The sequence below is a fragment of the Streptomyces minutiscleroticus genome (genome assembly GCF_014650875.1).
Classification (GTDB): domain Bacteria; phylum Actinomycetota; class Actinomycetes; order Streptomycetales; family Streptomycetaceae; genus Streptomyces; species Streptomyces minutiscleroticus.
The window spans coordinates 1-57671 of the sequence record NZ_BMVU01000038.1 but is presented as its reverse complement, the minus strand read 5'-3'; the positions used below and the strand labels follow the sequence as shown (position 1 = coordinate 57671).

The 57671-nt window shown below is 73.8% G+C and carries 44 protein-coding genes and 4 pseudogenes (1 of these 48 running past the window's edge); 33 read left to right on the top strand and 15 right to left on the bottom strand.

Features of this window, described 5'->3' with window-relative positions; genetic code table 11:
- The 5 genes from IE271_RS28905 to IE271_RS28885 all read left to right on the top strand — a co-directional run.
- Window positions 1-343, top strand: partial view of a YraN family protein gene (locus tag IE271_RS28905; protein ID WP_190193413.1) — the 3' portion only. The gene continues 56 nt to the left of window position 1, outside the view; 343 of the gene's 399 nt are visible here — the last part of the coding sequence; its start codon lies off the left edge, out of view; its stop codon occupies window positions 341-343.
- Window positions 343-1968 carry a YifB family Mg chelatase-like AAA ATPase gene (locus tag IE271_RS28900; protein ID WP_190193412.1) on the top strand — a complete coding sequence of 542 codons (1626 nt, stop codon included), beginning with the start codon at window positions 343-345 and terminating at the stop codon, window positions 1966-1968. The genes IE271_RS28905 and IE271_RS28900 overlap by 1 nt, the downstream gene beginning before the upstream one ends.
- Window positions 1965-3203, top strand: coding sequence for a DNA-processing protein DprA (dprA, locus tag IE271_RS28895; protein ID WP_190193411.1), 1239 nt, complete (start codon window positions 1965-1967; stop codon window positions 3201-3203). The genes IE271_RS28900 and dprA overlap by 4 nt, the downstream gene beginning before the upstream one ends.
- Window positions 3204-3417: 214 nt before the next feature.
- Window positions 3418-4254, top strand: a complete 837-nt coding sequence (whiG, locus tag IE271_RS28890; RefSeq protein ID WP_190193410.1) for an RNA polymerase sigma factor WhiG — start codon at window positions 3418-3420, stop codon at window positions 4252-4254.
- Window positions 4255-4429: 175 nt separating this feature from the next.
- Window positions 4430-4987, top strand: a complete 558-nt coding sequence (locus tag IE271_RS28885; RefSeq protein WP_190193431.1) for a TetR/AcrR family transcriptional regulator — start codon at window positions 4430-4432, stop codon at window positions 4985-4987.
- 299 nt (window positions 4988-5286) lie between these two features.
- Here the strand turns inward: IE271_RS28885 and IE271_RS28880 are convergent.
- Window positions 5287-5907: pseudogene (locus IE271_RS28880) on the bottom strand (peptidoglycan DD-metalloendopeptidase family protein); the annotation flags it as partial.
- Between the two features lie 296 nt (window positions 5908-6203).
- Between IE271_RS28880 and rpsB the strand changes: the two are divergent.
- From rpsB to IE271_RS28830, 10 genes are all read left to right on the top strand, one after another.
- On the top strand, window positions 6204-7085 hold the full coding sequence (rpsB, locus tag IE271_RS28875) for a 30S ribosomal protein S2 (RefSeq protein ID WP_190193409.1): 882 nt from the start codon (window positions 6204-6206) through the stop codon (window positions 7083-7085).
- A gap of 189 nt (window positions 7086-7274) precedes the next feature.
- Window positions 7275-8111, top strand: coding sequence for a translation elongation factor Ts (gene tsf / locus IE271_RS28870; RefSeq protein WP_190193408.1), 837 nt, complete (start codon window positions 7275-7277; stop codon window positions 8109-8111).
- A gap of 191 nt (window positions 8112-8302) precedes the next feature.
- On the top strand, window positions 8303-9061 hold the full coding sequence (gene pyrH / locus IE271_RS28865) for a UMP kinase (protein WP_190193407.1): 759 nt from the start codon (window positions 8303-8305) through the stop codon (window positions 9059-9061).
- A 142-nt stretch (window positions 9062-9203) separates the two neighbouring features.
- The gene (gene frr, locus IE271_RS28860) at window positions 9204-9761 is read left to right on the top strand and encodes a ribosome recycling factor (protein WP_190193406.1); all 558 of its coding nucleotides are present in this window, start codon (window positions 9204-9206) and stop codon (window positions 9759-9761) included.
- Complete coding sequence (locus IE271_RS28855) at window positions 9761-10888, top strand: phosphatidate cytidylyltransferase (protein WP_190193405.1); 1128 nt, start codon at window positions 9761-9763, stop codon at window positions 10886-10888. Before frr ends, IE271_RS28855 begins: the two co-directional genes overlap by 1 nt.
- A gap of 222 nt (window positions 10889-11110) precedes the next feature.
- On the top strand, window positions 11111-12217 hold the full coding sequence (rlmN, locus tag IE271_RS28850) for a dual-specificity RNA methyltransferase RlmN (RefSeq protein WP_190193404.1): 1107 nt from the start codon (window positions 11111-11113) through the stop codon (window positions 12215-12217).
- A 272-nt stretch (window positions 12218-12489) separates the two neighbouring features.
- Window positions 12490-13587 carry a thiamine ABC transporter substrate-binding protein gene (locus IE271_RS28845; RefSeq protein ID WP_229919619.1) on the top strand — a complete coding sequence of 366 codons (1098 nt, stop codon included), beginning with the start codon at window positions 12490-12492 and terminating at the stop codon, window positions 13585-13587.
- Window positions 13588-13673: 86 nt separating this feature from the next.
- Complete coding sequence (locus tag IE271_RS28840) at window positions 13674-15284, top strand: ABC transporter permease (protein ID WP_190193402.1); 1611 nt, start codon at window positions 13674-13676, stop codon at window positions 15282-15284.
- Between the two features lie 2 nt (window positions 15285-15286).
- A complete protein-coding gene (locus IE271_RS28835) occupies window positions 15287-16303 on the top strand; it encodes an ABC transporter ATP-binding protein (protein ID WP_190193401.1) in 1017 nt (338 codons plus the stop codon).
- Between the two features lie 206 nt (window positions 16304-16509).
- Window positions 16510-17301 carry a maleylpyruvate isomerase family mycothiol-dependent enzyme gene (locus IE271_RS28830; protein ID WP_190193400.1) on the top strand — a complete coding sequence of 264 codons (792 nt, stop codon included), beginning with the start codon at window positions 16510-16512 and terminating at the stop codon, window positions 17299-17301.
- A gap of 149 nt (window positions 17302-17450) precedes the next feature.
- Here the strand turns inward: IE271_RS28830 and IE271_RS28825 are convergent, their stop codons facing one another.
- The 7 genes from IE271_RS28825 to IE271_RS28795 all read right to left on the bottom strand — a co-directional run bounded on the left by IE271_RS28825 (window position 17451) and on the right by IE271_RS28795 (window position 24985).
- Window positions 17451-18155 (bottom strand): LAETG motif-containing sortase-dependent surface protein, encoded by a 705-nt coding sequence (locus tag IE271_RS28825; protein WP_190193399.1) that lies wholly within the window; start codon window positions 18153-18155, stop codon window positions 17451-17453.
- Between the two features lie 144 nt (window positions 18156-18299).
- On the bottom strand, window positions 18300-19376 hold the full coding sequence (locus IE271_RS28820; protein ID WP_229919621.1) for an LOG family protein: 1077 nt from the start codon (window positions 19374-19376) through the stop codon (window positions 18300-18302).
- A 523-nt stretch (window positions 19377-19899) separates the two neighbouring features.
- Window positions 19900-20307 (bottom strand): VOC family protein, encoded by a 408-nt coding sequence (locus tag IE271_RS28815; protein ID WP_190193398.1) that lies wholly within the window; start codon window positions 20305-20307, stop codon window positions 19900-19902.
- Between the two features lie 179 nt (window positions 20308-20486).
- Window positions 20487-22151 (bottom strand): hypothetical protein, encoded by a 1665-nt coding sequence (locus tag IE271_RS28810; protein WP_190193397.1) that lies wholly within the window; start codon window positions 22149-22151, stop codon window positions 20487-20489.
- The gene (locus IE271_RS28805; RefSeq protein ID WP_190193396.1) at window positions 22133-22870 is read right to left on the bottom strand and encodes an ABC transporter ATP-binding protein; all 738 of its coding nucleotides are present in this window, start codon (window positions 22868-22870) and stop codon (window positions 22133-22135) included. The genes IE271_RS28810 and IE271_RS28805 overlap by 19 nt, the downstream gene beginning before the upstream one ends.
- A gap of 232 nt (window positions 22871-23102) precedes the next feature.
- On the bottom strand, window positions 23103-24485 hold the full coding sequence (locus IE271_RS28800) for an aspartate aminotransferase family protein (RefSeq protein WP_190193395.1): 1383 nt from the start codon (window positions 24483-24485) through the stop codon (window positions 23103-23105).
- Window positions 24470-24985, bottom strand: a complete 516-nt coding sequence (locus IE271_RS28795) for an Lrp/AsnC family transcriptional regulator (protein WP_190193394.1) — start codon at window positions 24983-24985, stop codon at window positions 24470-24472. Before IE271_RS28795 ends, IE271_RS28800 begins: the two co-directional genes overlap by 16 nt.
- A gap of 165 nt (window positions 24986-25150) precedes the next feature.
- On the opposite strand from IE271_RS28795, the gene IE271_RS28790 reads away from it, so the two are divergent.
- On the top strand, window positions 25151-26590 hold the full coding sequence (locus tag IE271_RS28790) for a gamma-aminobutyraldehyde dehydrogenase (protein ID WP_190193393.1): 1440 nt from the start codon (window positions 25151-25153) through the stop codon (window positions 26588-26590).
- Window positions 26591-26932: 342 nt separating this feature from the next.
- On the opposite strand, the pseudogene IE271_RS28785 reads toward IE271_RS28790, so the two are convergent.
- The 3 genes and pseudogenes from IE271_RS28785 to IE271_RS28775 form a co-directional block, all read right to left on the bottom strand.
- Window positions 26933-28110, bottom strand: a pseudogene (locus tag IE271_RS28785) (serine hydrolase domain-containing protein).
- A 211-nt stretch (window positions 28111-28321) separates the two neighbouring features.
- Window positions 28322-29014 (bottom strand): glycerophosphodiester phosphodiesterase, encoded by a 693-nt coding sequence (locus IE271_RS28780; protein ID WP_190193392.1) that lies wholly within the window; start codon window positions 29012-29014, stop codon window positions 28322-28324.
- Between the two features lie 20 nt (window positions 29015-29034).
- Window positions 29035-30161, bottom strand: a pseudogene (locus IE271_RS28775) (adenosine deaminase); the annotation flags it as partial.
- 66 nt (window positions 30162-30227) lie between these two features.
- Here IE271_RS28775 and IE271_RS28770 point away from each other — a divergent pair.
- Together IE271_RS28770 and IE271_RS28765 are read left to right on the top strand one after the other, a co-directional pair.
- Window positions 30228-31082: a DUF4190 domain-containing protein gene (locus IE271_RS28770; RefSeq protein WP_190193390.1), complete on the top strand. Its 855-nt coding sequence runs from the start codon at window positions 30228-30230 to the stop codon at window positions 31080-31082.
- A gap of 330 nt (window positions 31083-31412) precedes the next feature.
- Window positions 31413-32948 (top strand): hypothetical protein, encoded by a 1536-nt coding sequence (locus tag IE271_RS28765; protein ID WP_190193389.1) that lies wholly within the window; start codon window positions 31413-31415, stop codon window positions 32946-32948.
- A 62-nt stretch (window positions 32949-33010) separates the two neighbouring features.
- Here the strand turns inward: IE271_RS28765 and ybiA are convergent, their stop codons facing one another.
- Complete coding sequence (gene ybiA, locus IE271_RS28760) at window positions 33011-33580, bottom strand: riboflavin biosynthesis intermediates N-glycosidase (protein WP_190193388.1); 570 nt, start codon at window positions 33578-33580, stop codon at window positions 33011-33013.
- Between the two features lie 210 nt (window positions 33581-33790).
- Between ybiA and IE271_RS28755 the strand changes: the two genes are divergently transcribed.
- From IE271_RS28755 to IE271_RS28725, 7 genes are all read left to right on the top strand, one after another.
- Window positions 33791-35332, top strand: coding sequence for a gamma-aminobutyraldehyde dehydrogenase (locus IE271_RS28755; RefSeq protein WP_190193387.1), 1542 nt, complete (start codon window positions 33791-33793; stop codon window positions 35330-35332).
- Between the two features lie 52 nt (window positions 35333-35384).
- Window positions 35385-36629, top strand: coding sequence for a polyamine ABC transporter substrate-binding protein (locus tag IE271_RS28750; RefSeq protein WP_190193386.1), 1245 nt, complete (start codon window positions 35385-35387; stop codon window positions 36627-36629).
- Between the two features lie 5 nt (window positions 36630-36634).
- Complete coding sequence (locus tag IE271_RS28745; RefSeq protein WP_190193385.1) at window positions 36635-37798, top strand: ABC transporter ATP-binding protein; 1164 nt, start codon at window positions 36635-36637, stop codon at window positions 37796-37798.
- Window positions 37795-38724: an ABC transporter permease gene (locus IE271_RS28740; protein WP_190193384.1), complete on the top strand. Its 930-nt coding sequence runs from the start codon at window positions 37795-37797 to the stop codon at window positions 38722-38724. The genes IE271_RS28745 and IE271_RS28740 overlap by 4 nt, the downstream gene beginning before the upstream one ends.
- Window positions 38725-39525 carry an ABC transporter permease gene (locus tag IE271_RS28735; RefSeq protein WP_190193383.1) on the top strand — a complete coding sequence of 267 codons (801 nt, stop codon included), beginning with the start codon at window positions 38725-38727 and terminating at the stop codon, window positions 39523-39525.
- 34 nt (window positions 39526-39559) lie between these two features.
- Window positions 39560-40978: an NAD(P)/FAD-dependent oxidoreductase gene (locus tag IE271_RS28730; protein WP_190193382.1), complete on the top strand. Its 1419-nt coding sequence runs from the start codon at window positions 39560-39562 to the stop codon at window positions 40976-40978.
- A 195-nt stretch (window positions 40979-41173) separates the two neighbouring features.
- Window positions 41174-41653, top strand: coding sequence for a hypothetical protein (locus tag IE271_RS28725; RefSeq protein WP_190193381.1), 480 nt, complete (start codon window positions 41174-41176; stop codon window positions 41651-41653).
- A 30-nt stretch (window positions 41654-41683) separates the two neighbouring features.
- Here the strand turns inward: IE271_RS28725 and IE271_RS28720 are convergent, their stop codons facing one another.
- Window positions 41684-42574 carry a phosphatase PAP2 family protein gene (locus tag IE271_RS28720; protein WP_308435223.1) on the bottom strand — a complete coding sequence of 297 codons (891 nt, stop codon included), beginning with the start codon at window positions 42572-42574 and terminating at the stop codon, window positions 41684-41686.
- A gap of 274 nt (window positions 42575-42848) precedes the next feature.
- Complete coding sequence (gabT, locus tag IE271_RS28715; protein WP_190193379.1) at window positions 42849-44183, bottom strand: 4-aminobutyrate--2-oxoglutarate transaminase; 1335 nt, start codon at window positions 44181-44183, stop codon at window positions 42849-42851.
- 334 nt (window positions 44184-44517) lie between these two features.
- Here gabT and IE271_RS28710 point away from each other — a divergent pair, with 334 nt between their 5' ends.
- The 4 genes and pseudogenes from IE271_RS28710 to IE271_RS28695 all read left to right on the top strand — a co-directional run.
- Window positions 44518-46779, top strand: coding sequence for an ATP-binding protein (locus tag IE271_RS28710; protein WP_229919618.1), 2262 nt, complete (start codon window positions 44518-44520; stop codon window positions 46777-46779).
- Window positions 46780-46898: 119 nt separating this feature from the next.
- Window positions 46899-48677, top strand: a complete 1779-nt coding sequence (locus IE271_RS28705; RefSeq protein ID WP_190193377.1) for a PucR family transcriptional regulator — start codon at window positions 46899-46901, stop codon at window positions 48675-48677.
- Between the two features lie 237 nt (window positions 48678-48914).
- Window positions 48915-50360, top strand: coding sequence for an aldehyde dehydrogenase family protein (locus tag IE271_RS28700; protein ID WP_190193376.1), 1446 nt, complete (start codon window positions 48915-48917; stop codon window positions 50358-50360).
- Window positions 50361-50624: 264 nt separating this feature from the next.
- A pseudogene (locus IE271_RS28695) lies at window positions 50625-50897 on the top strand (GH12 family glycosyl hydrolase domain-containing protein); the annotation flags it as partial.
- 118 nt (window positions 50898-51015) lie between these two features.
- Here IE271_RS28695 and IE271_RS28690 read toward each other — a convergent pair.
- A complete protein-coding gene (locus IE271_RS28690; RefSeq protein ID WP_190193375.1) occupies window positions 51016-52029 on the bottom strand; it encodes a LacI family DNA-binding transcriptional regulator in 1014 nt (337 codons plus the stop codon).
- Between the two features lie 335 nt (window positions 52030-52364).
- Here IE271_RS28690 and IE271_RS28685 point away from each other — a divergent pair, with 335 nt between their 5' ends.
- From IE271_RS28685 to IE271_RS28670, 4 genes are all read left to right on the top strand, one after another.
- The gene (locus IE271_RS28685; RefSeq protein WP_190193374.1) at window positions 52365-54302 is read left to right on the top strand and encodes an acyl-CoA dehydrogenase family protein; all 1938 of its coding nucleotides are present in this window, start codon (window positions 52365-52367) and stop codon (window positions 54300-54302) included.
- 386 nt (window positions 54303-54688) lie between these two features.
- On the top strand, window positions 54689-55954 hold the full coding sequence (dxr, locus tag IE271_RS28680) for a 1-deoxy-D-xylulose-5-phosphate reductoisomerase (protein WP_190193373.1): 1266 nt from the start codon (window positions 54689-54691) through the stop codon (window positions 55952-55954).
- Window positions 55951-57255 (top strand): M50 family metallopeptidase, encoded by a 1305-nt coding sequence (locus IE271_RS28675; protein ID WP_190193372.1) that lies wholly within the window; start codon window positions 55951-55953, stop codon window positions 57253-57255. The genes dxr and IE271_RS28675 overlap by 4 nt, the downstream gene beginning before the upstream one ends.
- Window positions 57256-57506: 251 nt before the next feature.
- The coding region (locus IE271_RS28670) for a flavodoxin-dependent (E)-4-hydroxy-3-methylbut-2-enyl-diphosphate synthase (protein WP_373308855.1) at window positions 57507-57671 on the top strand (165 nt) is incomplete at its 3' end.

Genomic DNA, 57671 nt, shown 5'->3' with positions numbered 1-57671 from the left:
CGGCGAGGACCTGGCCGTACGGCGGCTGACCGAGACCGGCCTGACGGTCCTGGAGCGCAACTGGCGCTGCGGCAGGGCCGGCGAGATCGACATCGTGGCCCGCGACGGCGACGCACTGGTCGTCTGCGAGGTCAAGACCCGCAGGGCCCTCGCAGGCCGGGCCTTCCAGCACCCGATGGCCGCGGTGACCCCCGCCAAGGCGGAGCGGCTGCGGGGCCTGGCGGAGCGGTGGGTGCAGGAGCACGGCGGGGCACCGCCGGGCGGCGTGCGCATCGACCTGATCGGCGTCCTCCTCCCCGAGCGCGGCGCGCCCGAGGTGGAGCACGCACGGGGGGTGGCGTGATGGGATTCGCCCGTACGTGCGCGGTGGCACTGGTGGGCGTCGAGGGCGTCGTCGTCGAGGTCCAGGCGGACCTGGAGCCAGGGGTGGCCGCGTTCACGCTGGTGGGACTGCCGGACAAGAGCCTGGTCGAGAGCCGGGACCGGGTCAGGGCGGCGGTCGTCAACTCCGGGTCCCCGTGGCCGCAGAAGAAGCTCACCGTGGGGCTCAGCCCGGCGTCGGTGCCCAAGGCGGGCAGCGGCTTCGACATCGCCGTGGCCTGCGCGGTGCTGGGGGCCGCCGAGCGCATCGACCCCCGGGCGCTCGCCGACGTGGTGATGATCGGCGAACTGGGCCTGGACGGCCGCGTCCGGCCGGTGCTTGGCGTGCTGCCGGCCGTGCTCGCCGCGGCGGACGCCGGGTACGAGCAGGTGGTGGTGCCCGAGTGCGCCGCCGCCGAGGCCGCCCTCGTGCCGGGGGTGTCGGTGCTCGGGGTGCGCAGCCTGCGCCAGCTGATCGCGGTCCTCGCGGACGAGCCGGTGCCCGAGGAGGAGCCGGACCCGCAGGGGCGGCCGGACCCGCTCCTGGCGGGCCTGCGGGTGCCGGGCACGGGCGCGGCCACCGGCATGCGCGCCGACTCCGGCCCCGGCGACGAGCACGGCCCCGACCTCGCCGACGTGGTCGGCCAGCGCGCGGCGCGCACCGCCGTGGAGGTGTCCGCGGCCGGCGGCCACCACCTCTTCCTCGAAGGACCGCCGGGCGCGGGCAAGACGATGCTCGCCGAGCGGCTGCCCGGCGTGCTGCCCCGGCTCGGCAGGACGGAGTCCCTGGAGGTCACCGCCGTGCACTCGGTCGCGGGACTGCTGCCGCCCGGCAAGCCCCTGGTGGACGTCCCGCCGTACTGCGCCCCGCACCACTCGGCCACGATGCAGTCGCTCGTCGGCGGCGGGCGGCAGGTCGCCCGGCCGGGAGCCGTGTCCCTGGCCCACCGCGGGGTGCTGTTTCTCGACGAGACCCCGGAGTTCGGCGGCCACGTCCTCGACGCGCTGCGTCAGCCCCTGGAGTCGGGGCACGTGGTGATCGCGCGCAGTGCGGGCGTCGTGCGCTTCCCGGCGAGGTTCCTGATGGTCCTGGCGGCCAACCCGTGCCCCTGCGGCCGCTTCTCCCGTACGGACGACCTGTGCGAGTGCCCGCCCTCGGTGATCCGCCGCTACCAGGCACGTCTCTCCGGCCCGCTGCTCGACCGGGTGGACCTGCGCGTCGAGGTGGACCGCGTCACCCGCGCCGAGCTGACGGGCGGCGCGGGGCGGGGCGAGGACACGGAGACCGTCGCGGCCCGGGTGCGGGAGGCCCGGCGGCGCGCGGCCGTCCGCTTCGCCGGCACCCCGTGGCGCACCAACGGCGAGGTGCCGGGCAGGGAGCTGCGTTCCCGCTGGCCGGCGGCGCCGGGGGCGATGGACGGGGCCGAGCGCTCGCTGGAGCGCGGCCTGCTGACCGCGCGCGGGCTCGACCGGGTGCTGCGCGTGGCCTGGACCGTCGCCGACCTCGCGGGCCACGGACGGCCCCGCGCGGCGGACGTCGCCCTGGCCCTGCAACTGCGCACCGGGGTGCCGCGGGGAGTGCCGACGGCGATCGGGGCGGGCTCGTGACCGGGCGGGGACACGGCGGGACCGGATCGGAGCCCGGCACCGACGAGCGGCTCGCACGGGTCCTCCTCACCCGTGTCGTCGAGCCCGGTGACGAGGCGGCCGGACGCTGGCTGCGGGAGCTGGGGGCCGTGGAGGCTGCCCGCCGGCTCACGACGGGACGGCAGCCGCTGCCGGGCGCGTCGGACCGGCGCCGGACCGGGATGCGCGCACGCGCGCAGCGGGCGCGGCCCGAGCACGACCTGCGCGTGGCCGGTGAGGGCGGGGTGCGCTTCGTGTGCCCGGGGGAGCCCGAATGGCCGGCGCAGCTCGACGACCTCGGGGACGCGCGGCCCGTCGGGCTGTGGGTGCGCGGAGGACCCCATCTGCGTCTGTGGGCGCTGCGATCGGTGGCGGTGGTGGGCGCCCGGGCCTGCACCGAGTACGGCGCACACATGGCGGGCGCGCTCGGCGCCGGACTCGCCGAGCGCGGATGGGTCGTCGTGTCGGGCGGGGCGTACGGCGTGGACGGAGCGGCCCACCGCGGCGCCCTCGGGGCGGGCGGTGCCACGGCCGCGGTCCTGGCCTGCGGCGTGGACCGGCCCTACCCGCGCGGGCACAGCAGGCTGATCACGAGAATCGCGGAGCAGGGCCTCGTGCTCGGGGAGCTGCCACCCGGCGACCACCCGACGCCGAGCCGCTTCGTCCTGCGCAACCGCGTCATCGCGGCCCTCACCCGGGGGACGGTGGTCGTCGAGGCGGCGTACCGCAGCGGGGCGCTGTCCACGGCGCGCGCCGCGCAGCGCCTCGGCCGGTTCACCATGGGGGTGCCGGGCCCCGCCACCAGCGCGCTCTCGGCCGGTGTGCACGAACTCCTGCGCGGGGAGGCGGTCCTCGTCACGGACGCGGCGGAGGTGGCCGAGCTGGTCGGGGACATGGGCGAGGTGGCACCGGAGCGGAGCGGGCCCGTACTGCCCCGCGACCTGCTGGCCCCGGCCGCCGCGCGGGTGCTGGCGGCGCTGCCCGCCCGCGGGCCGGCGGCGGTCCGGGAGATCGCCCTCGACGCGGGGACCACGGTGGACGACGCGGTCGGGAGGCTGTACGAACTCCGCTCGCTCGGGTTCGTCGAACGACACGGCGACGGCTGGAAGTTGACACACCGGACGGTGATCTCCGGGTCAGGGGCCGGAACGGATGCCGACCCAGCGTGTTCGGCCGTCCGGGCCATACCCGAAACCCGTGCGGATCCGGGTAGTTGAGGTGGTTCCGTGCTCACGCAGGGCAACGGCCGGGACGCTCGCCGACGTCCAGTGGAACGTATCTGCTTCCGGGTGATGCCAACCCTCTTCGCACACTGCGACTCTCCAGTCACGCTACGCTCACGGGAATTCCGACTCAGACAGGCATCCCGACATCAGACCGGCAGCGCACCCAGGCACTCACGGTTCACGGCAGAACGGCACAAGGCGACGAATGCCCCAGCACACCTCCGGGTCCGACCGGGCGGCAGTTCCCCCGGCCGCCCGCGGCAGCGTGCGGCCGCCCGCTCCCTCGACGCTCGACGAACTGTGGCGGTCGTACAAGGCGACGGGTGACGAGCGGCTGCGCGAACAGCTGATCCTGCACTACTCGCCGCTGGTGAAGTATGTCGCGGGCCGGGTGAGCGTGGGACTGCCGCCCAACGTGGAACAGGCGGACTTCGTCTCCTCGGGGGTGTTCGGGCTGATCGACGCGATCGAGAAGTTCGACATCGGCCGGGAGATCAAGTTCGAGACGTACGCGATCACGCGGATCCGGGGCGCGATGATCGACGAGCTGCGGGCCCTGGACTGGATCCCGCGCTCCGTGCGGCAGAAGGCGCGCAACGTCGAGCGGGCGTACGCCACGCTGGAGGCCCGGCTGCGCCGCACGCCCTCGGAGGGCGAGGTGGCCGCCGAGATGGGCATCGCGGTGGACGAGCTGCACGCGGTGTTCAGCCAGCTGTCCCTGGCGAACGTGGTGGCCCTGGAGGAGCTGCTGCACGTCGGGGGCGAGGGCGGCGACCGGCTGAGCCTGATGGACACCCTCGAGGACACGGCGGCCGACAACCCCGTGGAGGTCGCCGAGGACCGCGAGCTGCGCCGCTTCCTGGCCCGGGCGATCAACACACTGCCCGAGCGGGAGAAGACCGTGGTCACCCTCTACTACTACGAGGGCCTCACGCTCGCCGAGATCGGCAATGTGCTCGGTGTCACCGAGAGCCGGGTCAGCCAGATCCACACGAAGTCGGTGCTCCAGCTGCGGGCCAAGCTGGCGGGTTTCGGGCGCTGAACCACGGCGTCCACCGCCCCGGAGGCGGCCGGCGAACCGCCCCGCGGGGCCTGCCGTGCGCCGGCCGCGCCCACCCGTCCGGACGGTCCGCGGCCGGGCGGGTGAAGGGGAGTGCTCCCGCTCGGGAGCCTCCCTCCGTACAGTGGGGGGCGTGCCAAGGATTCGAGCGGCCTCCGTGGCCGAGCACCGGTCGATGCAGCGAGCCTCCCTGCTGGACGCGGCGCGTTCCCTGCTGTCCGAGGGCGGGACGGACGCGCTGACCTTCCCCGCGCTGGCCGAGCGCACGGGGCTGGCGCGCTCCTCCGTCTACGAGTACTTCCGGTCGCGGGCCGCCGTCGTCGAGGAACTCTGCGAGGTCGACTTCCCGGTCTGGGCGGCCGAGGTGGAGGCCGCGATGGCGGGCGCCACGACCCCTGAGGGCAAGGTCGAGGCGTACGTCCGCCGGCAGCTCGCGCTGGTCGGCGACCGGCGCCACCGGGCCGTGGTGGCGATCTCCGCGAGCGAGCTGGACGCGGGCGCCCGCGAGAAGATCCGCGCCGCCCACGGCGGGCTCGTCGCGATGATCGTGGAGGCCCTGGCGGAGATGGGCCACGAGGAGCCGCGGATGGCCGCGATGCTGCTCCAGGGCATCGTCGACGCGGCGGTACGCCGCATCGAGCTCGGCGCCGCCGAGGACCCGCGGACGATCACCGAGACCGCCGTCGTCATGGCTCTGCGGGGCGTGCAGGGCTGAGCGCCGCGCCCGGGCTGCGTACCCGGGTGTCTCGACCGCCTCGTCCGCCCCGTCGGCCGCCGCCCGCGGCCGGCTGGTTCCTGCGTGCGTCAAGGTTCTGCGGGGCGTGCAGAGCCGGCCGGGTCTGCCGGTGCTCGGGCGTCGCTGCGCGGCGCCCACGGCGGTTTCTCCCGGGCCGGGCCCTCCGGCGGTTCTCCCGGCGGACTTGGCGGCGGTTCTTCCAGCGGACCTGGTGGCGGTTCTTCCGGCGGATCCGGCGGTGACCCTCCTGGCTGGCCCGGCGGACCCGGCGGGCCCTCCGGAACGCCCGCCACCGGCAGCAGGCGGGACGGGCCGCGGCCCAGGAGCCACGGCGGGAGGAGCGAGAGCGGGTTCAGGTACGTCTCCGCCCGGAGCAGGCCCCAGTGCAGGCACGGGGCCCCGCAGTGTGCGCCCAGGTCAGGTACCTGCAGTACGCCCAGTACGTCGCCCGCCGCCACCGCGTCGCCCTTCTCCACCGAGGCGCGCACCGGTTCGTACGTCGTGCGCAGGGGAGGGGCGCCCGTACCGGTGAGCTCCACCGACACCACGCCGCGCCCCGCGACCCGGCCCGCGAAGGAGACCCGTCCCGCGGCCACGGCCCTCACCGGGGCGCCCGGCGCCGACACGAGGTCCACCCCGCGGTGGCCGGGGCCGTACGCCGTCGCGGGCGGCTCCCAGCCGCGCGCCACCCGCGGGCGCGTCCCGACGGGCCACACCCGGCCGACCGCGAGAACCCGGACGACCCCCTCGGGCGGAGGCGGAGGGACGGACTCCGCCGCCCCGTGCCCGACCGCCCGCGCCGCCGCGGCGACCGGAGCGACCGACGCGGCCCTCGACGGCGCCGCGCCCGTCACCAGGGCCGTCATCAGCAGACCCGCCAGTCCCGCCCGTACCCGCATCCACCGTTCGGCGTTCATGCGGGAACCGTCCCGCGGATCGCGCGAACGCGTGGATCAAGGCCGGGATCTGTGGAGTACCGACGGGTTGTGGACAGCGGCGTCACCCGCCGCCCCGCCGGTCCCGTACACTTCTTGTGGCGATCCGGGCCACCGGGTCGACTTCGCACGCCCCGACATCTGGCCGTCACCAGCCGGTGTCAGCGCCCCTCGGTCCTTTGCGGCAGGCGCACCGCGGGCGTCAGGCGCGGGTGCCGTCCGGCATCCGCGGCACAACCGAGAAACCAAGGAGAACGGCCATGGCCGTCGTCACGATGCGGGAGCTGCTGGAGAGCGGCGTCCACTTCGGTCACCAGACCCGTCGCTGGAACCCGAAGATGAAGCGCTTCATCTTCACCGAGCGCAACGGCATCTACATCATCGACCTGCTCCAGTCGCTGTCGTACATCGACCGCGCCTACGAGTTCGTCAAGGAGACCGTCGCCCACGGCGGCACGGTCATGTTCGTCGGCACCAAGAAGCAGGCGCAGGAGGCCATCGCGGAGCAGGCCACCCGCGTCGGCATGCCCTACGTCAACCAGCGCTGGCTGGGCGGCATGCTCACCAACTTCTCGACCGTCTACAAGCGCCTGCAGCGCCTGAAGGAGCTCGAGCAGATCGACTTCGAGGACGTCGCGTCCTCCGGTCTGACCAAGAAGGAGCTGCTCGTCCTCTCCCGCGAGAAGGCCAAGCTGGAGAAGACCCTCGGCGGTATCCGCGAGATGCAGAAGGTGCCCAGCGCCGTCTGGATCGTGGACACCAAGAAGGAGCACATCGCGGTCGGCGAGGCCCGGAAGCTCAACATCCCGGTCGTCGCCATCCTCGACACCAACTGCGACCCCGACGAGGTCGACTACAAGATCCCGGGCAACGACGACGCGATCCGCTCCGTCACCCTGCTCACCCGCGTGATCGCCGACGCCGTCGCCGAGGGCCTCATCGCCCGCTCCGGCGCCGGCAAGGCCGCCGAGGGCGAGAAGGCCCAGGGCGAGCCCCTCGCCGAGTGGGAGCGCGACCTGCTCGAGGGCGGCGAGAAGAAGGCCGACGAGGCCACCGCCGAGGCTCCGGCCGCAGAGGCTCCGGCCGCCGAGGCCGAGAAGCCGGCGGAGACCGCCGAGCAGCCCGCCGCCGAGCAGGCCTGACCCTCAGCGTCGTCGCGGGGACACCTCCCGCTCGGGCCCAGGCCGGAGCGGGAGAGGCGGGCGGCGCGGACACGCCGCCCGCCGTTCACCCGCGGACCGTAGGTTTCCGGCGGCCGCCCGCCCCCTCGGTGGGGCGGGCGGCGGACGCCGACTTCGAGACTTCGAACTCCGAGAAGAGATTCACAGATCATGGCGAACTACACCGCCGCCGACGTCAAGAAGCTCCGTGAGCTCACCGGCGCCGGCATGATGGACTGCAAGAAGGCCCTCGACGAGTCCGACGGCAACGTCGACAAGGCCGTCGAGGCGCTGCGCATCAAGGGCCAGAAGGGCGTCGCCAAGCGCGAGGGCCGCTCCGCCGAGAACGGCGCCGTCGTCTCCGTCATCGCCGACGACAACACCTCCGGTGTCCTGGTCGAGCTGAAGTGCGAGACGGACTTCGTCGCCAAGGGCGAGAAGTTCCAGTCGGTCGCCAACCAGATCGCCCAGCACGTCGCCGCCACCTCCCCGGCCGACATCGAGGCGCTGCTCGCCTCCGAGATCGAGGCCGGCAAGACCGTGCAGGCGTTCGTGGACGAGGCCAACGCCAACCTGGGCGAGAAGATCGTCCTGGACCGCTTCGCCCAGTTCTCCGGCGCGTACGTCACCGCGTACATGCACCGCACCATGCCCGACCTGCCCCCGCAGATCGGTGTCCTGGTCGAGCTGGACAAGGCCGACGCCGACCTGGCCAAGGGCATTGCCCAGCACATCGCCGCCTTCGCGCCGAAGTACCTCTCCCGCGAGGACGTCCCGGCCGAGGTCGTCGAGTCCGAGCGTCGCGTCGCCGAGGAGACCACCCGCGCCGAGGGCAAGCCCGAGGCCGCCCTCCCGAAGATCGTCGAGGGCCGCGTCAACGCGTTCTTCAAGGACGCCACGCTCCTCGGCCAGCCCTACGCGCTGGACCAGAAGAAGTCGGTCCAGCAGATCCTGGACGAGGCCGGTGCCACCCTGAAGCGCTTCACGCGTATCAAGGTCGGCATCTGAGTCCGTACCGCGATCGACGCGCGACCCCTATAGGGTCGTCAGCAGTCGTCCGCGTACGCCGCCGCGTACGCGCGCGTGGGGGACGACAGCAGATCTGACGAGGAGGCCATTGCCGCGCATGGGATGCCAACGACACCCCATCGGCAATGGCCTTCTTCGTATGTGCGACACGTAAAAGAGGCGAGAGTTCCATGACCACCAAGGCCGACAAGAGCGACGACGGCAAAGTACGCGGCCGCTTCCTGCTGAAGCTCTCCGGGGAGGCCTTCTCCGGGGGCGGGGGGCTCGGCGTCGACCCGGACGTGGTGCACGCCATCGCCCGCGAGATCGCGGCCGTGGTGCGTGACGGTGCCGAGATCGCCGTCGTGATCGGCGGCGGAAACTTCTTCCGCGGCGCCGAGCTGCAGCAGCGCGGCATGGACCGGGCGCGCTCCGACTACATGGGCATGCTCGGCACGGTCATGAACTGCCTGGCCCTCCAGGACTTCCTGGAGAAGGAGGGCATCGACTCGCGCGTGCAGACCGCGATCACCATGGGACAGGTCGCGGAGCCCTACATCCCGCTGCGCGCCGTGCGGCACCTGGAGAAGGGCCGCGTGGTCATCTTCGGCGCGGGCATGGGCATGCCGTACTTCTCGACCGACACCACGGCCGCCCAGCGCGCCCTGGAGATCGACGCCGAGGCCCTGCTCATGGGCAAGAACGGCGTGGACGGGGTCTACGACTCCGACCCGAAGACCAACCCCGAGGCGGTCAAGTTCGACTCCCTCAGCTACGGCGACGTCATCACCCGGGACCTGAAGGTCGCGGACATGACGGCGATCACCCTGTGCCGCGACAACAAGCTGCCCATCGTGGTCTTCGAGCTTCTCGCCGAGGGCAATATCGCCCGGGCCGTGAAGGGTGAGAAGATCGGCACTCTCGTGGGCGGCCCGGGCGAACGGGCCTGACGGCCGGGGGACGGTCCCTGACCGGGGGATGGACAATGTCCTGCCGGTCGGGAACCGTGCAGGAAGAAGACGCGACGCAGCCGGCCGCCGACCAGACCGAGGAACAGCAGCCGGGCCTACTCAAGACACGCAGGAGCAAGTGGTGATCGAAGAGACCCTCCTCGAGGCCGAGGAGAAGATGGAGAAGGCCGTCGTGGTCGCCAAGGAGGACTTCGCCGCGATCCGCACCGGCCGTGCGCACCCGGCGATGTTCAACAAGATCGTGGCCGACTACTACGGTGCGCTGACGCCGATCAACCAGCTGGCCTCGTTCTCCGTGCCGGAGCCGCGCATGGCCGTGGTGACCCCGTTCGACAAGAGCGCGCTGCGCAACATCGAGCAGGCGATCCGGGACTCCGACCTGGGCGTCAACCCGAGCAACGACGGCAACATCATCCGGGTGGTGTTCCCCGAGCTCACCGAGGAGCGCCGCCGCGACTACATCAAGGTCGCCAAGACCAAGGGCGAGGACGCCAAGGTCTCGATCCGCTCCGTCCGCCGCAAGGCCAAGGACGCCATCGACAAGCTCGTCAAGGACGGCGAGGTCGGTGAGGACGAGGGCCGCCGCGCGGAGAAGGAGCTCGACGACACCACCGCGAAGTACGTCGCCCAGGTGGACGAGCTGCTCAAGCACAAGGAAGCCGAGCTGCTCGAGGTCTGATGAACGACTCTTCCTGGGGGGCGCCGCCACAAGCCGGGTACTGGGGGCCGTCCGACCGGGGACCTGTCCAGGGGGCTGCCCCGGCGGGTCCCGCGTACGATGCGCCGCAGGCCCAGCAGACTCGGCCCATGCCCATCGTGCCCGACGTTCCCGCGCATGGCGGAGACCAGGATGACGACCGGGGGGCCGCCGTGCCGGGCGGTCCCCCGTTCCGCGACGAGACGCCGCCGACGACGTCCCACAGGGCCGCGTCGCAGGAGCCGCAGGAGCCCATGCCCAGTGCCCCGCGGCCCGCCGCCGCACCCCAGAAGAAGAGCGCGGGACGCGACCTCGGCGCCGCCATAGGGGTCGGCGTCGGGCTCGGCGCGGTCATCCTCGTGTCGCTGTTCGTCGTCAAGGCCGTCTTCGTCGGCGTGATCGCGGTGGCCGTGGTGGTGGGCCTCTGGGAACTCACGACGCGGCTGTCGGAGCGCAAGGGCATCAAGGCGCCGCTCGTGCCGCTCGCGGTCGGCGGCGCGGCGATGGTCGTCGCCGGGTACCTACGGGGCGCCGAGGGCGCCTGGGTGGCGATGGCGCTGACGGCGCTCGCCGTGCTCGTCTGGCGGATGACGGACCCGCCCGAGGGCTACCTCAAGGACGTCACGGCGGGCGCCTTCGCGGCGTTCTACGTGCCGTTCCTGGCGACGTTCGTGTCGATGATGCTCGCCGCGGACGACGGCCCGCGGCGCGTGCTGACGTTCCTGATCCTCACCGTGGTCAGCGACACCGGCGCGTACGCGGTCGGCTGGCGCTTCGGCAAGCGCAAGCTCGCCCCGCGCATCAGCCCCGGCAAGACCCGCGAGGGCCTGGCCGGCGCGATCGCCTTTGCGATGGCGGCGGGCGCCCTGTGCATGCAGTTCCTGATCGACGACGGGGCCTGGTGGCAGGGCCTGCTGCTCGGCCTCGCGGTCGCGGCCAGCGCCACGCTCGGCGATCTGGGCGAGTCCATGATCAAGCGCGATCTCGGCATCAAGGACATGGGCACCCTGCTCCCGGGCCACGGCGGCATCATGGACCGCCTGGACTCCCTGCTGCCCACGGCACCGGTGGTGTGGCTGCTCCTGGTGCTGTTCGTCGGGTCCGGCTGAAGCGTGGTGGCGTCGTGGTGGGAGGCCACGGCGCCACGCGGCGGTAGCCGCACATCGATACGGCATGGACCGCCTGGACTCCCTGCTGCCCACGGCACCGGTGGTGTGGCTGCTCCTGGTGCTGTTCGTCGGTACCGGCTGACCTGCTCGTTCGCACGCCCGGGGCCCGCCGTCCACAGGACGGCGGGCCCCACTGCGCGAGTCTGCGACACTGGTAGGGCCATGCCTAAGCCCGGAGAACTCACTTTCGTCGCCCCGCGCGGTGCCAAGAAGCCGCCGCGGCACCTCGCCGACCTCACGCCCGCCGAGCGCAAGGAGGCCGTCGCCGCGATCGGCGAGAAGCCGTTCCGCGCCAAGCAGCTCTCGCAGCACTACTTCGCGCGGTACGCGCACGACCCGGAGCAGTGGACCGACATCCCCGCCGGTTCGCGCGCCAAGCTGCAGGAGGCGCTGCTCCCCGAGCTGATGACCGTCGTGCGGCACCTGTCCACCGACCAGGACACCACCCGCAAGACGCTGTGGCGGCTGTTCGACGGGACGCTCGTGGAGAGCGTGCTGATGCGCTACCCGGACCGGGTGACCATGTGCATCAGCAGCCAGGCCGGCTGCGGCATGAACTGCCCGTTCTGCGCCACCGGCCAGGCCGGCCTGGACCGGAACCTGTCCACCGGCGAGATCGTCCACCAGATCGTCGACGGGATGCGGGCGCTGCGCGACGGCGAGATCCCCGGCGGCCCGGCGCGGCTGAGCAACATCGTCTTCATGGGCATGGGGGAGCCGCTCGCCAACTACAAGCGGGTCGTCGGCGCCATCCGCGCGCTGACCGACCCCGAGCCGGACGGGCTCGGGCTGTCGCAGCGCGGCATCACCGTCTCCACCGTCGGCCTCGTCCCGGCCATCCACCGGTTCGCCGACGAGGGCTTCAAGTGCCGGCTCGCGATCTCGCTGCACGCCCCGGACGACGAGCTGCGCGACACCCTCGTCCCCGTGAACACGCGGTGGAAGGTGCGCGAGGTCCTCGACGCCGGGTTCGAGTACGCCGCCAAGTCCGGGCGGCGGCTGTCGATCGAGTACGCGCTGATCCGGGACATCAACGACCAGGCGTGGCGCGGTGACCGGCTCGGCCGGCTGCTCAAGGGCAAGCCCGTGCACGTCAACCTCATCCCGCTGAACCCGACGCCCGGGTCCAAGTGGACCGCCTCGCGGCCCGAGGACGAGAAGGCGTTCGTCGAGGCGATCGCCGCCCACGGTGTGCCGGTGACGGTCCGCGACACCCGCGGCCAGGAGATCGACGGGGCCTGCGGGCAGCTCGCGGCGAGCGAGCGTTAGCCGCGCGCGGGAGGCGGCGGGGTACGCTGATCCCCGTACGCACATCTTCATATTCCGACAGGGGAGCGCCACAGCGCTGAGAGTGCGGCAGCCGGGACCGGTGACACGGAGGTGACACCGGTCCGGTGGGCCGCAGACCCTCTGAACCTCGCCCAGGTCATTCTGGGTAGGAAGTTCGGTCATCACTCGAGCTGTTGCGCCCTGCCCGGGAACCGCCCGCCGGTCCCCGGGCAGGGCCGCGTCTCTTCCTGGTCACTCCAGGAGGAATACCAGTGGGCACCATCAAGAAGGCCACCGCCGTCGGCACGGTCGTCGGTCTCGGGCTCGTCACCCTCGCCGCGTGCGGATCGTCCGGATCGGACGGATCCGGTTCCGGGCGGTCCGGCGACTCCAGGACCGTCACGCTCGTCGGCCACGACTCCTTCGCCTACAGCAAGGAGGTGCTGGCGGCGTTCGAGAAGGAGTCCGGGTACAAGGTGAGGGTCCTCAAGGACGGGGACGCCGGGCAGGCCGTCAACAAGGCGATCCTGACCAAGGACAACCCCCAGGGCGACGTCTTCTTCGGCGTCGACAACACCCTGCTCTCCCGGGCCCTCGACAACGGCCTGTTCCAGCCGTACGAGGCGAAGGGGCTGACGGACGTCGCCGAGGACGTCCAACTGGACAAGGACGAGCACCGGGTCACGCCCGTCGACACCGGCGACGTCTGCGTCAACTACGACAAGGAGTACTTCGAGGACCACGGCCTGGAGCCGCCGGAGTCCTTCGCCGACCTGGTGAAGCCCGCGTACAAGGACCTGCTGGTCACGGAGAACGCGTCCACCTCCTCCCCCGGCCTCGGGTTCCTGCTCGGCACCGCCGCGGAGTACGGGGACGGGGGCTGGCAGGACTACTGGAAGAAGCTCGAGGCCAACGGCGTCAAGGTCGTCGACGGCTGGGAGCAGGCCTACAACGAGGAGTTCTCCGGGTCCGCCGGGGGCCGGAAGGCGGGCGGCGACCGGCCGCTCGTCGTCTCGTACGCCTCCTCGCCGCCCGCCGAGGTGATCTACGCCGACCCGCAGCCGAAGGCTGCGCCGACCGGTGTCGCGGCGGGCACCTGCTTCCGCCAGATCGAGTTCGCGGGCCTGCTGAGCAACGCCTCGAACGTCAAGGGCGGCAAGGCGCTGATCGACTTCCTGATCTCGAAGAGGTTCCAGGAGGACATGCCGCTGAACATGTTCGTGTACCCGGTCCTGGAGGGCGCGAAGGTGCCCGAGGCGTTCACCGAGTACGGGCCGGCGGCGAAGGACCCCGAGACCCTGGAACCGGCGCGGATCGCCGAGCACCGAGACCAGTGGGTCAAGGCGTGGACCTCGCTCGTACTGAAGTAGGGGAAGCGCAAGGGGGCGACGGGACCGGGCGGACGAGGCCGCGCCGTGCGGGCGGCCGGCGGGGCACGGCCGCCCGGCTCGGCCTGATGGCCGTGCCCGTCGCGTTCTTCGCCGTCTTCTTCGCCCTCCCCGTCGCCGCGATCGTCGCGCGCGGCCTGCGCGCCGAGGACGGGGCCTGGCGGCTCGGGCGTCTCGGCGAGGTGCTCGGCCAGTCCGACATCCGGCACGTCCTGTGGTTCACCACCTGGCAGGCGCTGGCCTCGACCGCGCTCACCCTGCTGATCGCGCTCCCCGGCGCGTACGTCTTCGCGCGCTTCGAGTTCAGGGGCAAGCAGGTGCTGCGCGCGGTCGTCACCGTGCCCTTCGTGCTGCCCACCGTCGTCGTCGGCACCGCGTTCCTGGCCCTGCTCGGCCGGGGCGGACTGCTCGACGAGCTGTGGGGCGTCCGCCTGGACACCACGGTGTGGGCGATCCTGCTCGCCCACGTCTTCTTCAACTACGCGGTCGTCGTCCGCACGGTCGGCGGCCTGTGGGCGCAGCTCGACCCGCGGCAGGAGGAGGCCGCCCGGGTGCTGGGCGCCTCCCCGTTCGCGGCCTGGCGCCGGGTGACGCTCCCGGCGCTCGCCCCCGCCGTGGCCGCCGCCGCGCTCATGGTCTTCCTCTTCACCTTCACCTCGTTCGGGGTGGTGCAGATCCTGGGCGGCCCCACGTTCTCCACGCTGGAGGTCGAGATCTACCGGCAGACCGCGGAGATCTTCGACCTCTCGACGGCGGCCGTCCTGACGATGATCCAGTTCGTGGCGGTGGGCGCGATCCTCGCCCTGCACGCCTGGACCGCGCGCCGCCGGGAGACCGCCCTGCGGCTGGTGGACGCCTCGCTCACCGCGCGCCGCCCGCGCGGGGCCGGGCAGCGGGCGCTGCTCACCGGCGTACTGCTGAGCATCGTCCTGCTGCTGGTGCTGCCCCTGGCCGTGCTCGTCCAGCGCTCGCTCGACGCGCCGGGCTTCGCGTACTACGAGGCGCTGACCCGCGACGACGGGGGCGTGTTCCTGGTGGCGCCGGTCGAGGCGGTCACCAACTCGCTCCAGTACGCCCTGGCCGCCACCGCCGTCGCCCTGGTGATCGGCGGGCTCGCGGCCGCCGCCCTCACCCGCTCCGACGCCGGCCGCCTGGTGCGCGGCTTCGACGCCCTGCTGATGCTGCCGCTCGGCGTCTCCGCCGTCACGGTCGGCTTCGGCTTCCTCATCGCCCTCGACGAGCCCCCGCTCGACCTGCGCTCCTCGTGGCTCCTCGTGCCGCTCGCGCAGGCGCTGGTCGGCGTGCCCTTCGTGGTGCGCACCATGCTGCCCGTCCTGCGGGCGGTGGACGACCGGCTGCGCGAGGCGGCCGCCGTGCTCGGGGCCTCGCCGTGGCGGGTGTGGCGCGAGGTCGACCTGCCGCTGGTGCGGCGGGCGCTGCTGGTCGCCGCCGGGTTCGCCTTCGCGGTGTCGCTGGGCGAGTTCGGCGCGACCGTCTTCCTCGCCCGGTCGGACAACCCGACGCTGCCGGTCGCGGTGGCCCGGCTGCTCGGCCGCCCCGGCGAGCTCAACTACGGCCAGGCCATGGCCCTTTCGACGATCCTGATGGTGGTGTGCGCGGTGTCCCTGCTCGTCCTGGAGCGCCTGCGGCCCCAGCAGTCCCGTACGGGGGAGTTCTGACGATGCTCAGCCTGCAAGGCGCGACCGTGCGGTTCGGGGCGCGGGCCGCGCTCGACGCCGTGGACCTCGACGTCGCCGAGCACGAGACGGTGTGCGTGCTCGGCCCCAGCGGCAGCGGCAAGTCGACGCTGCTGCGGGCGGTGGCGGGGCTGCGGCCCCTCGACGCGGGGCGGGTCCGCCTGGCCGGGCGCGACCTGGACGGCGTACCGGCGCACCGGCGCGGCGTCGGCCTGATGTTCCAGGACCACCAGCTCTTCCCGCACCGCGACGTGGGCGGCAACGTGGCCTTCGGGCTGCGCATGCACGGCGTGCCGAAGGCCGAGCGGGCCGCGCGCGTGGGCGAGCTCCTCGAACTGGTCGGGCTGCCGGGCGCCGGGCGGCGGGCCGTGACGGCGCTCTCCGGCGGCGAGCAGCAGCGCGTGGCGCTGGCCCGGGCGCTGGCCCCGCGCCCCCGGCTGCTGATGCTGGACGAGCCCCTCGGCCAGCTGGACCGCTCGCTGCGCGAGCGGCTCGTCGTCGAGCTGCGGGAGCTGTTCGACCGGCTGGGCACCACCGTGCTCGCCGTCACCCACGACCAGGGCGAGGCCTTCGCGCTCGCGGACCGGGTCGTGGTGATGCGCGAGGGGCGGATCGCCCAGTCCGGTACGCCCCTGGAGGTCTGGCAGCGCCCCGCGGACGAGTTCGTCGCCCGCTTCCTCGGCTTCGAGAACGTGGCCGAGGGGACGGTGACGGGCGAGGCCGCGGACACCCCGTGGGGCAAGGTGCCCGTGCCGGCCGGCTCGCCCCGGGGGCCCGTGCGGCTCCTGGTCCGGCCCGCCGGCGTACGGCTGGCCGACCCGGCGGACGGGCTGCGCTGCACCGTGGCCGCCCGCACCTTCCGCGGCACCCACGTCGCCGTGCGGCTCCAGCCGGAGCGGGCGCCCCGCCTGGAGGCCGCCTGCGCGCTGGGCGACGCCCCGGAGCCCGGCGACACGGTGGGCGTGGCGTTCGACCCGGCGGAGATCGTCGTACTCGGCTGACGCCCGTGTGCGCGGACGGCATCGTGTCCGGCCGACGCCCGCGTGCGTACGTACGGGTGCCGTCGTGTCCGGTCGGCGGCCGTGTGCCTACGGATGCCCTCGTGCCCGGGGCGGCGTTGTGTGCGTGCGCGTGGCGCGGCACCGGCGTCCGCGTGCGCGCGGAAAACGGCGTGCCCGGCCGGTGCCCGCGTGCGTAGGGTGCCGGCATGACGCTCCTCGGGCACGACCGCTACTGCGACGAGATCGTCGCCCAGACCGACCTGCTGCGGGCGCACCTGGCCGGTGCGGACCTGTCCGCGACCGTGCCCACCTGCCCGGACTGGACGCTGCGGCAGCTCGCCGTGCACGTGGGCGCCGCGCACCGCTGGGTGGAGCACATCGTGCGGACGCGGGCGACTCAGGAGGTGCCCGAGGAGAGCGTGCCGGGGGCGGGCGGCCCGGCGGTCGGCGGCGCGGAGGCACTGGACGCCTGGCTCGCGGAAGGGGCCGAGAGGGCCGCCGGGACGCTGCGGGCGGCCGGGCCCGACGCGGCGGCCTGGTCCTGGGCGTGGCGGCACACCGCCGGGTTCTGGGCGCGGCGCATGGCGCACGAGACGGTGGTCCACCGGGCGGACGCGGCCCTCACCGCCAAGGCGCCCTACACGCCGGCGCCGGACCTGGCCGCCGACGCGATCGACGAGTGGCTGGAGATCGTCACGTTCGTGCAGCGCACGCAGCCGCACGACGCGGTGGCCGAGCTGCGCGGCGCGGGCCGCAGCATCCATCTGCACGCCACCGGCGCGGACCCGGCGCTGAACGCCGAGTGGCTCGTCGAGTTCGACGACCGGGGCATGAGCTGGCGGCGCGGCCACGCGAAGGCGACGGTCGCGCTGCGCGGACCACTCACCGAGGTCCTGCTCGCCTTCTACCGCCGACTGCCGCCGGACGAGGGGGAGTTGGAGGTGCTGGGCGACCGGGGGCTGCTGGACTTCTGGCTGCGGCGGGCGACGTTCGGCTGACGGCCCGCGGCCGCCGCACGGCCGTACGCGGGCGGAGCGCCGTACGCGGACGGAGCACGGGCGGGGAAGGGGCGAACGACCGCGGCCCGCTCCCTCCTGCGAGGAAGCGGGCCGCGGGACGTACCGCGTACGGAACGCCGGGCGCGGACTCAGCCGGCCTGGGACGAACCGCGGCGGCGCAGCGCGAACACCACGGCACCGCCGGCCACGACCAGGGCGGCCGCGATGGCGGCGATCACGCCGGTGTTGGAGTCGGCGCCGGTCTCGGCGAGGTTGGAGTCGCCGACGGCCGGGGACGGCTGGTTGTCGTCCGCGGGGGCGGCGGCGGGCTCGGTGCTCTCCTCCTTGGAGGGGGTCGCCTCGTCGGCGGGCTCCTCGGACGGGGTGGCGGACGGCTCGTCCGACTCCGGAGTGCTCTCCGAGGGGGTCGGGGTGGCCGGGGTGTCCTCGCCCTTGCACGCCTCGGACGGCGTGGTCAGGTTCGGCTTGATGTCCTCGTCGACCAGGTTCGATGCCTTGACGTGGATCCGGTACGTCGCGCCCGGAGTCCAGTCCTCCTCGAAGGTGACGGTGACACCCTTGCTGGTGGAGTGCTCGATGACCTTGGTGCCGAGGGACTTGTCCTCCGCCCCGTCGGACTTGAGGAAGAGCTCGATCTCGGCCTTGACGCCGGAGGGGTCGATGTCGGTGACGCTGATGACGCCCTTGCCGTTGTCGTCACAGGAGGCGACGGCCGAGAAGTCACGGATGTTGCAGGCGGCTGCGTTGCCGGCGGCGCCGATCGCGAGCGCTGCGGTGGCGGTGGCGACGCCGAGGATGCGCGCCGATCGCGCGGCGCGGTGGGATATGGACACGGTTGCCCTTCACGGGATATGCAACTGCGGGGGGTTTCGAGGGGGCGCGGTGAACAACACCCCCATGAGCCTCACAGGTTTATAAGCGCGAGGTAAGCACTGTCAATCCGCAGGCGCCTCAAGGGCGTTGGCTTTGCCGGGTTATTAACCGAGGAGACGTTTGAGCGCCTCCGGAGCCTCCTCGACGCGGTCCACGAGGGCGATCCTGGTCTCCATGGAACGGCCGCGCGCGAGCGCGGTCAGCAGCGGCCACGCGGGCAGGTCCTCCGTCCAGTGCGCCCGGTCGACCAGCACCATGGGGCGGGGCTCGCCGCGGGACCCGTAGTAGTTGGGGGTCGCGCTGTCGAAGACCTCCTGGACCGTGCCGGCGGCGCCGGGCAGGAAGACGACGCCCGCGTTCGAGCGGGCCAGCAGGCCGTCCTCGCGTATCGCGTTGGCGAAGTACTTGGCGATGTGCGCGGCGAAGGGGTTCGGCGGCTCGTGGCCGTAGAACCAGGTGGGGATGCCCACCGAGGCGCCGCCGTCGGGCCAGCGCCGGCGCACCTCGAAGGCGGCGGCCGCCCAGTCGGCGACCGAGGGCCGGAAGGACGGCGCCTTGGCGAGCAGCAGCAGGGCCTCGTCGAGCATCCCGTCGGCGTACGGGGCGGCGTACGCGCCGAGGTTCGCCGCCTCCATCGCGCCCGGCCCGCCGCCCGTGGCGACCGTGAACCCGGCGCGGGCCAGCGTGCGGCCGAGCCGGGCGGCGCCCTCGTACTCCCGGGTGCCGCGCGCCATCGCGTGGCCCCCCATCACGCCCACCACCCGCCTGCCGACGAGGAGTTCGTCGAGCGCGTCGGAGACGGAGTCGTCGTGGACGGCGCGCAGCATCGACGCGAACACGTCCCCGTCGTCCCTGGTCTCCTGGAACCAGGCGTACGCGCGGGCGTCCGGCGTCGCCTCGTAGCCCTCGTCGAGCGAGGCGTACAGGTCGCCGGGGGAGTAGAGCAGGCCGCGGTACGGGTCGAAGGGGAGCCCGGGGACGGGCGGGAAGACCAGGGCGCCGCCCGCCCGCACGCGGGCCGCCGCCTGCGGGTCCATCGGGCAGCCGAGGAACACGGCGCCCGTGGTGTCGGCGGCGAGCAGCGCCTCCGTACGGCCCGTCAGGTCGACGGCCTGGACACGGTGGTGCGCGAGCGAGCCGTGCGCGGCGACGACCGCGTCGAACTCGTCGAGGGACTCGATCTCGCGGTCGTGCGAGACGCGGACGGGCTGCGAGGCCCGGCCGGAGGGGACGCCGCCCGCGGGTCCGGCGGGCGGCACGGGGCCGGTGGACCGGACCGGGCCGTCGGGACGGTCGCCGGAACGGCCGCCGGACGGGGGCGGCGGGCCGGGTCTGCCGGAGGCGGATCTGCCGGAAGGGGACTGCCCGGAGGAGGCGTACGGAGCGGACGGGGCCCCGCCGGACGACGACGGGGCGGCTTCGGCGGACCGGTCCGGCGCCTCGGGGGAGACGGGCCGGTCAGGTCCCTCGTCGGAGGCGGACCGGGCGGGGCGGTCGGGCCGGCCGGGCCGGTCGGGTGTCGGCTGCATCCGGCCATGCTAGGCAGCGGCCCACCGGGCCGGACGGCGCCCCCGTCCGGCCGAGGAGCGCCTCACCGGGGCGTGTTCGGCGGCGGGGCGGGCGTCCGATCGGTGCCGGTGCCGGTGCCGGTGCCGGTGCCGGTCCTGGTGCCGGTGACGCCCTGCCGCTCCGCCCCGAGCGCCCTCAGCCCCCGATCGCCGCCGGGTCCATCCACATGATCTCCCAGGTGTGGCCGTCGAGGTCGTCGAAGGAGCGGCCGTACATCATGCCGTGGTCCTGCGCCGGTCCGGGCTCCGTGGCGCCGGCCGCGACGGCCCGGTCGACCAGCTCGTCGACCTTCTCGCGGCTCTCGGCGTTCAGACACAGCAGCACCTCGCTGGTCCTGCGCGGGTCGGCGATCTCCTTCTTGCTGAACTCCGCGTACTTGGCGTGGCTCAGCAGCATCGCCACGATCGTGTCGCTGATCACGACGCAGGTGCAGGTCTCGTCGGAGAACTGCGGGTTGATCGTGTAGCCCAGCTCCGTGAAGAACTTGCCGGAGGCGGTGACGTCCTGCACGGCCAGGTTCACGAAGATCATCTGCTGGTGCATGGCGGGGTCTCTCCTGTCGGTGGCGATCCGTTCGCAGGGGTGGACCGGGGGTCCCCGGAGAACTCATCGGCCGCCGGGGACTTTTTTCGTACGCGGGTTCCCGCGGGTCCGCACACCCGCACGCACGCATGCCCGTCCGCCTGCGCGCCCGCACGCGCGACCGCGTTCGTACGGGCGGCTCAGCGGGCCATCGGCAGGGCCGCGAGTTCGGCGACGACCAGGATCAGCGGGGTGAACAGGGCGATCAGGGCGCCCGCGCGCAGGACGGCGGCGGCGCGCAGCATGGAGACGGGCGAGCCGAGCCGCAGCAGGGCGGCCGTGGTCTCGGCGCGCGACTGCCTGACCTCGAGGGCGGCGGACAGCAGCGTGGTGAGGGCGCACCCCGTTACGACGAGCGCGCCGAGCACGGTGAGCGGCCCCGCCCCGGGCCGCGCGCCGGTGTGCAGCGTCGCCAGGGCGTACAGGGCGGAGGCCACCGCGCACAGGACGCCGAGCGGCCGGCCGATCCGTTCCGCCTCCTCCATCAGCACGCGCCCGGCGAGCAGCCGCAGCGCCCCCGGCCCCACGGCTTGCAGCAGCCGGCCGCAGAAGTGGGTGAGCCCGGGGGTGGCGAGCGCGAGACCCATCGCGGTGAGGAGCCAGCCGGCGAGCACCCCGGCGGGCGCGCCCGCGTTGCCGCCCGGCAGCGCGATCCCGCCGCCGTCCCCGCCGGTGCTGCTCGCGTACGCCTCCACGGCGAGCCCGGCGGCCAGCACGGCGACGCCCCAGGGGAGTCCGCCGGGCGCGGGGCGCCGCGAGTCCGCCGCCGCGTGCGCGGACTCCGCGCCGGCGGTGACCGGGTCCGCCGTCGGTGCGGCCTGTGGGGCCGGGGCGGCCGGTGCCGTGCCGTCCCCGGACGCGGCGGTCCGCGCCGCGGCGTCACCGCCGTCCAGGAAGGCGCTCGCGCCGGCCAGGGCGTGGGCCCCCGCCCCGGGCCGGGCGGGCACGGCCGCGTCGGGCGCCCCCGCGCCGGCCGACGCCGTGCCCCTGTCGTACACGACGGCCGCACCCGGCACCGCGGTGCGCGGCGCCGCGGTGCCCCCCGGGGCCTGTGCGCCGTCCGGCGCGGCGAGGGAGGAGCCGGCGCCGATGCCCGCCGGGCCGCCGGACGCGGCGTGCGCCATGGCGGCGCGGTGCGCGCCGAAGCGGCCGTAGGCGCCGAAGACCCCGCGTGTCGCGGCCCGGCTGCCGAACGCACCGGTCCCGCTGTAGGCGCCCCTGCGGTACACGCCCGCCGCGCCCTGCACCTTCAGGAAGCGTCCCTGCCCGGCCGGGCCCGCCTCCTCGTCCCGGACGTCCCGGGGCCGCAGCACCAGCGCGGTCGTCACCGACGCGGCGGCCGGCAGCAGGGCCAGCAGGGTCAGGGCCGCGGGCAGCGGCAGCGGCCGTCCCACCGCGAGGAAGTCGGGGGCCCCGCCGCCGAGGAGCGAACCGCCCAGGTCGCCGCGGAGGTACAGGAAGGACAGCAGCGCGGCCGCCGAGCCGAGCACGCAGGACAGCGCGGTGGTCACGGCCGAGACGGCCATCAGCCGGCCGGGGCCGAAGCCCAGCGCGGTGAGCCCCGGGCGCGGGCGGGTGCCGGGGTCCGTACGGGCGACGGCGACCGCCAGGTACACCGTGGCGGCCAGCGGGACGAGGCACCACGCGAGCCGCAGCACGGAGGAGCCGGGCGCGTCGGGGTGGCCCAGTGCGTGGCCCAGGGCGGACAGCAGCAGGAAGCCGGTGCCCGCGGCCGCCGCGGCGACCAGGAGCCTGCGCAGCTGGACCGCGAGTCCCGCGCTGCGGGCTAGGCGGAGAGCGAGCACGCGGCGCGGCCCTCCGTCCCGGTGGCCGGCGGCAGGTGGACGGTCGTCACGCGCCGTCCGTCCAGCAGCGTCACGGCGCGGTCGGCGAGGGCCGCGGTCTCCGCGTCGTGCGTGGCCAGGACGACGGTGATGCCGTGCGAGCGGGCCGCCGTGGTGAGCGTCCGCAGGACGTGGGTGCGGTCGGCGCGGTGCAGCGGCGCCGTCGGCTCGTCGGCGAACAGGACCGTGGGGCAGGAGACCAGGGCGCGGGCGATGGCCACGCGCTGGCGCTCGGACTGGAGCAGGGCGTGCGGGCGCTTGCGGGCGCACTCGCCGACGTCGAGGCGCTCCAGCCACTCCAGGGCGGCCGCCTTGGCGTGGCGCCGGCCGGTGCCGCGCAGCATCAGCGGCAGGGCGGCGTTCTCCCAGGCGTTCAGCTCGGGGACCAGCACGGGGACGGGGTCGATCCAGCCGAAGCGGTCCCGGCGCAGGCGTTCGCGGCCGAGCGGGCCCATGGTGTGCACGGGCACGCTGTTGAACCACACCTCGCCCTGCTGCGGCAGGAGCTGTCCGGACAGGCACCGCAGCAGGGTCGTCTTGCCGCTGCCGCGCGGACCGCCGACGGCGAGGATCTCGCCCTCGCGGACGCCGAGCGAGACACCGCTCAGCGCGGGCGAGCCGTTGTGCTTGAAGTGCAGGGCGCGTGCCCGGAGCACGTCGTTGTCCGGCGGGGCCACCATGGGCGTACACCTCGTTGTTCAGATCTGATGTCCGTGCGGAGATCCCCCGTCCGGGGGAACGAAGGCAGGGCCGATCGGTCACAGGCACGCTAGGTTTCCGGGACGGCGGCGCAGGACAGCACGCGGCCCCGGATCGCCGATTCTCACTCGAACGGGCGACACCGGGGCCGTCGTTGATCATCCGAACGGAAGATAGGGCCCCCTGGTGGCGGAGCGGGGCCCCCGACGGGGGTCAGAGCTGCGTCCACGCCTCCGTCAGCACCTGCCGGACGATCCCCTCGATCTCGTCGAACGTCGACCGGTCCGAGATCAGCGGCGGCGAGAGCTGGATGACCGGGTCGCCGCGGTCGTCGGCGCGGCAGTACAGGCCGTACTCGAAGAGCTTCTTGGAGACGAAGCCGTACAGGATGCGCTCGGACTCCTCCTCGGTGAACGTCTCCTTGGTGGCCTTGTCCTTGACCAGCTCGATGCCGTAGAAGAAGCCGTTGCCGCGGACGTCGCCGACGATCGGCAGGTCGTGCAGCTTCTGCAGGGTCGTCAGGAACGCGCTCTCGTTGTCCAGCACGTGCTGGTTGAGACCCTCCCGCTCGAACAGGTCGAGGTTGGCCAGGCCCACGGCCGCGGAGACCGGGTGGCCGCCGAAGGTGTAGCCGTGCAGGAAGGTGTTGCCGCCCTTGTAGAAGGGCTCGGCGATGCGGTCGGAGACGATGCACGCGCCGATCGGGGAGTAGCCCGAGGTCATGCCCTTGGCGCAGGTGATCATGTCGGGCACGTAGCCGAACTTGTCGCAGGCGAACATGGTGCCGAGCCGGCCGAAGGCGCAGATCACCTCGTCGGAGACGAGCAGCACGTCGTACTGGTCGCAGATCTCGCGCACCCGCTGGAAGTAGCCGGGCGGCGGCGGGAAGCAGCCGCCCGCGTTCTGCACCGGCTCCAGGAAGACGGCCGCGACCGTGTCCGGGCCCTCGAAGAGGATCTGCTGCTCGATCTGGTCGGCGGCCCAGCGGCCGAACGCCTCGGGGTCGTCGCCGTGGATCGGGGCGCGGTAGATGTTGGTGTTCGCCACCTTGTGCGCGCCGGGGACCAGCGGCTCGAACGGGGCCTTCAGGGCGGGCAGCCCGGTGATGGACAGGGCGCCCTGCGGGGTGCCGTGGTAGGCCACGGCACGGGATATGACCTTGTGCTTGGTCGGCTTGCCGGTGAGCTTGAAGTACTGCTTGGCGAGCTTCCAGGCGGTCTCGACGGCCTCGCCGCCGCCGGTGGTGAAGAAGACCTTGTTCAGGTCGCCGGGCGCGTACCCGGCCAGGCGCTCGGCGAGTTCGACGGCCTTGGGGTGGGCGTAGGACCACACCGGGAAGAACGCCAGCTCCTGCGCCTGCTTGAACGCCGTCTCGGCCAGCTCGGCGCGGCCGTGCCCGGCCTGGACCACGAACAGGCCCGCGAGGCCGTCGAGGTAGCGCCTGCCCCGGTCGTCGTAGATGTAGGTGCCCTCGCCACGGACGATGGTGGGAACGGGCGCGTTCTCGTACGAGGACATGCGGGTGAAGTGCATCCACAGGTGGTCGTACGCGGACTTGCTGAGGTCCTTGGTGCTCACGGCTATCGGGTTCCCCACATGTAGGTCTGCTTCTTCAGCTTGAGGTAGACGAAGCTCTCGGTGGCGCGCACGCCGGGCAGGACCCGGATGCGCTTGTTGATGACGTCCAGCAGCTGCTCGTCGTCCTCGCAGACGATCTCCACGAGGAGGTCGAAGGAGCCCGCCGTCATCACCACGTACTCGACCTCCGCCATGGCGGTCAGCGCGTCGGCGACCGGGTCCACGTCGCCCTCGACGGTGATGCCGACCATCGCCTGTCTGCGGAAGCCCACGGTGAGCGGGTCCGTGACGGCGACGATCTGCATCACGCCCTGGTCGAGCAGTTTCTGGACGCGCTGGCGCACGGCGGCCTCGGACAGGCCGACGGCCTTGCCGATCGCCGCGTACGGCCGGCGGCCGTCCTCCTGGAGCTGCTCGATGATCGCGAGGGAGACGGCGTCCAGCTGGGGGGTGCCGTTCCTGGACTGCCGGGAGTCCCTCTGGTCTGCGCTTCGACTGGCCACGACCTCACTGTGCACGAGGAGTCGACAGTTCCGCAAGGTCGAATCAATGAAATCCGTTGTTTACGAGATCGATGTATACGGATTTCGCAGCCCTGGCGGGATGAGGGGTGTTGAAAACGTCGGCTCTCCCACTAGGGTGGACGTCTCAGCGTTTGGACATCTGATCAGGAGGGCCGGGCAGTGAGCACCGAGCTGCGTCGTCTGCGCAACTACATCGACGGAGAGTTCCGCGACGCCGCCGACGGACGGACCACCGAGGTGGTCAACCCCGCGACGGGCGAGGTCTACGCGACCGCGCCGCTGTCCGGCGAGGCGGACGTCGACGCCGCGATGGCGGCCGCCGCCGCGGCCTTCCCGGCCTGGCGCGACGCCACCCCGGCCGAGCGCCAGAAGGCCCTACTGAAGATCGCCGACGCCTTCGAGGAGCGGGCCGAGGAGCTCATCGCCGCGGAGGTGGAGAACACCGGCAAGCCGATCGGTCTGACCCGGTCGGAGGAGATCCCGCCGATGGTCGACCAGATCCGCTTCTTCGCGGGCGCGGCCCGCATGCTGGAGGGCCGCGCGGCCGGCGAGTACATGGAGGGCCTGACCTCCATCGTGCGCCGCGAGCCGGTCGGCGTCTGCGCGCAGGTCGCGCCGTGGAACTACCCGATGATGATGGCCGTGTGGAAGTTCGCCCCGGCGCTCGCCGCGGGCAACACGGTGGTGCTCAAGCCGTCCGACACCACCCCCGCCTCCACCGTCCTGATCGCCGAGATCATCGGCTCGATCGTGCCCAAGGGCGTCTTCAACGTGGTCTGCGGCGACCGCGACACCGGGCGCCTCATGGTCGAGCACAGGACGCCGGCGATGGCCTCCATCACCGGGTCCGTGCGCGCCGGCATGCAGGTCGCCGAGTCCGCCTCCAAGGACCTCAAGCGGGTCCACCTGGAGCTGGGCGGCAAGGCGCCGGTCGTGGTCTTCGAGGACACCGACATCGCCAAGGCCGTCGAGGACATCTCCGTGGCGGGCTTCTTCAACGCCGGGCAGGACTGCACGGCCGCCACCCGCGTGCTGGTCCAGGAGTCCATCCACGACGAGTTCGTGGCCGCGCTCGCCAAGGCCGCCGCGGAGACGAAGACCGGGCAGCCCGACGACGAGGACGTCCTGTACGGACCCCTGAACAACCCCAACCAGCTCAAGCAGGTCTCCGGCTTCATCGAGCGGCTGCCCGCCCACGCCAAGGTCGAGGCCGGCGGCCACCGCGTCGGCGAGAAGGGCTACTTCTACGCCCCGACCGTCGTCTCCGGGCTCAAGCAGGACGACGAGATCGTCCAGAACGAGGTCTTCGGCCCGGTCATCACCGTCCAGCCCTTCACGGACGAGGCCCAGGCGATCGAGTACGCCAACGGCGTCGAGTACGCCCTGGCCTCCTCGGTCTGGACGAAGGACCACGCCCGCGCGATGCGCCTGTCCAAGGCCCTCGACTTCGGCTGCGTGTGGATCAACACCCACATCCCGCTGGTCGCGGAGATGCCGCACGGCGGCTTCAAGAAGTCCGGCTACGGCAAGGACCTGTCGGCGTACGGCTTCGACGACTACACGCGCATCAAGCACGTGATGACGTCGATCGAGGGCTGATCCGGCGGTTCCGGTGAGCACCCGGCGCGGCCCGGACGGGGTGACCCGTCCGCGCCGCGCCGCGCGTGCCCCCGGTGTCCGGAACCCGCCGGTGCGCCCCGGGCGTCGTGCAGACTGCGTGGCCGTGGGCGGCGCCGAGGAACGGCTTCCGGCTGCGGCCGTCCTGGGGCTCCTGGCGGCCCGGGCCCTGCACGACGCGGAGGAGTGCGCGACGGCGCCGGGACGGCTGCGCCGGAACACGCCCGTGCTCCGTGCGCGCCACCCGGCCGTGCCGCAGGGCGTGTGGCGCCGCCTCGCACGCGGTCGCCCAGCGGTTGCTGCGGCACCGGGGCGGAGGCTGCGTCACCTCACCGCGGCCATGACGATCCGCTCCGCGACCGGGTTCATCCCCTCGCCCTTGGCGTCCGTCGCGTTCACCGAGTAGACGACCGTGCGCGACAGGTCGCGCGTCGCCGCCATCGCCGTGCCGTAGCCGTACCGGGCGCCCGACTTGCCCCAGTACTCCTCGCCGTCGAGCACGGTGCGCTGCAGCCCGGCGCTCAGGGTGGCCCCGGAGACGCCCCGCGGAAGCGTGAACATCTCCCTCAGCTGCGGCCGCGGCACGAGGTCGCCCGGAACAGGTGGGTGACCAGCCGCTCCAGGTCCGCCGTCGTGGAGATCATGTCGCCGGCGGCCCAGCTGCCCGACGAGTTCCACTCGGTGACGTCGACGAACCGCCGGCCGCCGTCGGCCCGCGGAACGGCCTGGTAGCCGCGGTTGTGCGGGCCGTCGATGCGCGGGTCGGCGCCGGGGAAGTACGTGTGCCGCATCCCGGCGGGGCGCAGCACCCGCCGCGCCGCCTCGCTCTCGTACGGCCGTCCGGTGACCTCCTCCACGAGCAGGCCGAGGAGCGTGTAGTTGATGTTGAGGTAGTGCTGCCGCCGGCCGGGGGCGAACTCCGGGCCCTTGGCCACCGCCGACGCCACCAGCTCCTGCGGCGTCAGCGTGTCGAAGCGGTGCGCGTACGCCTCCTCGAAGGAGTCCCCGAAGGCGTCGCCCGCCGGGATGCCGCTGGTGTGGTTCAGCAGCTGCCGCACGGTGACGTGCCGGAACCTCGCCGGCAGCAGGCCGGGCAGGTACGCCCGCGCCGGCCCGCCGAGGTCGACCCTCCCCTCGGCGGCCAGCTGGAGCACCACCGCCGCCGTGACGGCCTTCGTCGTCGAGCCCGCCCGGAACAGGGCGTCCGGGTGGGCCGCCCTGCCGCTCGGCAGGTCGCGCACCCCGGCGCCGCCCCGCCAGGTGCCGTCCGTCCCGCCGACCCGGACGAGCGCGGCCGTGGCGTCGCCGTCCGGCAGGCCGGCGAGCGCCCCGCACAGGGCGCGGGCGTCCGGCGCGGAGGCGCCGCCGGTGGCCGCGGAGCACTCGGGGACCGGGGAGGCGGGCGCGGGGGCGGCGCCCGCGGGGGCGGCGGCGAGACCCAGGACGACGAGGGCGGCGGCGAGCGCGGTGACGCGGGTGCGGCCGGTGGCGCGGAACGGCATGGACGACTCCTCGGGACCGTGTGCGGTGATCGACAGCGGTCATCCTCCGGCGGCGGGGCGCCGGTCCGTATCGTCGTGGGGGAGGGGACGCGCCCGGAGAGCTCCCTGGGCAACTCGCCCGTTCTGTAAGGGAGTTGCTCGGGGTCGTCCCCCTAGGGGGTCGAGGCGGATCAGGCGCCCCCGCGCTGGTGCCGCCGGCCCGCCGGGGCCCTCACGCCGTGTCCGCCGCGCGCAGGGCGGTCAGGACGTCGACGCGGTTCGTGGTGATGGAGTCGACCTCCAGGCCGAGCATGCGGCGCAGGGAGCGGCGGGTGTCCGGCGTCCACACCGACAGCAGGTGGCCGCCGCGGCGGACGCGGGCCGCGAGGTCGCGGTCGACCAGGCCGAAGCGGTAGTTGAGCCACCGCGGCCGCACCGCGTCGAGCAGCGCGGGCCGGGGCGGCGCCAGCGTCGTCCAGGTGAGGGCGATCTCGGCGTGCGGGTCGGCCGCGCGCACGGCCAGCATCGTCCGGGCGCCCCCGCAGTAGTACACCCGCTCCGCCGCCCCCAGGTCGCCGGCGACACCGGCGATCCGGCGCACCGCGCGCACGTCCGGGGAGCCCGGCAGGTCGACCATGACCCGGCTGTCCCCGGTGGCCTCCAGGGCATCGGCCAGCGTGGGCACTCCGCCGGCCGTGAGCCCGCGCACCTCGTCCGAGGAGAGCGAACGCACCGGCCGGTCGACCTCCCACAGCCGCTTCAGCGTCTCGTCGTGCAGGAGCACCGGGACGCCGTCCCGGGTCAGCCGTACGTCGATCTCCACGGCGTCCGCGCCCGAGCGGAGCGCGGAACGCAGGGAGTCCAGGGTGTTCTCGCGGACCCGGTACGGGTCGCCGCGGTGGGCCACGGCGGTGACGGTGCGCATGGGCCCATTGTGGCGGCGCCTCAGACCGCGAGCCACGCCGAGGTGTACGCGTCGATCTCGTCGGCGATGCGCGCCTTGCCGGCCGCGTCCAGGAACGAGGCGTGCACCGCGTTCTTGGCCAGCTCGGCGACGCCCCGCTCGTCCAGGCCGAGCAGGCGGGCGGCGACCGCGTACTCGTTGTTGAGGTCGGTGCCGAACATCGGCGGGTCGTCGGAGTTCACGGTGACGAGCACGCCGGCCGCGACCATCTCCCTGATCGGGTGCTCGTCGAGGCTGCGCACGGCCCGGGTGGCGATGTTGGAGGTCGGGCAGACCTCCAGCGGGACGCGCCGCTCGGCCAGGTGCTCCAGCAGCTTCGGGTCCCGCGTGGAGCTGGTGCCGTGCCCGATGCGCTCGGCCCGCAGGTCGCGCAGCGCGTCCCACACGGTCTCCGGACCCGTCGTCTCGCCGGCGTGCGGCACGGAGTGCAGGCCGGCCGCGATCGCGCGGTCGAAGTACGGCTTGAACTGCGGCCGGGGCACGCCGATCTCGGGCCCGCCCAGACCGAAGGAGACCAGGCCCTCCGGGCGGACCGCGTCGTCGGTGGCGAGCCGGCAGGTCTCCTCGGCGGACTCCGGGCCGGCCTCGCCGGGGATGTCGAAGCACCAGCGCAGCACCGTGCCGAAGTCGGCCTCGGCCGCCTTGCGCGCGTCCTCGATCGCGTCCATGAACGCCCGCTCGTCGATGCCCCGGCGGGTCGAGGAGAACGGGGTGACCGTCAGCTCCGCGTACCGCACCTGCTGGCGGGCCATGTCCCGGGCGACCTCGTACGTCAGCAGCCGCACGTCCTCGGGGGTGCGGATGAGGTCCACGACGGACAGGTACACGGTGATGAAGTGCGCGAAGTCCGTGAACGTGAAGAAGTCCGCGAGCGCCTCGGGGTCGGAGGGCACCTTGGAGTCGGGGTGGCGCGCGGCCAGTTCGGAGACGATGCGCGGGGAGGCGGATCCGACGTGGTGCACGTGGAGCTCGGCCTTGGGCAGCCCGGCGATGAAGGCGTGCAGGTCGCGTTGGTCGGTCAAGGGTTCCTCCCCGGGGGCGGCCGCCGGATGCGGGCACGGCGGCGGTGATCGGCTGATCGATGGTGCCGGGGATCATCGTAGGCCGGGGTGCGGGGAGCGCGGGGGTGGGCCGTAGCATGACAGGACGTACGACAGAGGGGGGACGTCCGCGCATGTCCGACGCCGCGCAGTCGCCGGGTACGCCGCAGGGGGACGCCCCGGATCCGTGGGCACCGCCCGAGGACCGGCCGCACTCCCGTCCGCAGCCGCCCGCCCCGGCGTCCCCCTCCGCGCCTCCCCCCGCCCCGGAGTCCCCCTCCGCGCCCGGTGACGACCCCTGGGCCGGGCCGGGTCCCTCGGCGCCGGACCCCTGGGCACCGCCGGCCGAGGACGGCGGCGCCCCCGCCGGGCCGCCCGTGCAGGACCGGCAGACCGTCACGGCGTTCCCGGGCGCGGGCGGCTTCCCGGGCGCGGGGGCGGGCGGAGCGGTTCCGCCCGGCGGTGCCTGGCCGTCCCCGTCCGCCCCGGCCCACGGCGGCGGGCCCGTTCCTCCGCCGCCCCTCGCGCCGGACGGTCCGGGGCACGTCCCCTACGGCTACCCGGGACCCGCCGCGTACGGCGGGCAGGGGTACCCCCAGGGCGCGTACGGATACGGCTGGCCCGCCGTGCCCCCGGCGCCCGGCAACGGCCTGGGCACGGCCGCGCTCGTCCTCGGGATCATCGCGGTGTCCCTGTTCTGCCTCTGGCCGCTGACCGTCCTGCTCGGGATCCTCGCCCTCGTCCTCGGCGGGATCGCCCGGGGCAAGGTCCGCCGCGGTGAGGCGACCAACGGGGGCCAGGCCCTGGCCGGGATGATCTGCGGAGCCGTCGGCCTCGTCCTCGCCGTGGGCCTGATAGTGCTGGTCCTCGCCCTCCCCGACAGCGGCGACGACCCGGATCCCGACCCCGCTCCGGACGACGGCGGCTACAGCACCACGCTGACCGCGCGGCACGACGGCGTCCCCTCCGCCGTCCGTCCGCGCGGCTGACCGGGGCCCGGCAGGCGGGAGTGAACACGTACGGGGTGAGGACCGGTCGAGCGACTTCACACGTACGGGTGAGTGTCGACCCGTGGCCGCCGGGCACGAGTTCGCTGTTCAGGGCTTTGCCGTAGAACTGGGCCCGACGGCGGTCGCGACGGCGAAAGGCCGCCCGGCGCAAGCGTTTTTCCGGTGGGACACGGCGTCGCTGAATGCATATTCGGGATATATCGGACACCTCTGTGCGCGTGTCTGCGCCGGAGTGAACGTCCGGATTGTTCAGAATGTTACCTACTGCCCCAGTTGAAACCGCGAGGTTTCGTTGCCGAGGAGCGAGACATGCAGGTTCGCGAGTGGCTCCCCGACCAGCCCACCCGTATCGGCCGGCACGACTGGCCGGACGAGGGCGACAACGGAACACATCTGCGGCTGCGGGCCGGTTCCATCGTGGTGCTCGACCGGCAGGCCTGGCGGGTCCTGGAGATCGACGGCTACCCGGGCCACCAGTGGCCGGAGTCGTACGAGAGGGCCTGGCGCGACCACATGGAGCTGTGGTGGCACGCCAACGAACTGCTGCGGGCCAACAACCAGCAGGTCAAGGCGGCACCGGAGCGCTCGGAGTTCTACAAGCGCCCGGTGGTCCTGGTGCTGCGCAACGAGAACCTGCCCCGGTCCACGCCCAAGCACTGGTGCGCCCCGGCCAGCCACGACTGGCAGGTCCTGCCGGAGCACTACGCCGTGTGCCGCGCCTGCGGTGAACTGCCGCCCTGCCGCCACGGGGAGTACCGCTGGGAGGGCGGCCCCCGCCGGGACGGGCAGAGCGGCGGCATCCCGCTCATCGTGCCGGAGGGCTGCTGCATGGGGTGCGCCGAGCCGATCAAGCCGCGGATGCGGACCGTGCGCTTCCCGGGGCCCAACCTCTGGTACCCGGACCTGGGGCAGGACACCGCGGTCTTCCACGCCCGCGCCGCCTGCGCCGACCAGGTCGACTGCTACCGCATGCAGTGGCGGGCCGAGTACGCCGCGCCCGCTCCGTCCCTGCCCCCGGGGACGCCGGCGTTCCCGGGCTTCGAGCAGTTCACGCTGCCCCGGACGCGCCACGCGCCGGACCTGAACCAGCACGTCCAGCAGGATCCGCAGCCTCCGCAGGGCCCGCACTCCCCGCAGACCGCACACGTCCGGCAGGACCCGCACCGGCTCCAGCACCCCCCGCAGGGCCGGCAGCCGCAGCCCGCGGCGCCGGCGCGGCCGGCCGAGGAGGAACGTACCTCCGTGGTCAGCGACTACGGCACCTTCTACCTGCCGGCCGGGAGGTACCGCCGGGGAGGACCGGAGAGCGGTGCCGCACCGTCCGCCCCCGCCGCGGCGCCGTTCCCGTTCCCGCCGTCGTCCGCGTCCCCGTCGGGGCCCGCCGTCCCCGAGCCGGCCCACCGTACGGTCTCCGCGGCCTCCGGCTCGCCCCTGGCGGAGCAGGCCGCGCCGGCGGGGCGGACCGCCCCCGCGCACCCCGCTCCGGCCGAGGCGCCGGCACCGGCGCGGCCGCACGACTCCGCTCCCGCGCACCTCGTGGCGGTCGAGGCGCCGGCCGGAGGGTACGACTCCGCACCGGCGCGGCCGCACGACTCCGCTCCCGCTCCCCTCGCGGTGGCCGAGGCGCCCGCGTCTTGCGCCGGGGACGAGGCGTCCGCGGCGCCCCACCCCGCCGACAGTGCCGCGCCGATGCTCAAGGCGGCGCAGGAGCTGAGCCTCTCCCTGGGCGAGCGTCCGGTCTTCCACAACGCGGAGCAGGCCACCCGCGTCATCGAGGAACTCACCGCGGCCGTCCGCAACATCGCGCTCTGCCTCAACCAGCCGCCCGCCCGCGAACACCCCTGAGCCGCGCGGGGACCGGACGGGAGGGCGGGGCGGCGGCTCCGGAAGTGCGGCCGCCGCCCCGCTCACCCCCGTGAGCCGTGCGCCCGCAGCCGTCCGCGCGCCTCCATCAGCGCGAAGCCCAGCAGGTTGAGCCCCCGCCACCGCGCGGGGTCACCGGCGCGCTCGTCGTCGGCGGCCAGCCCGATGCCCCAGATCCGGTCCAGCGGGCTCGCCTCGACCAGCACCCGCCCGCCCGTGCCGAGCAGATAGGCGCGCAGGTCGTCGTGGGCGGCGAACTTGTGCACGCTGCCCTCGACCACGACGCCGAAGCGCTCGCGCTCCCACACCGCCCCGTCGAAGCCGCGCACCAGGCGGCCCGCCTTCTTCGCCTGTGCCGGATGCCCCGCCGCCAGGACGCTCCGCTCGGCCTCGGCGTCCTCGAACAGCCGGGCCTTGGCGGCCATCATCCAGTGCTCCGCCGTCGCGTACTCCACGCCGTCGACCGTGAACGGCGACGGCCACCACTGGCTCAGGCAGGCGGGTCCGACCCGGCCGTCGCGCGGCGGCGTGTGGCCCCAGAAGTGCAGGTACTTGACCCTCGCCCCCGAGCGGACGGCCGCCACGAGCGCGTCCCGAGAATCGATCACGTCCATGGCGGGGAGTCTGGCACGCGGCACCGCCACCCCGTCCGTTTTTTCGTGGCCGGCTCGACAGCCTGTCGACAGATTCCGTCGCGTAACCAAAAGGCAACAACGGAATCACTTGTTGATGACCCTTTGCTCTGTCAGGATCGGCACTCAATCCGGGCCGGGGCCATTCCGGTCCGGCGGGAGGCCCACGGTCGGCGGCGAAGGAGAAGCGACATGCACCACCCGGACGACGGCATCCGGGCCGGGGCGCTGGAGCGGGCGCGGGACCGGTTCGCGGACGGCGCGCAGTTCGTCGCGGGCCGGCTCACGCGCGGCACCTCCGGCCGCAGCCACACGGTCGTGGACCCGGCCACCGGCGACGGCATCCTCACCTACGACCTGGCCGGCGCCGCGGACGTGGACGCGGCCGTCGCCGCGGCCCGCGCCGCCCTCCCCGGCTGGTCGCGCGCCACCCCGGGCGAGCGCTCCGACGCCCTGCACCGCCTCGCCGCCGTCCTGGCCGGCCGCGCCGAGGAGTTCGCGCTCGCCGAGTCCCTGCAGTGCGGCAAGCCGCTCAAGCTCAGCCGGGAGTTCGACGTCCCGGGGACCGTCGACAACACCGCCTTCTTCGCGGGGGCCGCACGCCACCTCCAGGGGCAGTCCGCCGGGGAGTACTCCGGGGACCACACCTCGTACGTCCGCCGGGAGCCGGTCGGTGTCGTCGGGTCGATCGCCCCCTGGAACTACCCGCTGCAGATGGCCGCCTGGAAGATCCTCCCGGCGGTCGCCGCGGGCAACACGATCGTCCTCAAGCCCGCCGAACTCACCCCGCTGACCTCGCTGATGTTCGCGCAGGCCGCCACCGACGCGGGCCTGCCCGACGGCGTCGTCAACGTCGTCAGCGGCACCGGGCCCGAGGCCGGCGAGCACCTCGTCGGGCACCCCGGGGTGGCCATGGTCTCCTTCACCGGCTCCACCGCCGTGGGGCGGCGCGTCGCCGGGACCGCGGCCTCCGGCCTCAGGCGGCTGCACCTCGAACTCGGCGGCAAGGCCCCGTTCGTCGTGTTCGACGACGCCGACCTGGAGGCGGCCGTGCACGGCGCGGTCGCGGGCGCGCTCATCAACACCGGCCAGGACTGCACGGCCGCCACGCGCGCCTACGTGCAGCGGCCGCTGTACGAGGAGTTCGTCGCCGCGACGGCCGGCCTGATGGCGGGCGTCCGGCTCGGCGACCCCTTCGCCCCGGACACCGACCTCGGCCCGCTCGTCTCGCACGCGCAGCGCGACCGCGTCGCCGCCTTCGTCGACCGGGCGCGCTCCCACGCGCGCGTGGTCACCGGCGGCGGGGCACCCGGCGGCGCGCTGGAGAGGGGCGCGTACTACCGGCCGACGCTGATCGCGGACGCCGCGCAGGACAGCGAGATCGTGCAGGCCGAGATCTTCGGCCCGGTCCTCGCCGTACTGCCCTTCGACGGCGACGACGAGGGGGTCCGGCTCGCGAACGACACCCCGTACGGGCTGGCCGCGTCGGCGTGGACCCGGGACGTGTACCGCGCCCAGCGCGCCACGCGCGAGATCGCGGCGGGCTGCGTCTGGGTCAACGACCACATCCCGATCATCAGCGAGATGCCGCACGGCGGATACAAGGCGTCCGGCTCGGGCAAGGACATGTCCGCGTACTCCTTCGAGGAGTACACGCAGGTCAAGCACGTCATGTTCGACAACACCGCGGTGGCCCGGAAGGACTGGCACCGCACGGTCCACGGGGACCGCTAGCAGCCAGGCCGTCCGACCGCGGCCGCACCCTTTCGAAAGGGCACCCACACGCATGGAGCAGTACGAGCCCGACCGCCCGCCGCCGGCCCCGGCGGCCGCCGCGCGGCGCAGCCCCGCCACCGGCAGGGCCTCCCTCACCCGCCGCTCCCTGCTGCGCGCGGCCGGCGGCGGCACGCTCGCCCTGGGCGCGCTCGGCACGCTGAGCGCCTGCGGCATCCCCCCGGCGAAGAACACCGCGGGCGTCCCGTCCGACGACCACTCGGACGAGGAGAAGCGGATCGCCTTCTCCAACTGGACCGAGTACATGGACGTCGACGACGGCGAGAAGCGCCACCCCACGCTCGACGCCTTCACCCGGCGCACGGGGATCCGGGTCGAGTACACCGAGGACATCAACGACAACGTCGAGTTCTTCGGCAGGATCAAGCCGCAGCTCGCGGCCGGCCAGGACACCGGGCGCGACCTCATCGTGGTCACCGACTGGCTGGCCGCCCGCCTGATCCGCTTCGGGTGGGTGCAGAAGCTGGACGCGTCCAACCTGCCGCACGCCTACGCCAACCTCTCCGCCCAGTTCCGCACCCCGGACTGGGACCCGGGACGCGCGTACTCCTATCCCTGGACCGGCATCTCCACGGTGATCGCCTACAACAAGAAGGCGCTGGACGGAGTGGAGGTGAGGTCCGTCTCCGACCTGCTCGACAACCCGAAGCTCAAGGGACGGGTGGGCTTCCTCTCCGAGATGCGCGACAGCATCGGCATGACGCTGCTGGACATGGGCAAGGACCCGGCGGACTTCTCCGACGACGACTTCGACGCGGCCGTGGCCCGGCTGCAGAAGGCCGTCGACACCGGCCAGATACGCCGCTTCACCGGCAACGACTACACCTCCGACCTCTCCAGGGGCGACCTCGCGGCCTGCCTCGCCTGGGCCGGCGACGTGGTGCAGCTCAAGGCGGACAGCCCGGAGGTCGACTTCGTCGTCCCCGACAGCGGCTACATGACCTCCACCGACAACCTGCTGGTCCCCAACAGGGCCCGCCACAAGACCAACGCCGAGCGGCTCATCGACTACTACTACGAGCCGGGGCCGGCCGCACAGCTCGCCGCGTACATCAACTACGTGTGCCCGGTCGACGGGGTGCGCACCGAACTGGCGAAGATCGACGAGGCCGCGGCGGACAACCCGCTGATCCTTCCCGACGAGGCGATGGCGGCGAGGTCGCGCGCCTTCCGCTCCCTGAGCACGAAGGAAGAGACGGCCTACGAAGAGAAGTTCGCGAAGCTCACAGGGGCGTGACCACGATGACGACAGACCGCGGCGGCGACGTCCGCCTCTCCGGGATCAGCAAGACCTACGGCTCCTTCACGGCCGTCCACCCGCTCGACCTGACCGTGCCGCAGGGCTCGTTCTTCGCGCTCCTCGGGGCGTCGGGCTGCGGCAAGACCACCACCCTGCGGATGATCGCGGGCCTGGAGGAGCCCACCGCGGGGACCGTGTCCCTGGGCGGGCGGGACGTGACGGCCCTGCCCCCCTACAAGCGCCCCGTGAACACCGTCTTCCAGTCGTACGCCCTCTTCCCGCACCTGGACGTCTTCGAGAACGTCGCCTTCGGGCTGCGCCGCCGCGGCATCAAGTCGGTGAAGAAGCAGGTCGGAGAGATGCTCGACCTGGTACAGCTGGGCGAGCAGGCGCGCAGGAAGCCGCACCAGCTCTCCGGCGGCCAGCAGCAGCGCGTCGCCGTGGCCCGCGCCCTGATCAACCACCCCGAGGTACTGCTCCTGGACGAGCCGCTCGGCGCCCTCGACCTGAAGCTGCGCCGGCAGATGCAACTGGAGCTCAAGCGCATCCAGACCGAGGTCGGCATCACCTTCGTGCACGTCACGCACGACCAGGAGGAGGCCATGACCATGGCCGACACGGTCGCCGTGATGAACGCGGGCCGCGTCGAGCAGCTCGGCGCACCCGCCGACCTCTACGAGAACCCGCGCACCACGTTCGTCGCCAACTTCCTCGGCACCTCCAACCTCATCGAGGCGAAGGTCGAGACCGCCTCCGGCGACGACCTCGTCGTCGAGGCGGCCGGGCAGCGGCTCACCCTGCCCGCGGCGCGCTGCGCGGCCCCGGCGGCCGCCGGCGGCGCGGTGCTCCTCGGGGTGCGCCCCGAGAAGATCTCCCTCACCCCCGCGGACGACGCGGACCGCGTACCCGCCGGCCGCAACCGCGTCACGGGGCGCATCACCGCCGGCAGTTTCCTCGGCGTCTCCACCCAGTACGTCGTCGACTGCCCGGCCTGCCCGGAGTTCGAGGTGTACGTGCAGAACATCGACCGCGACCCGCGCCTCGTGCCCGGCGCCGAGGTCGTCCTGCACTGGGACCCCGCCCACTCCTTCGGCCTCGACGCCGCCCAGGACATCGACGCGGGCGTCGAAACGGCCGGAGCGGACGAGGAGGTGGCCGCCCGATGACGGCCGTCGCCGGGGCGCCGCCCGAGGCGCCCGCCCCCGCACCGCGCAAGCGCCCGCCGGGACGGCGCGGCCGCCTCGTGCCGTACTGGCTGCTGCTGCCCGGCATCCTGTGGCTGCTGGTCTTCTTCGTGATGCCGATGGTCTACCAGGCGTCGACGTCCGTGCAGACCGGCTCCCTGGAGGAGGGCTTCGAGGTCACCTGGCACTTCCGCACCTACTGGGACGCCGTGGCCGACTACTGGCCGCAGTTCCTGCGCTCGGTGCTCTACGCGGGCTCCGCCACGGTCCTGTGCCTGCTGCTCGGCTACCCGCTCGCGTACCTGATCGCCTTCCGTGCGGGCCGCTGGCGCAACGTCCTGCTGGTCCTGGTCATCGCGCCGTTCTTCACCAGCTTCCTGATCCGCACCCTGGCCTGGAAGACGATCCTCGCCGACAGCGGCCCGGTCGTCGGCGCCCTCGGCGCGCTGCACGTCCTGGACGTCACGAGCTGGCTCGGCATGACGGCCGGCGACCGGGTGCTCGCCACCCCGCTCGCGGTGGTGTGCGGACTCACCTACAACTTCCTGCCCTTCATGATCCTGCCGCTGTACACCTCGCTGGAGCGCATCGACGGGCGGCTGCACGAGGCGGCGGGCGACCTGTACGCGACGCCGTCCGAGACCTTCCGCAAGGTGACGTTCCCGCTGTCCATGCCGGGCGTCGTCTCCGGCACGCTGCTGACCTTCATCCCGGCCAGCGGCGACTACGTCAACGCCGACCTGCTCGGCTCCACGGACACCCGCATGATCGGCAACGTCGTCCAGACGCAGTTCCTGCGCATCCTCGACTACCCGACGGCCGCCGCGCTCTCGTTCCTGCTCATGGCCGCCATCCTCGTCATGGTCACGTTCTACATCCGCCGGTCCGGGACGGAGGACCTGGTCTAGATGCCTTTCGTACGCCGGCTCAAGCGCAATCTCGTGGTGGTGGCGGGCCTGCTGACCCTCGGCTACCTGCTGCTGCCGAACGTCATCGTCACGGTGTTCTCCTTCAACGACCCCAAGGGCCGCTTCAACTACGCCTGGCAGCGGTTCTCCACGGACGCCTGGACCGACCCCTGCGGCGTCGCCGACCTGTGCGGCTCGCTCTCGGTCAGCCTGCAGATCGCGGCCTGGGCGACGCTCGGCGCCACCGTCCTCGGCACGATGACCGCCTTCGCGCTGGTGCGCTACCGCTTCCGCGCGCGCGGCGCCGTCAACGCGCTGATCTTCCTGCCGATGGCGATGCCCGAGGTCGTGATGGCCGCCTCGCTGCTCACCCTCTTCCTCAACATGGGGGCCGAACTGGGGTTCTGGACCGTCCTGATCGCTCACATCATGTTCTGCCTCAGCTTCGTCGTCACGGCGGTGAAGGCACGGGTCATGTCCATGGACCCCCGCCTCGAACAGGCGGCCCAGGACCTGTACGCCGGTCCCGTGCAGACCTTCCTGAGGGTCACGCTGCCGATCGCGGCCCCCGGGATCGCCGCGGGAGCGCTGCTCGCCTTCGCGCTCTCCTTCGACGACTTCATCATCACCAACTTCAACGCGGGCTCGACCGTGACCTTCCCCATGTTCGTCTGGGGCTCGGCGCAGCGCGGTACGCCCGTCCAGATCAACGTCATCGGCACGGCGATGTTCGTCGTGGCCGTCCTGTGCGTACTGGCCGGCCTGGTCGTCGCGGACCGCCGGCAGCGCCGCACGTCCTGAGCAGCAGCTACGCATACGTGGGGAGTTGACAATCATGGCCCCGAGCGCCATGACCCGTTGGACCACATCCCTCTCCGACGTCCGGCCGGTGCCGTACTGGCTGGACGACCCCGGCAGGCCGCGCCCCGAGCCGGCCCTCACCGCGGCCGAGACCTGCGACCTCCTCGTCGTCGGCGGCGGCTACAGCGGACTGTGGACCGCGCTCCTGGCCAAGGAGCGCGACCCCGGCCGCGACGTCGTCCTCGTCGAGGGCCGTGAGGCGGGCTGGGCCGCCTCCGGCCGCAACGGCGGCTTCTGCGCCGCCTCCCTCACCCACGGACTCGCCAACGGACTCGCCCGCTGGCCGGACGAGATCGCCGTCCTAGAGGAGCTGGGCGCCCGCAACCTCGACGCGATCGAGGAGGCCGTCGCCCGGTACTCCCTCGACTGCGCCTTCGAGCGCACCGGCGAGATCGACGTCGCCACCGCGCCGCACCAGGCCGACGGGCTGCGGGAGTGGCACGCCCGCCTGCGCGGCCTCGGGCTGGCCGACGGCGTCGAGTTCCTGGACGCGGAGCAGGTGCGCGCCCAGGTCGACTCGCCGACCTTCCTGGCCGGCCTGTACGACCGCCGCGGCGTCGCCCTGCTGAACCCGGCCCGCCTGGCCTGGGGCCTCAAGCGCGCCTGCCTCTCCCTGGGCGTCCGGCTCTACGAGCACACACCCGCGCTCGGCCTGCGCGCGCACGGCGCCGGCCTGGCGGTCCGCACCCCGTACGGCGCCGTCCGCGCCCGGCAGGTGGCCCTCGGCACCAACGTCTTCCCGAACCTCGTCCGCCGCGTGCGCCCGTACACCGTCCCGGTCTACGACTACGCGCTGATGACCGAACCGCTCACACCCGGGCAGCTGGCCTCGATCGGCTGGCGCGGCCGCCAGGGTCTGGCGGACGCCGGCAACCGGTTCCACTACTTCCGGCTCTCGGCCGACCACCGCATCCTGTGGGGCGGCTACGACGCGGTGTACCCGTACCGGGGGCGGGTCCGCGCGGAGTACGACGACCGGCCGGAGACCTACGCCAAGCTCGCCGGGCACTTCTTCACCTGCTTCCCGCAGCTGGAGGGCGTCCGCTTCACCCACGCCTGGGGCGGCGCGATCGACACCTGCTCGCGCTTCTCGGCGTTCTTCGGGACCGCGCACCGCGGCCGGGTCGCCTACGCGGCCGGGTTCACCGGGCTCGGCGTGGGCGCGACCCGGTTCGGCGCCGACGTGATGCTCGACCTGCTGGCGGGCGCGCGCACGGAGCGGACGGCCCTGGAGATGGTCCGCACGAAACCGGTGCCGTTCCCGCCGGAGCCGTTCGCCTGGACCGGCATCGCCCTCACCCAGTGGTCGCTGGCCCGCGCGGACACCCACGGCGGCCGCCGCAACCTGTGGCTGCGCGCCATGGACCGCCTGGGCCTCGGCTTCGACTCCTGACGGGGGGCGCCGCGGGACAGGAGGCGGCCGGCGCCGGGCGGTCCGGGACGGCCGGCGCCGAGCGGTCCCGGCCGTCCTCCGCGATGTGATCCACTTCACGGGAAAGGGCGGACGTGACTCGCGTAATGCCCGGCCCCGGCCCCCCTCTCTCCTGTGTGGCGCGATCCGCGTCCGCAGACGAGAGGAAGGTTGGTCATGACTGGGACGACATCGGCCGCCGCGTGGCTGGCGTCCGCCGCCCCCGACCCCGCCGCGTGCCGCCGCGAGTGGCGGCACAACCCCCTCGGAGTCGCCCTGCTCCCGGCCGGGCGCCTCTGGGACGTGCTGATCCTCCCCGGCGACCTCGGCTGTGCCACGCTCGACGTGCTGACCCGCTGCGTCGGCCGGCCCGGTCCGGTCCTCGTCGACTTCGGCGACTCCCGCATGGGCTTCTTCGTGCCGCCGGGCACGGCGGCGCGCTGGCTGGGCACGGGCGTCCGCGGCGCGGGCGAGGGCACGTGGATCGTCGTGCCGTACCCCGGCGGCTCCGTCGGCACCGTCCGCTGGGTGGTGCTCCCGGACGGCTCGGGCACCCTCACGGACCCGGCCCTGCTCGAACTGGCGATGCACGAGGCGGCGGCCGTCCTGTCGGACGGTGCGGGGGAGAGGCGGGGCGGGCGGGGCGGCGGGACCTGAGGTGCGGCGGCGGCGCGGTGCCGGGGCCGGTCACTCCGGTGGCGCGCCGTCCGCCCGGTCCGGGTCCGGGTGCCGCTCCCGCCCGTGCCGGTCCGGGGCCGGCTGCTGTTCCCGCTGCTCGTGGCGCCGGTCGCGGTCGCGGGAGCGGCGGAGGTACGCGTCCAGCCCGATCAGCAGCATCGCGCTCAGCACCCAGCTCCCCAGCACGTCCAGCGGCCAGTGGTAGCCGCGCCGGACCAGACCCAGGCCGACGGCCGCGAGGAGGAGCGCGCAGCCGGCGGCCAGGCCGGACCGGACGAGGGCCCCGCGCGCCAGGGGGAGCAGGAGCAGGACCGCCGCCCCGTAGGCGACGGAGGAGGTGGCGGTGTGGCCGGACGGGAAGTAGCCGTCGCCGTCCGTGCCGGGCGGTCCCGGCCGGCCCACCGCCTCCTTGAGCGGCACGACCAGGGCGGGGACCAGGGCCATGAGGACCAGCGCGGCCACCGGGGGGAGCCACCAGCGGGGCAGGTCCGCCCGGCGGGCGCGCAGGGCGGCGCAGGCGCAGACGACAACCAGGACGGGGACGGCGACCGGGACGTTGCCCAGGTCGGCGAAGAACTCGGCGACGCGGTTCCACGCGCCTGCGCCGCCCGCGGCGGCGCTGCCGCCGTCCGCGACCGCCCGGCCCAGCCGCTCGTCGGCGCGCCGGACCGGGCCGTCGACGGCGACGGCCCCGGCGAGCAGGCAGAAGAGGAAGAGGAGGGCCAGGGCCGCGAGAGCGGCGGGACGCCCGGAGAACGCAGTCGGGCGCCCCGGAACAGGGGGGGAAGTTCCGGGGCGGCCGTCCAGATCGGTGTGCCGCGCGCCCCGGGGGGTTTGGGGCGGGCGGCCGTCCGATCGGTGAGGAGAACCGGAGCCGGAGGCTCCGGGTGTGTGCGCCAAGGCACGGCCGGGTCGAAGCTGGGGAGGCCCCGTCCCGATGTCGCCCACGGTCGCCCGTGAGCGGGGTGTATCTCTCATCTGGGTAGAACCTACGGCAGCCGGTGCGCGTCCGACAGACGCTTCGGCGTCCCGCCATCCACCTCGCACACCTTCTTCACACCCTCCGCGTCGGACCACCGCCGGCCCGGAACCGCACCACGGGCCCGCGGGACGCCTGCGGGGGTGTCCGCGGCACCGTCCGCAGGATCGCCCCCGGACATCCCCGGCACCGGCCTCACAGGCGGGCGAGCGACTGCTCCAGGATGTCGAGGCCCTCGTTCAGCAGGTCCTCGCCGATGACCAGCGGGGGCAGGAAGCGCAGCACGTTGCCGTAGGTGCCGCAGGTCAGGACGAGCAGCCCCTCCTGGTGGCAGGCCTTGGCCAGCGCGGCGGCCGCCTCGGGGTCCGGCTCCTTGGTCGCCGGGTCCTTGACCAGTTCGATGGCGATCATGGCGCCGCGGCCGCGGACCTCGCCGATGAGGCCGTACTTCTCCTGCATGGCGGTCAGACGGGTCTTCATGACCGACTCGATCCTCTTCGCCGCGGCGTTGAGGTCGAGCTCCTTCATGGTCTCGATGGCGCCGAGCGCGCCCGCGCAGGCCACCGGGTTGCCGCCGTACGTGCCGCCGAGGCCGCCGGAGTGCGCGGCGTCCATGATCTCGGCGCGGCCGGTGACGGCGGAGAGCGGCAGACCGCCCGCGATGCCCTTGGCGGTGGTGATCAGGTCCGGGACGATGCCCTCGTCCTCGCAGGCGAACCACTGGCCGGTGCGGCAGAAGCCGGACTGGATCTCGTCCGCGACGAAGACGATGCCGTGGTCCGTCGCGAACCGGCGGATCGCGGGCAGGAAGCCCTTGGCGGGCTCGATGAAGCCGCCCTCGCCGAGCACCGGCTCGATGATGACCGCCGCGACGTTCTCCGCGCCGATCTGCTTGGTGATCTGGTCGATGGCCTGCGCGGCGGCCTCCGGGCCCGCGTTCTCCGGGCCGGTCGGCCAGCGGTAGCCGTACGCCACCGGCACGCGGTAGACCTCGGGCGCGAACGGGCCGAAGCCGTGCTTGTACGGCATGTTCTTGGCGGTCAGCGCCATCGTGAGGTTGGTGCGGCCGTGGTAGCCGTGGTCGAAGACCACGACCGCCGTGCGCTTCGTGTACGCACGGGCGATCTTCACGGCGTTCTCGACGGCCTCGGCGCCCGAGTTGAACAGGGCCGACTTCTTGGCGTGGTCGCCCGGGGTCAGCTCGGCCAGCGCCTCGGCGACGGCCACGTAGCCCTCGTAGGGCGTGACCATGAAACAGGTGTGGGTGAAGTCGGCGAGCTGGGCGGAGGCCCGGCGCACCACGGCCTCGGCGGAGGCGCCGACGGAGGTCACGGCGATGCCGGAACCGAAGTCGATCAGCCGGTTGCCGTCGACGTCCTCGATGACGCCGCCGCTCGCGCGGGTGACGAAGACCGGCAGCGTGGAGCCCACGCCCTGCGCGACCGCGGCGGTGCGGCGGGCCTGCAGCTCCTGCGACTTCGGTCCGGGAATGGCGGTGACGACGCGGCGCTCCTGCGGAAGTGCGCTCATGAGGGGCTCCCTGGGGTCGGACGAACGGGCCCGGGTACGGACGCTCGGCTTCTTTTCCCCGCAGGCTAGGGCCGCGCGCGGGGGGCGGGCATGCTCCATGTGGGAGTCGTCGGCGTGCCGCGTTGTCCGCCGTGGACATAGCGCCGGGACGGGTGCGGCGGACGGTGCCGCGGCACGGGACGCCGGCGACCGGACCGGCGGGGCGACCTGCGCGTTCGGCCGGTGCGCCGGAGGTATTGCCGGGGACCGGCCGCGTATGGCTGAACTGCCCTTGCCGGGGCGTTAGATTGACTCGCGAACGACGTACGGAGCGGCTGGTCAGGGGGCAGAGGCGATGGACAGCGAGGGCACGCAGGACGCTCAGGGCGCGCACGCCGGGTCCGTGCCGCGCCCGGCGGGACCGCCGGACGTGCCACCCCGGCCCACCGGACCGCCGGGCCCGCCGCACCGCCCCGGGCACGGGGAGTCCGCCGTGCCGCCGGACGCGTGGGGTCGGCCTGGTTACGGGGAGCCTGCCGTGCCGCCGGGTTCGTCCGGGTACGGGGAGTCCGCTGTGCCGCCCCGGCCCGTGCAGGCGCCCGGCACGCCCCCGCCCCCGGACGGCTCCGCCTTCCTGGCGTGGCTGCGGACCCCGCGGCCCGAGGCGGCGCCCGGCGTGTGGCGCTTCGGGCACCGGCCGCGCCCCGAGGAGGAGCCCGAGGTCGTCCCGGCCCGGCAGCTGCTCACGGGCGCGCTGGTCGCTTTTCTCGTGGGCTGGCTGATCTGGTCGCTGCTGTGGAATGGGTATCTGGGCCAGTGGTGGCTGCTGCCCCTCCGGCTCCTCGCTCCGGATGCCTGGCTGAACGACGGCGGCTCGGTCGGCAGCGCGATCCTCTACAACGGTTACAGCCTGCTGGTCGTGCTGGTCATCGCGATCGGTGTCGGCCGGCTCGGCCGCTGGGACGAGGTGTGGCGGCGCTTCGTCGTCCCACGGCTGCAGCGTCGTCCGTCCGAGCCGACGGCCCCCGAGTCCCCGCAAGAGGATCCCGCCCAGTGGCCCGAACTCCGTGCCGCCGGAGCCGTCGACGCCGCCGAGCGGCTCGCCGCCGACGCCCGTACCGGGTTCATGCGCGACGTCGACCAGGCCCGTATCGCCCGCGCCTGGCAGGGCGTGCGCAGCGGCCGGCACAGCCTGGCCGCCTTCACCGGGGCCGTGCTGCGCGACGGCGCCGCCGCCTGCCCGCATCCCTCGGGCGACCGGGACCTGCCGGCCCGGCTCGCCCGGCACGACCTCGTCACCGGCCAGGTCCGGCTCGGCACCACCGCGGACGACCCCCGCAACCCGTACGCCTACCGCGGCACCGGCCTCGCCCTCGGGCCCGAGCTGCTCGCCACCTCGCTGGTCGCCGTCGGCCCCGCCGGGTCGGGCAAGACCGGGGACGTCGTGCGCCCGCTCGCGGAGTCGCTGTGCCTGCACGCGCTCGCCGGCCGGGCCGCCGTCGTGGTGGTCGGCGCGGCCGGTGCGGGCATCGGACCGGCCGACGCCTACGACGTCGTCGTGCGGATCGGGCACCCCGAGTCCGTGTACGACCTCGACCTGTACGGCGGGACCACCGACCCCGACGAGGCCGCCGCCGTGCTCGCCGAGGCCCTCGTCGGCGACCTGTCCGACCCGCACCCCGGCGGGGACAGCCGCCGCTCCACCACCGTGCTCGCCCAGCTGCTCGCCCCCTACCGCGCGGTCCACGGCCGCTTCCCCTCCGTGCCCGAGCTGCGCCGGCTCCTCGACGGTGCGCCCGGCCCGCTCGGCGCGCTGCGCAAGGCGCTGACCGAGGCCGGGCAGGAGGCCCTGCTGCGCGAGCTCGACGCCCGCGAGCGGCAGGCGAAGCAGCCCGGGGACCTCGGCGGCGTGCTCGCCGACCGGGTGGCGCTCCTCGACCGGCCCGCGTTCGCCGGCTTCTTCGACGCCTCCGGGCAGTCCCGGCCCTTCTCGCTGCGCTCCCTCGACCACCCCGTGCGGGTCCGCATCGACCTGCCCGAGCGCGGGCACGCCGACGCCTCGCGGATCCTGGCGCGGTTGGTGCTCGCCCAGTTCACGGCCAGTGTCGCGGTGCGCGAGGACCGCTCGCTCTTCGCCTGCCTGGTGCTGGACGAGGCGGCGGGCGTCGTGACCCCCGAGGCCGTCCGCGGCATCCAGCGGCTGCGGTCCGCCAACGCGGGCGTCGTGCTGACCCTGCGCACCCTCGACGACGTGCCCCGCGCGCTGCGCTCGCCCCTGCTGGGCGCGGCCGGCTGCCGGATGGCGCTGTCCGGGCTCACCCCCTGGGACGGGCAGGACTTCGCCGAGGTCTGGGGCAAGGAGTGGATCGAGGCGCGCGACGTCACCGACCGGCAGATCATCGCCGAGACCCCGCTGGGCAAGACCGTGCACGTACTGCGGCGCGTGATCACCGGGAACGCGCCGACCGCGCGCGCCGTCACCGTGCGCCAGGTCGAGCGCGAGCGCTGGTCCGCGTCCGAACTGGCGCACGCGGTGCCCCCGGGACACGCGGTGCTCTCGCTCACCACCGCGCGCGGGGAGCACGCGCCCCCGCTTCTGGTGCACCTGCGCAGCTGAGCCGGTCGAGTCCGGCGATGCGTACAGTGAGGCAGAATCGACACAGGTCGTTCATACGGGGCGGCCAAAGGATCACCTCCCCGTGACCGCCGACGAACCTGTGAAGACCTGAAGGCCCCATGCCCCCCACGCTCGCCTCGCTCGTCCACCACTCGGCGCTGAAGCTCACCGTGCGCGCGGGCGGGGACCGTCTGGAGGCCCCCGTCCGCTGGGTCCACGCCAGCGAGCTGGCCGACCCCGTGCCGTACATGGAGGGCGGGGAGCTGCTGCTGATCACCGCCCTCAAGCTGGACGCGGAGGACCCCGCGGCCATGCGGCGCTATGTGAAGCGGCTGGTGGGGGCCGGGGTGGTGGGCCTCGGCTTCGCCGTCGGGGTCAACTACGACGACATCCCCCAGGCACTCGTCGACGCGGCGGCGGACGAGGGGCTGCCGCTGCTGGAAGTACCGCGCCGCACCCCGTTCCTCGCCATCAGCAAGGCCGTCTCCGCCGCCATCGCCGCCGACCAGTACCGCGCCGTGACGGCGGGCTTCGCCGCCCAGCGCGAACTCACCCGGCAGGCCCTGAACGCGGGGCCCGAGGGGCTGCTCGCCGCGCTCGCCGCCCAGGTCGACGGCTGGGCCGCGCTCTACGACGCGTCCGGCGCCGTGGTCGCCGCCGCGCCGGAGTGGGCGGGACGGCGGGCCGCACGCCTCACCCCCGACGTGGAGCGGCTGCGCGAGCGGGCCGCGCCCGCCAGCTCCGTCGTCGCGGGCCGCGCCGGGAACGGCGAGGACCGCGTCGAACTGCACACCCTGGGCACCGGGCGCCGGGCCCGCGCCGCGCTCGCCGTCGGCACCGCCGCCGCCCCGGGCACCGCCGAGCGCTACGCCGTGCACTCCGCGATCGCCCTGCTCACACTCGTCACCGAGCGCTCGCGCTCGCTGCACGCCGCCGAGCAGCGGCTCGCCGCGGCCGTGCTGCGGATGCTGCTCGCCGGACAGCCGGACCACGCGCGCGCGGTCGCCGGGGACCTGTACGGAGAGCTGCTGGACGCCCCGTACCGGATGATCCTCGCCGAGCCGGTACCGGCGCCGGGGGCGGGGGCCGGGCAGGCGGGGACCGGTCCGGGAAGAGGGCCCGGCCGGGCCGCGGCGCCGGGGCCCGCGCCGGCGTCCGGGCCCGCGTCGGTGTCGGCCCCGGCTCCGGCGGCGAAGGGCGTACGGGCCGGTGCCGTGAACGGGACGCCCCCGACGGTCCCCGCGCCGGCCGCCGCAGCGGACGATCCGCTGGACGCGCTCGCCGAGGTCGTGGAGGCGGCGGCCGGGCGGTCCGGCGAGGCCGCCCTGGTGGTGCCGGACGGCGAGCGGCTCGTGGTGCTCGCCGCGGACGGCGGCGCGGTGGTGGCGGCCTGTGCCGCGTACGCCGGGTCGCTCGGCGGGGCGCACGGCGGCCGGGGCGCCGGCCGCGCGCCGGGCGGCGAGGAGGCCGGACTGCTGGTCGGGATGTCGGCGCCGGCCGGCCCGATCGCCGCCGCGGCCGCGTACAAGCAGGCCGAGCAGGCGCTGACGGTGGCCCGGCGGCGCGGCCGGGTGCTCGTCGAGCACGACGAGCTGGCGGCCGGGTCCGTGCTGCCGCTGCTCGCGGACGACGCCGTGCGGGCCTTCGCGGACGGGCTGCTGCGGGCGCTGTACGAGCACGACGCGACCGGCCGGGGCGATCTCGTGGCCTCGCTGCGCGCCTGGCTGTCCCGCCACGGCCAGTGGGACGCGGCCGCCGCGGACCTCGGGGTGCACCGGCACACGCTCCGGTACCGGATGCGGCGGGTGGAGGAGATCCTCGGCCGCTCGCTGGACGACCCGGACGTGCGCATGGAGCTGTGGCTGGCCCTGAAGACGACGACGGCCGAGACGCCGTAGCCCTCTTGCGAGCCCGCCGGCCCCGGCACGCCTGCCAGCCCCTGTACGGCCGCCCGTTCGCCCGCTGCCGGGCGGCGGTGTGCGCCAAAGCGTAGTGCCGGCGTCGGGCAGTGCTACGTCCCGGACAAACGATCCCCGGGCGGGGCGGTCATACGGTGGGGGAGACCCCCGCCGTGACCCGTGTCCGGGGACGCGGGGGAGAACCCCGTCGCATTCGAGAAGGGCCGGGACCCGCCAATGACCTCCACCCACGCCTTCTGGCTCGCCGGCCGCAGGGCCGACGGCGAGACCACCTTCGACGTCACCTCCCCCTGGGACGGCCGGCTCGTCGGCAAGGTGAGCGTCCCGACCGACGCCCAGGTCGAGGAGGCCGTCGCCGCCGCGTACGCCGTGCGGGACGAGTTCGCCGCCACCCCGGCCCACGTGCGCGCCGCCGCCCTCGACCACGTCTCGCGGCGCCTGGCGGAGCGGACCGAGGAGATCGCGCGGCTGATCTCCGCCGAGAACGGCAAGCCGGTCAAATGGGCGCGCGGCGAGGTCGGCCGGGCGGTGTCGGTGTTCCGGTTCGCCGCCGAGGAGGCCCGCCGGTTCAACGGCGGCGAGGCGCAGCGGCTCGACACCGACGCGGGCGGCCAGGGCCGGCTCGCGCTCACCCGCCGCTTCCCCAAGGGCGTCGTACTGGGCATCGCGCCCTTCAACTTCCCGCTCAACCTCTGCGCCCACAAGGTCGCCCCGGCGATCGCCGCCGGCGCCCCGATCGTCCTGAAGCCGGCGCCCGCCACCCCGCTGTCCGCCCTGCTCATCGGCGAGCTGCTGGCCGAGACCGAGCTGCCCGCCGGCTCCTGGAGCATCCTGCCGGTCCCCAACGACCGCATGCCCGCCCTGGTCCAGGACGAGCGGCTGCCGGTCATCTCCTTCACCGGGTCCGAGAAGGTCGGTTACTCGATCATGGACTCGGTGCCGCGCAAGCACTGCACGCTGGAGCTGGGCGGCAACGGCGCCGCGGTCGTGCTCGCCGACTGGGCGAGCGACGAGGACCTGGACCTGGCCGCCGCCCGCATCGCCACCTTCTCCAACTACCAGGGCGGCCAGTCCTGCATCTCCGTGCAGCGCGTGATCGCCGACGCCTCGGTGTACGACCGACTGCTGCCCCGTGTCGTCGCGGCCGTCGAGGCCCAGGTCACCGGCGACCCGTCGGACGACGCCACGGACGTCGGCCCGCTGGTGAGCGAGGACGCCGCCCGCCGCGTGGAGTCCTGGGTCGACGAGGCCGCCGCGGCCGGCGCGCAGGTGCTGACCGGCGGCAAGCGCGACGGCGCCTCCTACGCCCCCACCGTGCTGACCGGTGTGCCGGCGGACGCCACCCTCGCCTGCGAGGAGGTCTTCGGCCCGGTCCTGACCGTGCAGAAGGTGGACGGCGAGGCCGAGGCCTTCGCCGCCGTCAACGACTCCAAGTACGGCCTCCAGGCGGGCGTGTTCACCCACGACGTGCGGACCGCCTTCCGGGCGCACCGCGCCCTGGAGGTCGGCGGCGTGATCATCGGCGACGTGCCGTCCTACCGCGCCGACCAGATGCCGTACGGCGGCGCCAAGCAGTCCGGCGTCGGCCGCGAGGGCGTGCGGTTCGCCATGGAGGACTACACCTACGAGCGGGTGCTCGTGCTGACGGGGCTCGCCCTCTGAGGCCCGACAGGTACCCGGCGGGGTCCTGAACCGCGGCGACGGCCGGTGTCCGCGAGATGCGGCGCCGGCCGTCGCCGTCCGCGCGGGACGCCGCGGGCGGACACGGCAACCTTTCCGCCCCGGGCGGCGACAGCAGCACGCGTCACACGGCGCACGTCACCTGTCACGCGTCACCCGCGGAAGGGACACCCTCATGCGCCACTCCCGGTCCCGTACCCGGTCCCTCCGCACGCGGCCCCCACGCGCCCCGGAGGCACCGCGCACGTCGGCACCTCGCAGGACACCGTCACGCTCGGCGGCCACACCTGGACCGTTCACAAGGGGAACAACGGCGCCAACGAGGTCCTCTCGTTCCTGCGCACCTCGGACTCGTCCTCCGGCACGGTGAACATCCTGCCGATCCTGAAGTGGATCAAGGACACCAAGGGCTGGCGGGGCAACGAGACCATCGGCGACGTGCAGTTCGGCTACGAGATCACGTCGTCCTCGGGCGGGCTCGACTTCACCACCGACAACCTTACGGTGAACAGCAGTTGATCCCCGTACGTACGTAGACAGCGGCAGGGGTGCGGCCGGCCTCCCCCAGGGGCGGCCGCACCCCTGCCGGCCGCACGGGTCCGGGCCCGGTCAGGAGGAGAGCCGGTGCCGGCCCCGTTCAGGAGGAGACCGGTGCCGGGCCCGAGCTCGCGCGGACCGTCAGCCGCGGCGCGATCAGGTCCACCTCGCCGGCCTCCCGGCCGTTCAGCCGGGCCACCAGGTGCTCCACCGCGCTCCGGCCCATCTCCTGCGCGGGGACGGACACCGAGGTCAGCCGTACCGACGCCTGGGTGGCGACCTGGTCGGGGCAGACCGCGACCACCGACACGTCCTCCGGCACCGCCCGGCCCTGCTGGCGCAACAGCGCGAGCAGCGGCTCCACCGCGGACTCGTTCTGCACGACGAAGCCCGTGGTGCTCGGCCGCTCGTCGAAGATCCGCGCCAGCGTCACCGCCATCGCGTCGTACCCGCCCTCGCAGGGGCGGTGCAGCAGCCGCAGGCCCAGCTCCCGGCTGCGCGAGCGCACCCCGTCGAGCGTGCGCTCCGCGAAGCCCGTGTGCCGCTCGTACACCGCGGGCGCCTCGCCGATGACGGCGATGTCCCGGTGCCCCAGCATCGCCAGGTGCTCGGCGCACAGTGCGCCCGTCGCCCCGAAGTCGAGGTCGACGCAGGTCAGCCCGGTGGTGTCGGCGGGCAGCCCGATCAGGACGGAGGGCCGCTCGGTGGCGCGCAGCAGCGGCAGCCGCTCGTCGTCGAGCTCCACGTCCATCAGGATCATCGCGTCGGCCAGCCCGCTGCCGGTGACCCGGCGCACCGCGTCGGGGCCCTCCTCGCCGGTGAGCAGCAGTACGTCGTACCCGTGCGTACGGGCCCTGGTGGTGACCGCGATGGCGATCTCCATCATCACCGGTACGTACATGTCGGTGCGCAGCGGGATCATCAGCGCGATGATGTTGGACCGGCTGCTGGCCAGCGCCCGGGCGCCCGCGTTGGGGTGGTAGCCCAGCTCCGCGATGCTGCGCTCGACGCGCTGCCGGGTGCCGGCGGAGATGGACCGCTTGCCGCTGAGGACGTAGCTCACCGTGCTCGCCGAGACTCCGGCGTGCCGGGCTACCTCGGCGAGAGTGACCACAGGGTCCTCCACTGGTGGGCGAAGCGCTTCGACGAAAGGCGCCACGGATGTCGGCAGGGGTGGAAGTGGCTAGACCTTAGTCCTGCGCACCAGCGGTGTCCAGAGCCCGTCGAAGCGCTTCGATGCACACGGACCGCCCGGCGGCATCCGTCCGCCCTTCGCGCGATGTCGCCCGCCGGGCGGGCGCCGACCGTACGGGACGAGTATCGGCTCCCGCCGCCGGAGCGCGCGCAAGGGGTGGTCGCCATGCCCGGAATCAGGTAAATACGATCGAGTAGCACCGGTCGGTAACCAACTGGGCCGGTGATCCCGACTCGCGGCGAGGTGAGCCCTCAATGTCCGCACCAACTTCCAAGCCCGCCGTCACCGAGCGCGAGGCCCGCCAGGTGGCGGAGGCCGCGCGCGAACAGGACTGGCGCAAACCGAGCTTCGCCAAGGAGCTGTTCCTCGGCCGCTTCCGGCTCGACCTGATCCACCCGCACCCCGTGCCGTCCGACGAGGCGGCCCAGCGCGGCGAGGAGTTCCTGGCCAAGCTGCGCGACTTCTGCGAGACGAAGGTCGACCCCGCGCGCATCGAGCGCGAGGCGCGGATCCCCGACGAGACCGTGGCGGGCCTCAAGGAGATCGGCGCCCTCGGCATGAAGATCGACCTCCGGTACGGCGGCCTCGGGCTGACGCAGGTGTACTACAACAAGGCGCTGGCCCTGGCCGGCTCCGTGAGCCCCGCCATCGGCGCCCTGCTGTCGGCGCACCAGTCGATCGGCGTACCCCAGCCGCTCAAGCTGTTCGGCACCCAGGAGCAGAAGGACGCGTTCCTGCCGCGCTGCGCCCGCACCGACATCTCCGCCTTCCTGCTGACCGAACCCGATGTGGGCTCGGACCCGGCGCGCCTCGCCACCACGGCCGTACCCGACGGGGACGACTACGTCCTGGACGGCGTGAAGCTGTGGACCACCAACGGCGTGGTCGCCGACCTGCTCGTCGTCATGGCCCGCGTCCCGCGCTCGCCGGGGCACAGGGGAGGCATCACCGCCTTCGTCGTCGAGGCCGCGGCCGAGGGCGTCACCGTGGAGAACCGCAACGCCTTCATGGGGCTGCGCGGCCTGGAGAACGGCGTCACCCGCTTCCACCGGGTGCGCGTCCCCGCCGCCAACCGCATCGGTCCGGAGGGTTCCGGCCTCAAGATCGCGCTGACCACGCTGAACACCGGCCGGCTGTCGCTGCCCGCCATGTGCGCGGGCGCGGGCAAGTGGTGTCTGAAGATCGCCCGCGAGTGGGGCGCGGTCCGCGAGCAGTGGGGCAAACCGGTCGCCCGCCACGAGGCCGTGGGCAGCAAGGTCTCCTTCATCGCGGCGACGACCTTCGCCCTGGAGGCCGTGGTCGACCTGGCCAGCCAGATGGCCGACGAGGACCGCAACGACATCCGCATCGAGGCCGCCCTCGCCAAGCTGTACGGCTCCGAGATGGCCTGGCTGATGGCCGACGAGCTGGTGCAGATCCGCGGCGGCCGCGGCTACGAGACCGCCGAGTCGCTCGCGGCCCGCGGCGAACGCGCCGTCCCCGCCGAGCAGATGCTGCGCGACCTGCGCATCAACCGCATCTTCGAGGGCTCCACGGAGATCATGCACCTGCTGATCGCCCGCGAGGCGGTCGACGCGCACCTGTCCGTGGCCGGCGACCTCATCGACCCCGAGAAGACTTTCGCGGACAAGGCGAGGGCGGGGGCCGACGCCGGTGTCTTCTACGCCCGCTGGCTGCCGAAGCTGGTCGCCGGGGCCGGACAGCTGCCGCGCGCGTACGCCGACTTCCACCCGGCCGGGCACGTCGACCTCTCCGGGCACCTGCGCTACGTGGAGCGCAGCGCCCGCAAGCTGGCCCGCTCCACCTTCTACGCCATGTCGCGCTGGCAGGGACGGATGGAGACCAAGCAGGGCTTCCTCGGGCGGATCGTCGACATCGGCGCCGAGCTGTTCGCGATGAGCGCGGCCTGCGTCCGCGCCGAGCTGCTGCGCACGACGGAGCCGCACGGCCGGGAGGCGTACCAGCTCGCCGACGCCTTCTGCCGGCAGGCCCGGATCCGCGCCGAGGAGCTGTTCGGCCGGCTGTGGACCAACACCGACGACACCGACCACAAGGTCGTCGAGGGCGTCCTGACGGGCACGTACGCCTGGCTGGAGCAGGGTGTCCTCGACCCGTCGGGCGACGGCCCGTGGATCGCGGACGCGGCCCCCGGCCCGACGGAGCGGGACAACGTCCACCGGCCCATCCGCTGACGCGGACGCCGGGCGCGGGTGCGCGGGGCGCGCCCGGCCGGGGAACGGCACGCTCCTCCCGGCCGGGACGGCGCCCCGCGCACCCGTCCCGCGCTCGTCTCCCGTGCCGGTCCGGCGCTCGCGTCCCACGCCGCCGGTCCCGTGCCGGTCCCGCGGCAGCGCACCGGACCGGCCGCGGAGCAGCGCACCGGACGGGCCCGGTGCGGCGTCCCGGCCCCGCGGCCCGCGGCGACCGGGCCCCCGCAGTTTCCGGCTCCGGCCTGTGCGGTTTCCGGCTTCCGCCGCAGGCCCGCCCGGCCCCGCCCGCCGTCCCACGCGGCTCGCCGGTCCGGTCGGTACGGGACACCGTGTCCTGACGGACAGGTGTTGCGGCAACAATGGGGGGCATGAGCGACAGTCCTGCCCCCCTCGCCGACCCGCACCTCGTCTTCGACCCCGTGGACGGAGTGCGCGACGTCGTGATCCTCGGCTCCACCGGGTCCATCGGCACCCAGGCCATCGACCTCGTGCTGCGCAACCCGGACCGGTTCGAGGTCACCGCCCTCTCCGCCGCGGGCGGCCGGGTGGGACTCCTCGCCGAGCAGGCCCGCCGGCTGCGCGTGCGCACCGTGGCGGTCGCCCGCGAGGACGCCGTACCGGCGCTGCGCGAGGCCCTCGCCGCGCAGTACGACGGGACGGGCGAGCCGCTCCCCGAGATCCTGGCCGGGCCGGACGCGGCCTCGGAGATCGCCGCCTCCGCCTGCCACACGGTTCTCAACGGCATCACCGGGTCCATCGGCCTCGCGCCGACCCTCGCCGCCCTGAAGGCCGGCCGCACCCTCGCGCTCGCCAACAAGGAGTCGCTCATCGTCGGCGGCCCGCTGGTCAAGGCCCTCGCCAAGCCGGGCCAGATCATCCCGGTCGACTCCGAGCACGCCGCGCTCTTCCAGGCCCTGGCCGCCGGCACCCGCGCCGACGTGCGCAAACTGGTCGTCACCGCCTCCGGCGGCCCCTTCCGGGGACGGACGAAGGCCGAGCTCGCCGACGTCACGCCCGAGGACGCCCTCGCCCACCCCACCTGGGCCATGGGCCCCGTCATCACCGTGAACTCCGCCACCCTCGTCAACAAGGGCCTGGAGGTCATCGAGGCGCACCTGCTGTACGACATCCCCTTCGACCGGATCGAGGTGGTCGTGCACCCGCAGTCCTACGTCCACTCCATGGTCGAGTTCACCGACGGCTCCACGCTCGCCCAGGCCACGCCGCCCGACATGCGCGGCCCCATCGCCGTCGGCTTGGGCTGGCCGGAGCGCGTCCCGGACGCCGCCCCCGCCTTCGACTGGACGAAGGCCTCCAGCTGGGAGTTCTTCCCGCTGGACGACGAGGCGTTCCCGTCCGTGGGGCTGGCCCGGCACGTCGGACAGCTCGCGGGGACGGCTCCGGCGGTGTTCAATGCCGCCAACGAGGAGTGCGTCGACGCGTTCCTGAACGGCGCCCTGCCGTTCAACGGCATCATGGAGACCGTGACACAGGTGGTCGCCGAGCACGGCACACCGCGCACGGGAACCTCGCTGACCGTCGCGGACGTCCTCGAGGCGGAGACCTGGGCACGCGCCCGGGCCCGTGAACTGACCCGGACGACGGCGAAGAAGACCGCGGAGGCCCGTGCATGACGACCCTGATGATGATCCTCGGCATAGTCGTCTTCGTGGTCGGGCTGCTCATCTCGATCGCCTGGCACGAGCTGGGGCATCTGTCGACGGCCAAGCTCTTCGGCATCCGCGTGCCGCAGTACATGGTGGGCTTCGGCCCGACGATCTTCTCGAGGAAGAAGGGCGAGACCGAGTACGGGGTCAAGGCGATCCCGCTCGGCGGCTACATCCGCATGATCGGCATGTTCCCGCCCGGCCCCGACGGCCGGGTCGAGGCCCGTTCGACCTCGCCGTTCCGCGGCATGATCGAGGACGCCCGGTCCGCCGCGTTCGAGGAGCTGCAGCCCGGCGACGAGAAGCGGCTCTTCTACACGCGCGCGCCCTGGAAGCGCGTCATCGTCATGTTCGCCGGGCCGTTCATGAACCTGGTGCTCGCCGTCGTGATCTTCTTCGGCGTGATGATGACCTTCGGGGTGCAGACCCAGACCACCACGGTCGGCAAGATCTCCGACTGCGTCATCCAGCAGAGCGAGAACCGCACGAAGTGCCAGGACGACGACCAGGCCGCCCCGGCCAGGGCGGCGGGCCTGAAGGCGGGCGACAAGATCGTCGCGTTCGACGGCAAGGCCGTCACCGACTGGTCCGCGCTCCAGTCCGACATCCGGTCCAAGCCCGGCGAGGACGTCACGATCACCGTCGAGCGCGGGGGCGAGCGGCTCGACCTGTCGGCCCACCTGATCCGCAACCAGGTCAGCAAGACCGACGGCGACGGCAACTACGTCGAGGGCGAGTACGTGTACGCCGGGTTCCTCGGCTTCACGCCCGCCTCCGGCATCGTCCAGCAGTCCTTCGGGCAGTCCGTGGACCGCATGGGCGACATGATGGAGAACGGCGTCGAGTCGCTGATCTCGCTGCCCTCCAAGATCCCCGCCCTGTGGGACGCGGCCTTCGGCGACGGCCCGCGCGAGCCGGACTCCCCGATGGGCGTGGTCGGCGCCGCGCGCGTGGGCGGCGAGGTCTTCACGCTGGACATCCCGCCGACCCAGCAGATCGCGATGATGCTGCTGCTCGTCGCGGGCTTCAACCTCTCGCTGTTCCTGTTCAACATGCTGCCGCTGCTGCCGCTGGACGGCGGGCACATCGCCGGCGCCCTGTGGGAGGCGCTGCGGCGGAACACGGCGAAGGTGCTGAGGCGGCCCGACCCGGGCCCGTTCGACGTCGCGAAGCTGATGCCCGTCGCCTACGTGGTGGCCGGGATCTTCGTCTGCTTCACGATCCTCGTGCTCATCGCGGACGTGGTGAACCCCGTCAGGATCTCCTGACGCGGTGATGCCCCGGGAGGACGCGGCGCGGTCCTGAGAGGCCGCCGGGAGACGGGCGGTCCGGCACGGCCGGGCCGCCCGTCGTCATGCCCGCGATACCCCGTGGTCGGACGCGGTATACCCGCCCGCCCCCCATCGGGTGGACCTTCCGAGGGCATGTGCCTGCGCCTTCGGAGGTGCCGTAATCTCGATGCTTGGAGCCCGTCAGCTTTCGGGACCGACCGAATCCTTACCTTGGGGTTGCACAGCAGATGACTGCGATTTCTCTCGGCATGCCGTCCGTACCGATCAAGCTCGCCGAGCGCCGGAAGAGCCGGCAGATCCAGGTCGGGACCGTGGCCGTGGGCGGGGACGCGCCTGTCTCGGTGCAGTCGATGACGACGACGCGGACGTCGGACATCGGGGCGACGCTGCAG

Excerpts from the sequence above, each read along its gene's own strand:
- IE271_RS28900 (WP_190193412.1), top strand. The coding sequence starts at position 343 with ATGGGATTCGCCCGTACGTGCGCGGTGGCACTGGTGGGCGTCGAGGGC.
- whiG (WP_190193410.1), top strand. The coding sequence starts at position 3,418 with ATGCCCCAGCACACCTCCGGGTCCGACCGGGCGGCAGTTCCCCCGGCC.
- rpsB (WP_190193409.1), top strand. The coding sequence starts at position 6,204 with ATGGCCGTCGTCACGATGCGGGAGCTGCTGGAGAGCGGCGTCCACTTC.
- tsf (WP_190193408.1), top strand. The coding sequence starts at position 7,275 with ATGGCGAACTACACCGCCGCCGACGTCAAGAAGCTCCGTGAGCTCACC.
- pyrH (WP_190193407.1), top strand. The coding sequence starts at position 8,303 with ATGACCACCAAGGCCGACAAGAGCGACGACGGCAAAGTACGCGGCCGC.
- IE271_RS28855 (WP_190193405.1), top strand. The coding sequence starts at position 9,761 with ATGAACGACTCTTCCTGGGGGGCGCCGCCACAAGCCGGGTACTGGGGG.
- rlmN (WP_190193404.1), top strand. The coding sequence starts at position 11,111 with ATGCCTAAGCCCGGAGAACTCACTTTCGTCGCCCCGCGCGGTGCCAAG.
- IE271_RS28840 (WP_190193402.1), top strand. The coding sequence starts at position 13,674 with ATGGCCGTGCCCGTCGCGTTCTTCGCCGTCTTCTTCGCCCTCCCCGTC.
- IE271_RS28835 (WP_190193401.1), top strand. The coding sequence starts at position 15,287 with ATGCTCAGCCTGCAAGGCGCGACCGTGCGGTTCGGGGCGCGGGCCGCG.
- IE271_RS28830 (WP_190193400.1), top strand. The coding sequence starts at position 16,510 with ATGACGCTCCTCGGGCACGACCGCTACTGCGACGAGATCGTCGCCCAG.
- IE271_RS28815 (WP_190193398.1), bottom strand. The coding sequence starts at position 20,307 with ATGCACCAGCAGATGATCTTCGTGAACCTGGCCGTGCAGGACGTCACC.
- IE271_RS28805 (WP_190193396.1), bottom strand. The coding sequence starts at position 22,870 with ATGGTGGCCCCGCCGGACAACGACGTGCTCCGGGCACGCGCCCTGCAC.
- IE271_RS28780 (WP_190193392.1), bottom strand. The coding sequence starts at position 29,014 with ATGCGCACCGTCACCGCCGTGGCCCACCGCGGCGACCCGTACCGGGTC.
- IE271_RS28770 (WP_190193390.1), top strand. The coding sequence starts at position 30,228 with ATGTCCGACGCCGCGCAGTCGCCGGGTACGCCGCAGGGGGACGCCCCG.
- IE271_RS28765 (WP_190193389.1), top strand. The coding sequence starts at position 31,413 with ATGCAGGTTCGCGAGTGGCTCCCCGACCAGCCCACCCGTATCGGCCGG.
- ybiA (WP_190193388.1), bottom strand. The coding sequence starts at position 33,580 with ATGGACGTGATCGATTCTCGGGACGCGCTCGTGGCGGCCGTCCGCTCG.
- IE271_RS28755 (WP_190193387.1), top strand. The coding sequence starts at position 33,791 with ATGCACCACCCGGACGACGGCATCCGGGCCGGGGCGCTGGAGCGGGCG.
- IE271_RS28750 (WP_190193386.1), top strand. The coding sequence starts at position 35,385 with ATGGAGCAGTACGAGCCCGACCGCCCGCCGCCGGCCCCGGCGGCCGCC.
- IE271_RS28745 (WP_190193385.1), top strand. The coding sequence starts at position 36,635 with ATGACGACAGACCGCGGCGGCGACGTCCGCCTCTCCGGGATCAGCAAG.
- IE271_RS28740 (WP_190193384.1), top strand. The coding sequence starts at position 37,795 with ATGACGGCCGTCGCCGGGGCGCCGCCCGAGGCGCCCGCCCCCGCACCG.
- IE271_RS28735 (WP_190193383.1), top strand. The coding sequence starts at position 38,725 with ATGCCTTTCGTACGCCGGCTCAAGCGCAATCTCGTGGTGGTGGCGGGC.
- IE271_RS28730 (WP_190193382.1), top strand. The coding sequence starts at position 39,560 with ATGGCCCCGAGCGCCATGACCCGTTGGACCACATCCCTCTCCGACGTC.
- IE271_RS28725 (WP_190193381.1), top strand. The coding sequence starts at position 41,174 with ATGACTGGGACGACATCGGCCGCCGCGTGGCTGGCGTCCGCCGCCCCC.
- gabT (WP_190193379.1), bottom strand. The coding sequence starts at position 44,183 with ATGAGCGCACTTCCGCAGGAGCGCCGCGTCGTCACCGCCATTCCCGGA.
- IE271_RS28710 (WP_229919618.1), top strand. The coding sequence starts at position 44,518 with ATGGACAGCGAGGGCACGCAGGACGCTCAGGGCGCGCACGCCGGGTCC.
- IE271_RS28705 (WP_190193377.1), top strand. The coding sequence starts at position 46,899 with ATGCCCCCCACGCTCGCCTCGCTCGTCCACCACTCGGCGCTGAAGCTC.
- IE271_RS28700 (WP_190193376.1), top strand. The coding sequence starts at position 48,915 with ATGACCTCCACCCACGCCTTCTGGCTCGCCGGCCGCAGGGCCGACGGC.
- IE271_RS28685 (WP_190193374.1), top strand. The coding sequence starts at position 52,365 with ATGTCCGCACCAACTTCCAAGCCCGCCGTCACCGAGCGCGAGGCCCGC.
- dxr (WP_190193373.1), top strand. The coding sequence starts at position 54,689 with ATGAGCGACAGTCCTGCCCCCCTCGCCGACCCGCACCTCGTCTTCGAC.
- IE271_RS28675 (WP_190193372.1), top strand. The coding sequence starts at position 55,951 with ATGACGACCCTGATGATGATCCTCGGCATAGTCGTCTTCGTGGTCGGG.